Raw genomic sequence first — 57,671 nt, forward strand, 5'->3', positions numbered from 1 at the left:
TCACGAAGAAGCTGTACCGAAAGGAGCAGTGGAGAGATAAGAAGAGAGAATGCCGGAATGAGTAGCGAGAGAAAGGTGAGAATCCTTTCGGCCGAATATCTAAGGTTTCCAGAGTAAAGCTGATCTGCTCTGGGTAAGTCGGGGCCTAAGGCGAGGTCGAAAGACGTAGTCGATGGACAACAGGTTTAGATTCCTGTACTTCATGATATCAGAACTGTGGGGACACAGAGACAAAGGACGAGCCGGGAATGGAAAAACCGGTGCAAGCGAGGTAGCTTCATGAGAGGGAAAACCCTCATGTATAAGGCGAAGGCGTGAAGCGTAGCGAACTTAAAAGTAGCGAAGCGTGTGGAGTCACTGTCAGGAAAAGCCGCTATTGCGTATCATGAACCCGTACCGTAAACCGACACAGGTGGATGAGGAGAGAATCCTAAGGCCGACGGAAGAAGCATTGTTAAGGAATTCGGCAAAATGACCCCGTAACTTCGGGAGAAGGGGTGCCTACGAATGTAGGCCGCAGAGAATTGGCCCAAGCAACTGTTTAGCAAAAACACAGGTTTATGCGAAACCGAAAGGTGAAGTATATGAGCTGACGCCTGCCCGGTGCTGGAAGGTTAAGGGGAGAGCTTAGAGGCAACTCGAAGGTTCGAACTTAAGCCCCAGTAAACGGCGGCCGTAACTATAACGGTCCTAAGGTAGCGAAATTCCTTGTCGGGTAAGTTCCGACCCGCACGAAAGGCGTAATGATTTGGGCACTGTCTCGACAATGCATCCGGTGAAATTGAAATACCAGTGAAGATGCTGGTTACCCGCGCCAGGACGGAAAGACCCCATGGAGCTTTACTCCAGTTTGATGCTGGGATTCGGTACTGCATGTACAGGATAGGCGGGAGACTAGGAAGATATAACGCCAGTTGTATCAGAGTCGCTGTTGGGATACCGCCCTTGTAGTACTGGGTTTCTAACCTGCCACCGTGAACCGGTGGAGGGACAACGTCAGGCGGGGAGTTTGACTGGGGCGGTCGCCTCCGAAAGGGTATCGGAGGCGCTCAAAGGTTCCCTCAGAATGGTTGGAAACCATTCGAAGAGTGCAAAGGCAGAAGGGAGCTTGACTGCGAGGTCGACGGACCGAGCAGGTACGAAAGTAGGACTTAGTGATCCGGTGGTAGAAAGTGGGATTGCCATCGCTCAACGGATAAAAGCTACCCTGGGGATAACAGGCTAATCACTCCCAAGAGTTCACATCGACGGAGTGGTTTGGCACCTCGATGTCGGCTCATCGCATCCTGGGGCTGTAGCAGGTCCCAAGGGTTGGGCTGTTCGCCCATTAAAGCGGTACGCGAGCTGGGTTCAGAACGTCGTGAGACAGTTCGGTCCCTATCCGGCGCGGGCGTAGGATATCTGAAAGGAGCTGGCCTTAGTACGAGAGGACCGGGCTGGACGGACCGCTGGTGTATCTGTTGTCATACCAATGGCATAGCAGGGTAGCCAAGTCTGGAAGGGATAAACGCTGAAGGCATCTAAGCGTGAAGCCCCCCTTAAGATAAGATATCCCTGGAGTTAATCCAGTAAGACCCCTTGAAGACGACGAGGTAGATAGGGCAGAGGTGGAAGTGTGGTAACACATGGAGCTGACTGTCACTAATAGGTCGAGGGCTTGACCAAAGGAGCGAGGATGTATCATGGATCACAAGACGGCGATGAAAGTTTACTTTCAGGAGTCGGATTGGGAACATGATTGCATTTGAGCGGGATAACATGAATATGTGAGCGCAGCGAGCATATGAATGACCGCGAAAAGGCAGTAACATCTGAGCGTAGGAACGAAGGCGATTATAATGCCGGAGTGCCAAGAACAAGTTCAACTTTGTGGATGAAAGATACTATATGCAGTTTTGAGTGTTTAAGAGGATACTAAGAAAGACATGGTTTCGGCTATGTCTTTTTTGTTTTTTTAAATATCAAAATTCACACATCTGAAATTATCATGTCGTCACATATTATTTACTCAAACTTGCCATCCCGGAAGTTATTGCAAAACTACATATCGCTTATTATGTCAGCAATAAATGTGACATTTTGACCTTAACAGCATATTATGGTAGTATACTCATTGAGTTAGCTACAACTAACACATTTGCAAATATGTTGGCAGAAGGGAAAGTAAGATTACTATGAATATCAATACATCAGAACTATTTGTATTAGCAATACCCTTTATGGGAACTACACTTGGTGCAGCAATGGTTTTTCTGCTGAAAGATAATATTGCACCCAAGTTAGAAAAATTATTGTTAGGTTTTGCATCGGGGGTGATGATCGCAGCATCGGTGTGGTCTTTGTTGATCCCATCGATAGATATGCAAAGAGCGAAAAATGGTGTGGCATGGCTGCCGGCTTTGGTAGGATTTTTGGTTGGCATTGTATTTTTATTGCTTTTGGATACGGTAATACCGCATTTACATCTGAAAAGTACAGAGCCGGAGGGAATATCAGTAAAAAAGGGGCATATTTCCAAAACAACGATGATGCTATTTGCGGTTACTCTGCATAATATTCCGGAGGGAATGAGCGTTGGTGTCGCATATGCGGGGGCTGCCTTACAGGGATCGGGCATTTCGACAGCGGCAGCTTTTGCCTTAGCTATCGGTATTGCCATTCAGAACTTTCCAGAGGGAGCCATTATTTCTCTGCCGCTATGCACAGAAGGAATGAGCCGGAAAAGAGCATTTATCTGTGGGATGCTTTCCGGCATTGTGGAACCAATTGGAGGATTTATTACGATTTTAATCGCAGGGCTGATCTCGCCTGTTTTGCCGTATTTATTATCGTTTGCGGCAGGGGCGATGATATATGTCGTGATCGACGAGTTGATACCGGCATCGCAGGCGGGGGAACATAGCAATATTGGAACGATCGGCGCAGCGGTTGGATTTGCGTTGATGATGGTGTTAGATGTCGCCCTTGGCTGACTTTGAGGATAGTGCTAGATGCCGCCTTTGGTTGACTTTGGGGATGGAGAACCTATAAAAAGAACAGATTATTACTAAATAGGACTGGCAATGAAACGATTTAAGGAGAGAACAATAAAGCGATACAAATAGAACCGACAATAAAGCGACGCAAAGAGGAAACAATAAAGCGATACAAATAGAACTGACAATAAAGCGGCGCAAAGGGAGAATAATAGAGAGATACATATAGAACTGACAATAGAGCGCAAAAAAATCTCTGACAAAAAAATGACATAAATTTGAACTAAATTTGACACATTTTATTCCAATTACTGTCAAATTTGGTCGATATTATTTTTTTTGACGAAATCGGACTGATGAATGATAAAGTTTTGCGGGATGTTGTAAGACTTTATTCTTGATACAAAGGTTATTGTCTGAAAATAATGTCAGGAAAGAAGGATAAAAATGAAGGACAGATTGTCTCATTTGGATAATTTGGAAGCGGAAGCGATTTATATTATTCGGGAAGTAGCAGCGGAATGTGAGAATCCGGTGATGTTGTATTCGATCGGAAAGGACAGTTCGGTGATGTTGCATTTGGCGTTGAAAGCGTTTTACCCGGAGCAGCCTCCGTTTCCTTTTTTACATATAGATACTACGTGGAAATTTCACGAGATGATTACGTTTCGAGATAAGATGGCACAAAAATATGGACTCCGTATGTTAGTTTATACGAATGAAGAGGGGGTAAAGCAGGGGATCAACCCATTTGATCATGGATCTGCATATACAGATATCATGAAAACGCAGGCACTTAAGCAGGCGTTGGACAAATATCATTTTGATGCAGCATTTGGAGGCGGTCGTCGCGATGAAGAAAAATCTAGAGCGAAAGAACGTATTTTTTCATTTAGAAATAGTGAACATGGCTGGGATCCAAAGAACCAGCGGCCGGAGATGTGGAAGTTATTTAATACGCAATTGTTTCAGGGGGAAGAAGTTCGTGTTTTCCCGTTGTCCAATTGGACAGAGAAAGATATCTGGCAATATATTCGTCAGGAAAATATTGAAATCCCTTCCTTGTATTTTGCAAAAGAAAGACCTGTGGTGGAACGTGATGGCAATTTAATTATGGTTGATGATGACCGTATGCGTTTGCTGCCGGGAGAGAAACCGCAAATGCGTAAAATACGATTTCGAACGTTGGGATGTTATCCGCTCACCGGAGGTGTGGAATCGGATGCGGATACGTTAGATGAGATTATTGAAGAGACGCTTGGCGCCGTATCCTCAGAGCGGACGAGCCGCGTGATCGACAATGAGGCGGCAGGAAGTATGGAACGCAGAAAACGAGAGGGCTATTTTTAGTATAATACATAAATTACGAAATATGGAAGTGAGAGGATAACGATGCAAAGCTTATTGAAATTTATTACATGTGGCAGCGTAGATGACGGAAAGTCTACATTGATCGGACATATGTTATATGATGCCAAACTGCTTTTTGCCGATCAAAAGAGGGCACTGGAATTAGACAGCCGAGTAGGCAGTACCGAAGGACAGATTGATTATTCGTTGTTATTAGACGGACTAATGGCGGAGCGGGAGCAGGGAATTACGATAGATGTGGCGTATCGCTATTTTACGACAAAGGAACGAGCTTTTATCGTGGCGGATACACCGGGACATGAGGAATATACGAGAAATATGGCGGTTGGGGCATCTTTTGCAGATCTGGCAGTCATCTTGATCGACGCAACAAAAGGTGTGTTATCTCAGACGAAACGGCATACACGTATCTGTGCAATGATGGGAATACGATCCGTTGTGTATGCGATCAATAAAATGGACTTAGTGTCCTATAAACAGGACAGATATGATAAGGTTTGTAAACAGATCAAGAAACTGACAGCAGAGTATGCGTTCCAAAGTTATATCATTCCGGTATCTGCGACAGCAGGAGATAATATTACCAGCCCGTCCAAGCATATGCCGTGGTATAAGGGAGATACGCTGTTGCATTATTTGGAAACAGTAGATGTGCAAACGGAGGAAGCGCAAAATGGCTTTGTAATGCCGGTGCAGAGGGTGTGTCGTCCCAACAAGGATTTTCGTGGGTTCGCAGGGCAGATCGAGGTTGGAGAGTTATCTGTAGGAGACGAAATAAGAACGCTGCCGAGTGGCGAAACAGCGAAAGTGACGCAGATTTTTAACACGGACAGATCCGTGGAACATGCGGTAAAAGGGCAGGCGGTAACAATATGTTTAGACCGAGAGGTGGATGTATCCAGGGGATGCATGTTATATCGCAATGCATCGCTGCAAGTAGGGCATATGTTTATCGGTAAGCTTTTGTGGATGGATGATAAACCATTGATCGCAGGGCGTAATTATCTCTTAAAAGTAGGGACGAAATCAGTGCCCGCAGTGGTTATGAAGATCCGTGCCAAAATAGAAGTCAATGAGGGAAATGAGGTTCCGGCAGATAAAATTTTCAAAAATGAAATGGCAGTGTGTGAGATCAATTGTCAGGAAAAGATCGTTTATGATCTTTTTGCACATCATAAGGAACTGGGCGGTTTCATTTTAATTGATCGTGTTAGTCATATGACTTCGGCTTGTGGAACGATCGAGCAGCGTTTGCAGCGGGAGGATCATGTCGTTTGGCAGAAGATGGACATCACACCACAGTATCGTGCAGAACATATGAATCAAAAGCCAAAGACAATATGGTTGACCGGATTATCCGGTGCCGGTAAGTCAACGATTGCAAATGCTTTGGAAAAACGTCTTGCTGCAGAGGGAAGATTCACAATGACGTTGGATGGAGACAATGTGAGGATGGGACTGAATCAAGATCTTGGTTTTGAGGAGAAGGACCGTATTGAAAATATCCGTCGGGTCAGTGAAGTGGCAAAACTGATGAATGATGCCGGACTGATCGTATTAGTGTCATTTATTTCTCCGTTCCGGGAAGAACGGCGAAAGGCGCGGGAAATTATTGGAGAGCCGTTTGTTGAGGTGTATGTGAGCACATCCTTAGAAGAATGTGAGCGCCGAGATGTGAAGGGGCTGTACAAAAAGGCGAGAAGTGGAGAAATTTCTGAATTTTCGGGCATTTCCAGTCCGTATGAGCCGCCGGAGCATCCGGAAATTATCGTGGATACAACCAATCGAAGTGTAGAAGAAGTGGTAGATGAACTTTGGGAGTTTTGTCAGTAATGAGAGGTACAAGGATCAGGGGATTGATGCAGGCTATGCTGCGAGTCGGTGTGATCGGCTTTGGAGGTGGCAATGCGTTGATCCCGGTTATGGAAAAGGAGTTTGTGACGAAGAAATCGTACGTCACGAAAGAAGAATATGACGAGGCGGTTTTGGCAGCAAGTATTACGCCTGGGGCACTTCCTGTGGAGATTGCCTGCGGTATTGGCCGCAAGTATGGAAGAGCTTGTATGCTGCTTGCTGCCAGTCTGGTCGCACTTCCGGGAGCTGTGGCTACCGTTGCACTGTTAGCGATGATGGAACATATTGATGAGCAGACAATGCGTTGGTTATCTGTGTTTACCAAAGCAGTTAGTTTATTTTTGATCTATCTGTTGTTTCGCTATATTTGCGGTATTGCCCACGAGGCGATGCAGGAGAGCCGAAAACGATTTGGAAAGGTGCTTCTGATATTTGTATCAGTATTTTTGCTCTGTGGTGGCAAAAATCTGTACCGTCTGATGGGAATTCACGGCAGGCCGTTATTTGTACTTTCTACAGTTAGTATTCTGGGTCTGGCGCTGTTTTTTATTTTGTGGACACAGGGGCGGTATTCAGTGAAGCGTGTTTTGGTGCCGGGAATATTGATCGGTGCGTATCTCGCCTGTGTTTGCTTAGAACGGCATTATGAGGTGGCACCGGTAAAGGGCATTTTAGTGATACTCATGATCATGGTTACCATAGGAAAACTATATGTTACGTATATTCAGCGAATGAAAGGAATGCATTCGGTAGGATCGATTGGAATGACTTTGTTTGGAATTGGTAAGGAGACTATCGGAGACATTGTTGTATGGCTGTGTTTTCTTGCTGTATGTACGCTGCCGATGATCATTTTATTTTCACCTGCTGCGGATTATCTGCTTAAGGGAATGTATTCGTCTTTTTTGTCTTACGGAGGAGGCGATGCTTATCTGACTGTTGCAGATGGTGTATTTGTAGACACCGGGATGGTAAAGGAAGGGGTATTTTATCAACAATTGGTTGCCATTGCGAATGTATTGCCGGGGTCGATCCTGTGTAAGATACTTACCGGTGTTGGCTATTTGATCGGCTATGGGATTCATCAGAATATCATAGATGGGATTTTGATTGCTTTCTCAGGATTTGTATGCAGTATTTGTGCGTCGGGGATCGTATATTCGATAGGGGATTACCTTTGCAAAAATTTTGAGCAGTTGCCGTTGTTTGAACTGATCAAGCGATGGCTTCATCCGATCATTGGCGGCTTGCTGCTCAATGTTATAGTTGCGCTTTTGAACCAGATATGGCTGCCGATGGTTTAGAAAAGATAAGTGATCTTTTTGACGATATCGCGGATCGACAGATCTTCGCAGTCTACAGTCACATCTGCATAGCGCTCATAAATAGGAATACGTTCTTCGTACAGGGTTTCCAAAGTCTCTCCGGGACGGATGGAAACGCCACGTTTATTGAGATCACCAAGACGTTCGGTCAATTCTTCATAGGATAGTTTAAGATAGACAACCGTTCCGAGGGCTTTTAGGTGCATCATCGCTTCGGTGCCATATACAACGCTGCCGCCGGTGGCAATGACAGTGTCTTCTGCTTCGATAGATGCATTTACCTCAGACTCGATCTGATTAAAACGCTCCAATCCGTATTTTTCAATGATTTCATGAAGCAGGAGTCCCTCCCGTTCCTGGATCAACAGATCAGAATCAAGAAATGCGTATCCGAGTGTTTTTGCCAATACAACGCCGACAGTGCTTTTGCCGACGCCCGGCATACCAATTAAAATAATGTTATTCATAATCATCCTCCATACTCCCACGACCACCCGGTCAGGGTGATTTGGTACAATACGAATTTGTTTGTTATGTACCTGTTCGTAATATGCAGTATGTATTGTAGTAGATTTCGGCTAAAATGTCAAAAAAATATTACAAATATGACGGAAGTATGACATAGTGAAGAAGGAATATGTGAGGGAAGAGGGTAAAGGATAGAAAAAAATATGGGGAACGAGAGTGAGGGAAAAGGATGGAGAAGAAATATATGGGGAACGAGAGTGAGGGAAAAGGATAGAGAAGAAATATATGGGGAAAAAGGAAGAAAGGAAACAATTGTGATGGAAAAATGCGAAATGAAAGAAATCCATACGAAAGAGGAGTTGACAAAAGTATTTGAAGAGGAAGAAGATCTTGTGATCGTGCAGCACAAAAGGGTAGCCCGTGTATTGCTAAGGTTTGCCGGACATCTGCCGTTTCAACCACAGATCAAGGAAGTGCTTACGTTTATTCCGCTGACGGCACCGAAAGAAATTCTTGGAACACCTTGCGTGGACACGACAATGACCACGGCACGGGCAAAGGCATTGTATGTGATCGTCCGTTTACATGAAGAGGCGCATGAAGAGGCTGTGGAAGCAGCTAAGCAGTTTGGTGCAGTACGTATTTTGCTGGTGGATTATGAAGTGTTTGCAGAGATTTCTCAGCAGGAAAATCCGCATATGGATTTCTTATGTGTGGGCTTCACGAAGTGCGGCACGACATCGCTTAGCAATGCATTACGTGAATGTCCGGAGATCGTACTTCCAAAGGGTAAGGAGACGTTCTATATGCATTGGCGTAACAAATATGATGATGCGCCGGAACGGTTCCGCCACAAATATTTTCCAGAGCAGGATCCAGATAAATTATATGGGGATATCGAGCCGTCCTATCATGGATCGGCACGCAATGTGTATGAGTGCTTTGGACCGGAGGTCAAGCTGCTTTTTTTGGTACGACAGCCGTCGCTTGCGACGTTTTCTTATTATAAAATGTTAATGCGCAGACCGAGACATTATCGATATGTTCGCTATTATCAGGGATTTCACCGTTATTCGGTCAAATTATTTACCAAGTTTGCAAATGAGGAGATTTATACGGAGCGGAAAGATCGTTTTCAGTATGACAAATGGATCAATGAGTATTTGCAATACTTTCGACCGGAACAGATCAAGGTTGTTGTGATGGAAGAACTGATGCGGAACCCCGAAGAGCAGATGAAGGAGATTCAAGAGTTTATCGGTGTGAAACATCCGATCTGTGTGGAACAAATGCCAAACAGCAATGAGGGCAGTGCTGTTTCTGCTAACTGGCTGGGGGCATATATCAATTATCGGTATTATGCGTCGATCCGTGGGCGAAAGGAAAATACGACACGCACTAAAAAGCAAAAATTATTTTTTCGATTTGCGAGATGGGTACAGCGTTATACAACGATCGAAAATCACGACAAGATGACAGATGAACAGAAACGTAAGATGGATGCTTTCTATAAGCCAAGTGTAGAAAGATTGGAGAAGATGACAGGGCTGCCGGTGAGAAAATTGTGGGATATTTGAGTGCCCGCTTGCAAAACAGTGTGTAGTCATGTAAAATATACGTATACATAGAATCATATTTTGCTCGTTATGAAATATGTGAATGGGGAATGGTGGAGTCAGATCGGAGGTTTACATTACTATGGATACAAATATTTTATTAGAGAGTGGAACAAATGAATTGGAGATTTTGGAGTTTGTCGTGGACGGACATAACTATGGGATCAATGTGGCAAAGATCCGCGAGATCATCAGTTATACAGAATTAACGCCAATCCCGAATGCACATCCTTTTGTGGAGGGAGCATTTAGTACGCGCGGAGAGACAATTACTGTTGTCAATCTGGCGAAGTGTCTGGGAATGAATGAGCACGAAGAGAAGAAGACAGATATGTTTTTGGTGACATCCTTTAATGGAACGAATGCTGCTTTTCATGTACATAGCGTAGTGGGGATCCATCGTGTGAATTGGTCACAGATCGTGAAGCCGGATCGTTTGATCAGTAATTCGCGAACAAGCATGATCACAGGTATTATTAACATTGATAAGCAGCTTGTGATACTGTTGGATTTTGAAAATATTGTGGCACAGATCTCACCGGAGGCAGGCATTCAGTTGTCGGATATTGAACGGTTAGGGTCGCGTCCAAAGAATAACAAACCGATTTTGTATGCAGAGGATTCTCAGTTTTTGAGTTTAATGATCTATGATGGACTTACGGCAGCGGGATTTACGAATCTGATGCCGTTAAATAATGGATTGGAGTTGTGGGAGCTGCTGGAGCAGTACCGTCAAGAGGGAACCTTAAAAGAGAAGGTTGCGTGTGTCGTGACGGATATTGAGATGCCGCAGATGGATGGACACCGTCTGCTCAAGCTGATCAAAGAGACGCCGGCGTACAAAGATATTCCGGTCATTATCTTCTCTTCCTTGATCAATGAAGAGATGCGCCGCAAAGGAGAGCAGCTAGGTGCGGATGCACAGCTTTCCAAGCATGAAATGGGTGATTTTGTCAAAGCGCTGGATCGTGTTTTGGCATAAAAGATATCAGATAAGAGCCTTCCGTGTATCGGGAATGTCATTCGAGCATGATGACGTTTCCGATGCACGAAGGCTCTTTTTACATTAATCTTTATAGGAAACCGCTCACAATGTGGTGTTATGCAAAGCGCTGGCTTTGCTTTTTTATAGTCTTGTTGGCGGAGTGGAAAGCATGCGGTCGCATTGAATCAGTCCCCAGCCTTGTCTCGTATGGCTGTATCCAAGATCAAGTGCGGTGTTGCGAAGGTGCAGTTTTATTTCGCGATTTGTCAGATCCGGATATTTTTCTAACAGGAGAGCGATGCATCCGGCTACGATCGGTGTTGACATAGATGTGCCGCTTTTGGCCTGATAGGAGGAGCCTGCAGCGAGACTGACAATGCGCGATCCCGGGGCTACAATATCCGGTTTTTTTATACAGCTATTGGTTGGACCGCGGCTGGAATAGTCGGAGTCAAAACGATACTGTAACGGGTCGGAAGAGCCAACGGTAATGATCTTACGGCTGTTGCCCGGTGCACCAATACTTCCGGGAGCCGGGCCATGATTTCCGGCAGCTGTGAGGACAACAAGACCGTGTTCCCACAGAGAGTTGACACTTTTTACGAGAGGAGAGTTTTCGTCAAACTGTCGACCGCGGGTACTGCCGATGGAAATATTAACGATGCGGATATTATATTCTTTGTAGTGCTGTAACAGCCAGTGAATGGCTTCTAAGACGTGTTCAATATGCCCTTCGCCGTTTTTGCCAAGCACTTTGATGGAATAAAAATGACATTCCGGTGCAACACCACAGTAGAGTCCGTTTGAGACGGAGCCGTTACCGGTCAAAATGCCGGTAGTGTGTGTTCCATGTCCATTGTCATCGTAATAGTGTGTTTTATGATTGACCAGATCCAGAAAACCGGCAAGACGATATCCGCCTGCTTTAGAATAAAAATCCGGATGAAAATCAATGCCTGTATCCAATATAGCAACACCGATCCCCTGCCCGGTCAGACCATGTTGTCTGGCATAATCTAAATGAATGATAGAAGAGACTCGGTTCATAGAGCCCTCCTTTCGGGTGGTAATTTGTTTTCTATTATTGTATGCATACGGAAGGTGGTACGGAAGTGGGGATTTACAAGTAAAGTGATATTCTGTTAAAATATAAAGTTAGTTGCCGGCAATGAAAGTTGGCGAGTTTGGAAAGGAATAAAAAAATCGTATGAAACAGTTAGGTTACTATGTATTTGCGGGAATATATAATTTGCATCGAAAATTTGCGAAGGTGCATAATAAAGTTGTGCTTTTTAATGGACATAACCATGGGCTGAATGGTAATTTGGAGTTGGTGTCCGAGGAGATTACAAAACGTGATCGGGATTGTCAGATTGTGGCATTTAGCAAGCAGGATCTCTTTCATCCGAACGGAGGGATATGTTCTAAGATTAAGGGAATACTGTGTTTTTTTGTAAAAGTACCGTGGAATATGGCAGATGCCGGGAAGATCTTTCTTAATGACAATCTGCTTCCGCTTGCCTATATGCATACGGAGGGGCAGCAGATTATTCAGTTGTGGCATGGTGCCGGTGCGTTTAAGCGATTTGGTCTTTCTACAGAAGAAGATCCGAATGTTCGTAAACAGGTTGCTGAGGCTAATAAGCATGTGACACATCTGTTTGTCACTTCGACGCAGATCATACCGTATTATAGTGAGGCTTTTGCCATTCCGACAGATCGCATTTATGCAACGGGCATTCCGGTTTTGGATGCGTATTTTGATGAAGAGGACAAGAAAAGACGAGCAGAGAATGTATATCGTCAGTATCCGGTCCTTCGTGATAAAAAGGTATTATTGTATGCGCCGACGTTTCGGGCAACGGCAGAGGAAAATGCACAATTATTGGAAAAATTTGACATTGCAAAAATCTGTCAGACACTTGGAGATGATTGGTATGTTCTTGTTAAACTTCATCCGAAATTTCCGTCAGAAAATATTACCTTGCATGAACATTGCCTGAATATGACAGACTATAGTGATATAACAGATCTTTATATGGTCGCAGATTGTTTGGTCACAGATTATTCTTCAACCGTTGTGGAATATGTGCTTTTAGATAAGCCGATTATATTATTTGCCTATGACCTTGACAAATATGACCGCGGTTTTTATCGTGACTATCGTTCGACGGTTCCGGGTGATATTGCGTATTCGACAGAAGAACTTTTGCAGCTTTTGCAAAAAAATGTGGATAATGCTCAAAAACGCCAAGATTTTGCCAAATTACAGTATGATTATATAGAAGGCGGATCTCTTGACAGGGTATTTGCAATATTACAAAAAAGAGTAGAGCATGGAGGATGAAGCATTATGTTACAGTTGTTTGACAGCATCAGAAAATGGAAAGCCAGAATAGCGGTTATGATCGTTGCTGCACTTGTCTGCAGTCTTTTGGGAGGGTTTACGGCTGCCCCAATGGCAAAGGCAGAGGAGACCGGTGAGGAAATCTATACACCGGATAGAGTAGATTTGATCGCACCGGTGGAGGGTGCTGTATTTTTGGAAGAGAAAGATGTGCTGACCGGGTTGGAAGTAACAGAAACGACCACGGACTCGATCACGGTAGCATGGGATGAAATGCCCGGAATGACATCGTATCTTGTGTATTATTATGATTTTGAGAAGTCTGCTTATGTTTTTTTAGATGAGACGAAAGAGCAGAAATATACATGGAAAGACCGAAAAGCCGGTGATGAATTTTATATCACAGTGTGTGCCTATCGTCAGTCAAGCGGAGAACAGAGCCACTTTGCAGAACCGGTTCACACGTTTACCCGGCCGGAAGCACTTACGACATTTTCGATCATAAAAAATGCTTCCACATCGATCACACTTGGCTGGGAGAAGGTGGAGAGTGCGACCGGATATTTGATCTACCGCACAGAAGCAAATGGCGTAGAAAAAAAAGTTGGAAGCACAACGACATTAGAATATAAAGATGCCGGTTTGAAATCGGGTGTCACATACCGTTACCGCATTCGAACGTATTTTGCTGATGAGGAAAACACAGGAGAATATTCGGAGCAGATTTCGACCACAACGAATCCTGGCAAGCCGTCCATGAAACTTCGTGCCGGAAATGGCCGGGTAAAGCTCACGTGGACAGCGGTAAATGGTGCAACAGGATACCGCATTTATCAGTTTAAGGGTTCGCAGGTGGTTCTTATAGCTGATTTGAAAGGCCAGTCTACGGTTAGCTATATTCGCACCGGGCTCAAAAATGGCACGAAATATTATTATACGATGATAGCGTACCGCACCTATAAGGAGAAAGATTATGAGAGCAGCAAGGCGACAAAGATAAGTGCGAAACCGCTTACAGTGGCAAAGACGAGTACCGGTGCCAAGCTGTATAAATCGAAAAAGGCTTTTTTGAGATCGGCAGCAGTTAAGGCGTGCAGTTTTGTAAAGAAACAGTTAAACTATGCAAAGAGCATCGTTTTGCCGGGAATGACCAATACTAATGTTTTGGAATTTGGAAGTAAAACAATGGTTCCACAGGGGATGACGTTTGCCGGCTCGTATTTACTCGTCAGTGCTTATGACAGCAAGAGAATCGATAATTCCGTGGTATATGTTATGAGCAGATCCAGTAAAAAACTGTTGACGACCGTTGTATTGCCAAATAAGACACATGCGGGTGGACTTGCTTATGACGGGCGTAATCTTTGGATATGCCAGTCGACATATCTGCGCAGCATACCGTTTGCTCAGATCAAAAAAGCGGCTATCGCCAAAAAGAAATATTTGGAGATCAAGGCGTACGGGACCAAGAATTCGTTAGGGCAGCAGGCGGCTGCTGTAACGTATTATAAGGGATTTTTGTGGGTGGCTTCGTATAGCGAAATTAATTCAGGCTATTTGGGCTCCTATCGAATCGCAGACAAAAACGGCAAGCCGGTGCTTACCGTTTGTGGGCGTATTAAGCTTCCAAATCGTGTACAGGGATTAACGTTTACTTCGAATGGGCGATTGATCCTGTCGAGATCTTGTCAGACCAATTCGACAAAACGAGGATATCTGCATCAGCTGGATGTGTACAAACCGAATCTGAAAAAAGCCAGAGCCGGCAAGATCACACTTGGCAAACGCAATAAAGTGATCAATATGCCGTCGATGAATGAGGAGATTGCAGTAAGTGGTAAGTATTTATATGTAAATTTTGAATCGGTACAGTTTACTTCAGCTACGAAGCGGGTTGACCGGATCTGTGCTTTTAAGGTGGCTGCTGTGACAAAAAAGCAAAAGGCAAAGAAAAGTACGAAGAAAAGAACGAAGAAGTAATATGGAGGACACCTGTAACAGCGCGTGAAAAAATATTGATGGGCTGACAGGCTGAGAAAGGAATGGAGAGATAGCGTGATAAAAAATCTGCAGGCTGTTGCTGATGTGACAAAAACAGACCGATCGGTTGTCTATGAACTGACGGTATCCGGAAAGTTAAAAGGATACAAAACGACGGCGGCGAGAATGCATATGCTGCTTAGTTTTGTACAGGACATCGACGGACAAAAGAAAAAGCAACGGTATTATCCAATGTTTGTAGAATGCACAATGACTAAGGAGGAAGATTGCAAGTTTATAGGCACCTCCAAAGTGGAGTTGGCGTACGTGTTTGCGGATAAAAAAGGATTACAGCCTGACCGGAATGTGTCGGTTTCACTTTGTTATGTGGATCAGAATATGCAGTGGCAGGAAATAGAAGTTTCAAGGGATCTGCGGGGAGAGCAGTTTTTTGACTTATATCAGCAACCACGTGTTTTGATCAGAATAGCTAAGCTGGCGTTGTTTGGTCTGTGTACAGTGTTGCTTCCGGTATGGTTGTGTTCCGGTTGGCTTGCCTCGAAAGGAATTGGTAAGCTTAGCCCGAGAGCACAGAAAGCATCCGGTAAAAAGGCAATTTTTTATCATGCAAATGATATGGTAAAGGCGTGGACGGGATATGATTATAGTGTTCGCGATCACAAAACCAGATATTTTGCCAGACAGTATGCTCGTGCCGTAAAACAGATCGCTACGCCGGAGGGTGTGTTATTTCTGTCGGAAAGACAGGTGGATGCAGGCGGTAATCTGGACCGGGTTCGGAGTCTTTTGCAGGAAGAGGGAAAGACAGAGTTAAAAGAGTTTTTGACAACGAAGACAGTAGATAAACTGACTTTGGGGGAACTGAAAAAAAGTGCATATCTCGCAGCGGGGGCAAAGGTGATCGTTTTAGAAGATTTTGTGCCGCAGCTGGGGGCACTCAACGTCAGACAGGAGACTGAGGTGCTGCAATTGTGGCATGCTTGTGGCGCATTTAAGCTGTTTGGGTTGTCAGAGCTTGGGCTTACGGATCTGGCGCAGAATACGAGAAATCATAGAACATATACACGGGCGATCGTCAGTGGATCTGCAATGGCACCGTTTTACAGTGAAGCCTTTGGTATGCACATTAATAATATTCGTCAGACAGGCATACCACGTACCGATGTATTTTTTGATGGGGAGTATCGCAAAGAAACGGTTGCGGCTCTTTATGAGCGTTATCCGCAGTGGAAAGACAAAAAAATCATGCTCTTTGCACCGACTTTTCGTGGAAGTGGTAATAAAACGGCGTTTTATCCGATGGAACGATTTCCGATCGATCTTGTGATGAATGCATTACCGCCGGATACCGTGTTGCTTGTAAAGCAGCATCCTTTCGTACATTCCGATCTTTCGATGTACCGGGAATGCGATTTTGCCGATCGTCTCTTTGATCTGACCGGCAAAGAAAATATTAATGATCTGTTATTTATCACTGATCTGTTGGTGACAGACTATAGCTCGTCTATTTTTGAGGCAGCATTGATAGATATTCCAATGATCTTTTATGCGTTTGATCTTGAGGAGTATTTGAGAGAGAGAGATCTTTATTTTGATTTCGCAGAGTTTGTACCGGGTGAGATCGTAGAAGATCTGCAGACGCTGATAAGTAGGATGAAGGAAGTGCTTATCAGTCCGGCGAAAACTTCTGTGGATGATTCTTTTCGTCAATTTTTCTTAGGCCTGTTGGATGGCAGTTCCACACGCCGAACGACAGATCTGATCTATGACATGTTAGATGGTACGGATCAGCCGACATATATTAACTAGCGAAGCAATGATGTGCCTGCGGCAGGATGAAATTGTTATCAGTCTGCGGGAACGGAAAGGAATGTGGGATCCGTGGATCAGATCAAGATGAAAGATCTTCAGACAGAGGCAGAAAAGAAACCATTTGCAGCAGCGGTTAAGGCACTGTGGATCGAGATGTTTGAAGATAAAGAGAGTTATGTAGATCATTACATGAGCAGCACCTGGAAACACAACCGGGTGCTGCTTTTGCTGCGTGGAGAGGAAATTGTATCGATGTTGCATCTTAATCCGTACACTTGCATTGTGCAGGGCGAGCAGCTCGATCTGCACTACATTGTGGGTGTTTGCACGAAGAAAGCAGAACAGGGAAAAGGATACATGGGGCAGTTGGTTACGGAGGCACTTCGTATCTGCAAAGAGGACGGGGAGCCGTTTACGTATCTGATGCCGGCGGCAGAGGCAATCTACCGTCCGTATGACTTTGTGTCAGCGGGATGGTGTGATAAGTTCGTGATAGAAGCAGAAGAAGTAGAAGAAGTAGAAGAAGTAGAAGAAGCAGCCCCATCCCTGCCACAGGCACGATGGGATGTTGCTGTGCCGGAACTTGGACAGGCGGGATCAATACAAAATGTCGGAAATCATACATTACAGATATGCCCGTTTGATCGTTGGACGGCGGGACAGACGAAGCAACTGGAGAGTTTTGTGGCAGAGCTGCCGATGGATATGCACGCAGCATGGACGGCGGCATATTTTGCAGAAACAGATCAGCAGATGAAATGCTACGACGGAGAGCTGGTTGCAGTGTGGGATCAGGAAAAACCGATCGCAATTGCCGCCTATCTGTGTGAGGAAGATCAAAGTGAGGCAGAGATCACTCATGTATTGGCAGCAAAGCAGTATCAGAAGTTGGTGTGCAGGCAGTTGGCAGAATATGTACGGAAACGTTTGAACAAGCAGGATATACGTCTTGTTTGTAATCTGCCGGCGTACTCTTTTGATGCAGAAAGAATGTATTGCACGACAATGATACGACCGCTGCAAGAGGAATGGTTTGCAAAGAGAATTTCTCCTGCGGATGGTGATTGTATGAATATACAAATTTTGGTAAAATTATGGTTACAGGGAGTGATGATATATACTCCGGAATTAGTATGAGCCGTACAATGGGATACAAGAAGTACAGTGTCTGCTATATACAAATAACATCATGGAGGATCAGAATATGACCTATAAAAAATGGGACAAAGAATTGAATAAACTGCAGGAGGGAACCGGTAAATACGAATGGGATGAGCTGGAAGAACTGATTACAGATGCTTACGAAGAGGAAGAGCTGACAGATGAACAGTTTGATATGCTGATGCAAAAGCTAATGGGTATTGAATGCGAGTAAAGATGGGCTTTTCGTTACTTGATTTTGAATGAAAAAAATCGTATACTACAATACAAAGTGTTTCGATGATGACAATACAAAAGTTACATACTCCCACGGCTGGCGGCCCATATATACGGGTTGTTGGACACATGAGTGGTTAGGAGGCTGCATATGGAAGACAACAAAATGGGACAATTGGGGTTTAAGATTGATACGGGGGAGTTGGCAACAAGTACGATTCCGGAGGATTTTACAGCACCGGAGGAGTTATATAAAAAGTTAATTACAATGATCCGTAAATATCATCCGTCAGATGATATTTCGATGATCGAGAAAGCGTATCAGATCGCATCAAAGGCGCATGAGGGGCAGCTTCGTAAATCGGGGGAACCATATATCATCCATCCGATCTGTGTCTGTTTGATACTTGCGGAATTGGAACTTGATAAGGAGACGATCGTTGCCGGGATGCTTCATGATGTTGTTGAGGATACCGTTATGACCGGACCGGAGATCGCAGCAGAGTTTGGAGATGAGGTTGCTCTGTTGGTCGATGGTGTGACGAAATTGACACAGATCGACTATGTGGCCGATAAAGTTGAAATGCAGGCAGAGAATCTGCGTAAGATGTTTCTTGCGATGGCAAAAGATATTCGTGTGATCTTGATCAAGTTAGCCGATCGCCTGCACAATATGCGCACAATGCAGTACCAGACGCCGATCAAGCAAAAAGAGAAATCAACAGAGACATTAGATATTTACGCACCGATTGCGGATAGACTCGGTATTTCCAAAGTTAAGGTCGAGTTGGATGATCTGTCGTTTAAATATTTAGAGCCTGAAATGTACAAACAGCTCGAAGAAAGCCTGGAGCAGGGCAAAGTGAAGCGGCACGAGTTTATCGCCAAGATCGTGGCAGAGGTGCGCAGTCACATTGCAGCGGCCGGGATCAAAGCGACAATCGATGGACGCGCAAAGCATTATTTTAGTATTTATAAGAAAATGGTTACCCAGAATAAAAAATTGGATCAGATCTATGATCTGTTCGCTGTGCGTATCATTGTAGACACAGAGAGAGATTGTTATACGGCGTTAGGTGTTATTCATGAGATTTATAAACCGATACCTGGTCGATTCAAAGATTATATCGCAATGCCAAAGCCGAACAATTATCAGTCGCTTCATACGACATTGATCGGTTCGGAAGGACAACCGTTTGAGATACAGATCCGTACGTACGAGATGCATCGTACCGCAGAATATGGTATCGCAGCACATTGGAAATACAAAGAAAATCAATATGGACAGGATACTTCCAAGAGTGAGGAAGAAAAGCTTTCCTGGCTGCGCCGTATTTTGGAATGGCAGCGTGATATGTCGGATAATAAGGAGTTTTTAAGTCTGCTTAAAAGCGATCTGGATCTGTTCTCCGACTATGTATATTGCTTTACGAAAGATGGTGATGTCAAGAATCTGCCTGCAGGTTCGACACCGATCGATTTTGCGTACGCAGTACACAGTGCGGTTGGTAACCGCATGGTAGGTGCCAGAGTGAATGGCAATCTGGTGACAATTGATTATCATATTCAAAATGGTGACCGTGTGGAGATCATCACGTCACAAAATTCCAGAGGTCCAAGCCGCGACTGGCTGTCTATTGTCAAAAGCACACAGGCCAAAAATAAGATCAATCAGTGGTTTCGAACGCAGTTTAAGGAAGAAAATATACTGCGTGGCAAGGAATTGTTAACGAATTATTGTAAAGCGCAAGGAATTGTACTTACGGATCTGGTCAAACCGGAATATACGCAGGCTTGTATGAAAAAGTATGGTTTCCGTGATTGGGATTCTGTCTTGGCTGCACTTGGTCATGGTGGTCTGAAAGAGGGACAGGTGATCAATAAGCTGCAGGACGCTTATCGTAAGAAAAATCCGCAGTTTGCAACGGATAAAGATATATTAGAAGCAGTAGGAAAAAATAATGCATCATCCAATGGTCAGACGGGAGCAATGGCAGCGATCAAGTCCAAGAGTGGTATTGTAGTTGCAGGGCTGGATGATGTTTCTGTACGTTTTTCACGTTGCTGCAGTCCGGTGCCGGGAGACGAGATCATTGGTTTTGTCACAAGAGGTCGTGGCGTATCCATTCATCGTACAGATTGTGTGAATGTAATGAACATGAATGAGGCGGATCGTCAGCGAATTATCGAGGCAGAATGGCAGGTGACTCCGGATAAAGAGGAAAATGAGCTGTATGATACCGAACTGGTTATTTATGCATATGACCGAATTGGTGTATTGTTAGACCTGACCAAAGTATTTACGGAAAGCGGTATTACGATCAATAATGTCAATTCCCGTACGAGTAAACAGGGCATTGCAACGATCACGATCGGATTTGCGATTCGTAGTGTAGAAGCGCTGCATGTGCTAACCGCAAAACTGCGTCAGGTAGAGAGTGTTAAGGATATACAAAGAACACATTCATAAAAAGGAGTAATTATGAGTCGATTGATTTGTAAATTTCAAGTGGTGGGACCGGTACAGACAAACTGTTATTTTTTGTATCGTGAGGATACAAAAGACTGTGTGATCGTGGATCCGGGAGATGAAGCAAAACGTATTAAAAAGTTTATAGAAGATCAGGAATTACATCCGGTTGCCATCTTGCTGACACACGGACATTTTGACCATGTTATGGCAGTGGATAGCGTGCGTGCGGCATATCATATTCCGGTGTATGCGGCAGAAGCAGAAAAGGAGACAATGCAGGATGCGTCCCTCAATCTTTCCATCAATATGGGCGGTGCCATGTTGTCCATAGAAGCAGATCACTGGTTGAAAGATGGGGAGACGATCACTTTATTAGATCAGGAAGTGCGCTGCATTTTGACTCCGGGACATACGGTGGGCGGTATGTGTTTTTATTTTCCGAAGGCGGGAATGCTTTTTTCCGGAGATACACTTTTCCAGGAATCGGTCGGCAGGACTGATTTTCCGGGAGGAAGTATGTCAGAGATCGTGCGGTCGATCCGTGAAAAATTATTTGTTCTTCCGGATGCCGTGCAGGTGTATCCGGGGCATGGACTTATGACATCGATCAAAAATGAAAAGATGTTTAATCCATTTGCAGTAGAATGATTTTCGGACATGGAGGATTAAGATGATAGGATTTACATTGTCTGAAAAAGAGTTTGACTATGAACTACAGGCGTTGGCAACCGGATTTTTCCCGGGAAAACGCACACAAATAAATGGGGAATCAGGAGACCTCCATATTGCCATTGATTATGGTGATGCGGAGATTTCTGTTTGTGTGGAGACAAAAGCCGGACGTAAATCGTCGAGTGCAGCAGTAACCGGAGATGACGACTGGCACAAAAAAGAGGGGAAGCTTGCGCACCCATATCGGACGTATTACAAAAATATCGTTAAAAAATTAGTATTTACAGTGCTCCGTGATTTCCCGGAAGAATGGCTGCCGGAGGGCTTTGAACGACGACTTCCGGTTTGGGGCACGATGACAGGGGTACGTCCGACAAAGATTCCGATGAATATGTTGCTAGAGGGACGTGAGCGAACGGAAGTCATGGAAATATTGCAGAACGTTTATTGTTGCAGTGAGCAAAAGGCTGCGCTTGGAACTGAGATTGCTGCAAGAGAGGCAGCTCTGCTGCAGCAAAATGAATATCAGGACGGATATAGTTTGTATGTTGGTATTCCGTTTTGCCCGACCACCTGTTTGTATTGTTCCTTTCCGTCGTATCCGTGCGATCGTTTTGGTCATTTGCGGGACGATTATGTGGCAGCACTGCAGCGGGAGATCAAGGGAACGGCAAAGTTGATGCAGGGAAAGCGGCTGACAAGTGTATATATGGGTGGTGGGACACCCACAACATTATCACCGGAGCAGCTTCGTACTGTGATAAAGACGATGCAGGAGTATTTTCCGATGGACACGTCTGTAGAGTTTACAGTGGAAGCGGGAAGACCGGATAGCATTACGGAGGACAAATTGTTGGCTCTGCGTGAGTGTGGTGTAGACCGGATCTCGGTCAATCCGCAGACAATGCAGCAAAAGACGTTGGATCTGATCGGAAGAAGGCATACGGTCGATCAGACGATACAGGCATTTGAGCTGGCAAGAAAGCTTGGATTTACCAATATTAATATGGACCTGATCATTGGTCTGCCGGGAGAAGAGCTGTCCGATTTTGAGGATACATTGCGTCAGGTGAAGCAGTTGGCACCGGATAGTTTGACGATCCATTCCTTAGTGATCAAGCGAGCTTCGAGACTGCGGAGTGTCTTGGAAGAACAGGGCGCATTGGGGGAGACGGAGCAGATACGCGGCAGACGGATGGAGCAGATGTTGGCTCGCGGGGAGCAGTTTGCCGGAGAACAGGGATATCTGCCGTATTATATGTACCGCCAAAAGAATTCTGCCGGTCATGCCGGAAGTGGTGGCCAGGAAAATATTGGATATGCAAAACCGGGGAGCGAATGTTTGTATAACATTTTGATCATGGAGGAGATGCAGTCGATCGTTGCGTTAGGAGCAGGTGCATCAACGAAGAAATATCATAGTGACCGGGGACAGGTAAGCCGGATTGAAAATGTGAAGAGTGTTACGGATTATATTTCCCGTGTGGATGAAATGATCGAGCGCAAAAAGCGTGCGCTTGAAAGATAGAGGGATTTGTTGTAAGATAGGAAACGAAAATTAGAATTACCGTGCAGGAAAGGGATTCCTGCAGCAGAGATTGGAGGAACTATGGCTGAGTCGATGAAGGGCTTAAAACGCACATGCCGTTGTGCAGAGCTGAGTGAACAGAATATTGGAGATACCGTTACCGTGATGGGATGGGTACAAAAACAGAGAAATAAAGGTGGCATTATATTTGTCGATCTGAGAGATCGTTCCGGTATTTTGCAGTTGATCTTCGAGGAGAGCGAGATCGGCAGTGAGGGATTTGCAAAAGCAGAGAAGCTGCGCAGCGAGTTTGTTGTGGCTGTGACCGGTGAAGTGACAGCACGTTCCGGTGCCGTGAATGATAAACTGGCAACCGGTAAGATCGAGGTTCGTGCTAAAGCAATTCGTGTGTTATCAGAGTCTGAGACACCGCCATTCCCGATTGAGGCAGACAGCAAGACCAAAGAAGACATTCGATTAAAATATCGTTATTTGGATCTGCGCAGACCGGATCTGCAGCGCAATTTGATCATGCGCAGTCGTGTGGCAACATTGATCCGTCAATTTTTGGCAGACGAAGGATTTTTAGAGATCGAGACACCGATGCTTACCAAGAGTACACCGGAGGGTGCCAGAGATTATCTTGTGCCAAGTCGTGTGCATCCGGGTAATTTCTATGCACTGCCACAGTCTCCACAGTTGTTTAAGCAGCTTTTGATGTGCTCCGGTTATGATCGTTATTTCCAGATTGCCCGCTGTTTCCGAGATGAGGATCTGCGTGCAGACCGTCAGCCGGAATTTACACAGGTCGATATGGAGTTATCTTTTGTGGATGAGGATGATGTGATGGACGTCAATGAGAGACTTCTTCAGAAGATTTTCAAAGAAGTGCTGGATGTTGATGTAGAACTCCCAATTCAGAGAATGACTTGGCAGGAAGCGATGGATCGTTTTGGTTCAGACAAGCCGGATCTTCGTTTTGGCATGGAGTTACATGATGTTTCTGATGTCGTGAAGGGATGCGGTTTCGGCGTATTTACCGGCGCATTGGAAAATGGCGGTTCCGTTCGCGGTATCAATGCAAAAGGTCAGGGGGCAATGCCTCGTAAGAAGATCGATGCATTAGTGAAGTTTGCCAAAGATTTTGGCGCAAAGGGACTGGCGTATCTGTGCATTAATGAAGATGGCACATATAAATCTTCGTTTGCAAAGTTTATGACAGAGGAAGAGTTAGATGCACTGGTTAAGGCAATGGATGGAGAAGCCGGTGATCTGTTGTTATTTGCAGCAGACAAGAACAAGATCGTTTGGGATGTTCTTGGTAATCTGCGTTTAGAGATCGCACGCAATCTTGATCTGTTGGATAAAAATGTATATAAATTCCTTTGGGTTACTGAGTTCCCAGAGTTTGAATATTCGGAAGAGCAGGGTCGTTATGTAGCAATGCATCATCCGTTCACGATGCCAATGGAAGAAGATATTCCATTGTTAAAGACAAATCCGGAGAAAGTACGCGCCAGAGCATACGATATCGTGCTGAACGGTACCGAGCTTGGTGGTGGTTCTATCCGTATTCATCAGGACGATGTACAGGAAACGATGTTTGAGGCACTAGGCTTTACCAAAGAAAAAGCGAACGAACAGTTTGGCTTCCTCATCAATGCATTCAAGTATGGTGTTCCGCCACATGCAGGTCTTGCATATGGTCTGGATCGTTTGATCATGCTTATGGCGAAGCAGGACAGCATCCGTGACGTCATCGCCTTTCCAAAGGTAAAAGATGCTTCTTGTCTTATGACCGATGCGCCAAATGCTGTAGATGATAAGCAGTTGCAGGAGTTATGCTTAGACGTTGTAAAAAATGAGGAAGAAGAGTGAGAAAAGAAGCTTATGAACGAATCTTTGCGTGTATTCAAAAAACACGTTATGGAGTGAAGATCATAAATGGAATAAGTACGGCTATCACATATGTGACAGCCGTGCTGTATTTTAGCGTTTTATTTTGGCTGGTCTGGAAGGAAAGCTATCGTGACGCTTGTGTTACGATAGCCGTGCCGGCAGTATCTTTTATACTTATAAGCGTTTTTCGTGCCAAATTAAATGCACGCAGACCTTATGAGGTATATCAGTTTCAACCATTGATCCCGAAGGATAAGTGCGGAAATTCCTTTCCGAGCAGACATGTATTTTCTATTTTTGTGATCGGTACGACAATTGCTTGGCAGTGTATGTGGGCAGCGGTGATCGTCTGGGCTTTGGGTATCGTCCTTGCGGTGACTCGTGTGGCCGGTGGCGTACATTTTCCAAAAGATGTGATCGCCGGAATGTGTATCGGCATAATTTTGGGAGCAGCCTGCCGGTTCTTTTTGTATTGATAAGCGGAAACAGCAAAAGAGAGTGATATTTGTTATCTTTACAGATGACAGATATCACTCTTTGCTTTGTAGGAGACAGATCACTGCTAATGCAGTCTATCTCCGGAAACTGCCGGCATTATTTGCCTGCCATTTCCTGCTCCTGACGCTTGATCATCTGGCGAACCATCTCGCCACCAACGGAACCGTTCTGCTTAGAAGTAAGGTCACCGTTGTAACCGTTCTTCAAAGGTACGCCTAATTCGTTAGCTACCTCCATTTTGAATTTGTCCATTGCTTCCTTAGCCTGTGGCACTTCCATTCTGGAACTGTTATTGTTTGTCATGGTTTTTAACCTCCTTTATATTTGTCCGACATCTTTGATTTCGAACAGATAAATCCTGCCCAAATTGATAGCTGCCGGGATTTGATAAGTGTTTTTTCACGCTTATCATGGTACTAGTATGCGATAATGCAAAAAAAATATGTTGGCAGATATAGGAAAAAGATTGTTTTTTTTGAGAATTATGGTACAATAAACTTATATGGGTTCATTTTGAGAGATGGACTTTAGAATATGTTAATGGAGGATACTTATTATGAAGCATATCAAGACATTGAATCGTGCAAATCTGAGTGCTACTGCGAAAAAGGGTGGATGCGGCAAATGTCAGGCATCTTGCCAGTCTGCATGCAAGACTTCTTGTACAGTAGGAAATCAGAAGTGTGCAAATGAGGAAAATAAATAATTTTCTTCAGATCAAGAATGATAAATGGCTGTTACAAATACTGTAACAGCCATTTTGTTGACACAAACGAAAAGAAGTATAGAAATGAGGATAAATATATGATACACAAATTTAAAGCGAAAGGCTTGAATATTTTGCTCGATGTCAACAGTGGTGGAGTACATTTGATCGATGATGTGACATATGATCTGTTAGACCATGCACAGCCGCCTTTTGAGGAAGAATGTCCGACAAAATATATTGATGCGTTGAAGACAGATTATTCCGAGGAAGAGATTAAAGAGTCTTATGCAGATATTGTTGCTCTGTATCACGACAAGCTGTTGTTTAGTGAGGATATTTACGGAGATTTTGCAAATACAGCAGTAGAGTCTCCGATCAAGGCAATGTGCCTGCATATTGCACACGACTGTAATCTGCGCTGTAAGTATTGCTTTGCTTCTACGGGAGATTTCGGTACAGGACGTAAGTTGATGCCGTTAGAAGTAGGCATTGCGGCAATTGACTTTTTGTTAGAGCACTCGATCGGACGTGAGAATTTGGAGGTTGATTTCTTTGGTGGAGAGCCTTTGATGAATTTTGAGGTAGTCAAAGAGATCGTGAAGTATGCTCGCAGCAAAGAAGAAGAATATCATAAAAATTTCCGTTTTACGATCACAACGAATGGCATGTTGTTGACCGATGACAAGATTGATTATATCAATGAAGAAATGTCTAATGTCGTATTGTCTATCGACGGCCGTAAAGAAGTCAATGACCGTATGCGTGTAAAAGTGGATGGCAGCGGGTGTTATGACCGCATTGTAGATAACTATAAGAAGTTAGTTGAGAAGCGCGGTGATAAGGAATATTATGTGCGTGGAACGTATACGAAATACAATTTGGACTTTTCAGAAGACGTAATGCATTTGTACAATGCAGGATTTGATCAGGTTTCTGTGGAACCGGTTATGGAAGATGAAAGTGTAGAATACGCAATCACAGAGAAAGATTTAGATCAGATCTATGCGGAGTATGACAAATTGGTGGATCAGATTGCGGAGATCAAGGATAACGGTGGAAGTATCAATTTCTTTCATTTCATGATCGATCTGGATCAGGGACCATGTGTGATCAAGAGACTGCGTGGCTGTGGTAGTGGCAACGAGTATGTTGCGATCACGCCGGATGGCGATATTTATCCATGTCATCAGTTTGTAGGTCATGAAGAGTATTGTATGGGTAATTTGGAGCAGGGAACGTTTAACACCGACATTAAAAAAGAATTTGCCGGTGCACATGTATATTCCAAACCGACTTGCCGAGACTGCTGGGCAAAATTCTATTGCAGCGGTGGATGCAATGCGAACAATTATATTTATAATGGGGATATTCATGATGCTTATGAATTATCCTGTAAGATCATGCGCAAGCGTTTAGAGTGTGCGATCCTAAGTCAGGTTCGCGATATGCTGAAATAGGTGAGAGCGCAGAATGTGGTCTGAACAATAACTTTTGATATGGAAAGTTATCATTATGTGGAAAAAATCCCGGTAACTGAATTGAAGTTTACCGGGATTTCTTTCTTTGTAAATAGTTAGGTAATAATACCTAATCTATCAGCATTTCTAATAAATTTACATTCGTTGGCATATAAAATGCAGGAATCGGATAATTCTCATCATTGTAATTTCCTTTGGCAAAAATAGAACAGATCTGCTCGTGTGTCTCTGTAGTATAAACCAGAGACAGTACTCTTGCTAAATGATTAAACATCAATGGAGAGATGCATACGCCCCATTCTTCCGAATCATTTTCGTCAAATAGCTTTGGTGTGATGGCTAATGTCTTGCCATTTTTAGTATTTGTGGCTGTCAATTTCAAAAATCCGGTCTGAGGATCCGTCGTGCAGCTTAAAGTACAGATTTCTTCGATATTCTCTCGGAAATGCACTGTCTCCAATAAAGAAGAATTCACATCATTTAGTGGATTGCATAAATCCTTAATGATCTGTTGCTTATCGCTTGTAATAAGATATATTAATTTGTCGATGCTCTTCTGGCTCATGACATCACTGTTAACAGAGCCTTTCTTAGCATTCAAAAAATCAACCAATACATCAATTTCCTCTTGACTGAGTAAGGAATAACTTTGGCTTTGTATGGTATTCATAATCAGTACCTCCCGTTAAATCTATCACACATTTTGCATAATCATAATTATATGCTCATTATACATGGTCTGAGCGTTTGTTTCAACTACGGATTAAAAAAAATAAAAGTGGGGATTCTGAATAAAAAGCAAAGCCAGTGCTTTGCATAACACCACATTGTGAGCAGTTTTCTATAAAGTGAAAAGAAGAGTTTGCACAGAGAAAGGAGCGTGGTCTGGGATGTTAGTAGGACCCAAAAAGAATCCGGTGGAAATTTTAACGCCGGAGGACATTGCTAAGCTGCCGCAGCAGGAACAGCATAAGTGGGAGATCGCTGCAGAACTTGGATTGTTTGATAAAATCATAGAACAGGGCTGGGAGGCTTTGACGGCACGGGAGAGTGGCAGGATCGGAGGAATGTTGGCTGCAGCTCAGAGAAAGAAAAAGTAGTTGACATTCCGACAGGAGTATACTATTTTCTACATGGACACAATTATTTTTGAGGTGACAGATAATGGGACATAAAAAGGAATATGAAGAGAAGCAGCGTCATGGTACGGTAGAACTGCCGCTGGGATTACACAAGATGGAATATCCGGAGGGAACAGACGCTATTTTTTATTTACATTGGCATCAGGAGTTTGAGTTTTTTGTCGTGACAAAGGGCAGTATGCTGTTTAGGGTCGATGAGAGAGAATATATGCTCCGCAAGGGAGATGGTATCTTTATCAATTCGAATCAGCTGCATTCTGCCAAAACAATAGATGGTCATGCATGTGCTTTTTTTGCGGTGGATTTTTCCTATCAGATATTAGCAGAGGATATTCATAGTCGTTTTGCTCAAAAATATATCCGACCGGTACTGAATGGTGAGACGGAGTTTGCAGTTTATCTGGCAGGAGATGGAGAACAGTGGCAGCAGGAAGTGATCAGCTTGCTGCAGGATATCGGAGTGTGTCCGGAGCATGATCTAACCGATTATGAACTCTTGGTTCGCAGTCGGATCTATGCAGTATGGGATCAGATGACACATCATGCAGCATATACAATGCGGGAAAAATCCGGGAAACACTCTTCGGAGCGTCTTGCACCGGTCGTAGAGTATATGCATCAGAATTACGCTTATGAGATCACGTTAGCAGAGCTGGCGGCACTTTTGCCTATGAGCGAAGGTCAATTCTGTCGTGTTTTTAAGCAGGTGATGAAGCTTTCGCCAATGCAGTATTTAATGCGATATCGTATTTTACAAAGCTGCAGGATGCTGCAAGACACGGATAAAAAAGTTGGGGAGATTGCCAATTTGTCAGGTTTTAATAATATCAGTTATTTTAACAAAGTATTTTTGAATACGATCGGGTGTACTCCAAAAGAGTATCGTGCGAATAGTATGTATTGATGGAGGAATGAGGATGGTTTATTATAAAACGATTTTAGAGGCAGCAAAGCATTTTGAAGAGAAGAAAGCGTTCTTGTTCGACATGGATGGACTGATATTTGACACAGAACAATTATTCATGGAGCAGCTTGCAATCGTCATGAAAGAACATGGATATACTTTGACAAAAGAGTTTTATATACAAAGTCTTGGGTTGACGGGAGAAACCCTGAAAAGCCTGATGTGTGGTGCGTATGGGGAAGAGTATCCTTTTGCAGAACTTAGCACAGAGAGCCGCAGAAGGGTCAGTATCGTTGCTGAGACAGTGGGACTGAGGGTAAAGCCTGGAATCCGGCAATTGCTCGGGTGGCTGTGTGAGCATCATAAGAACTGTGCGGTCGTTTCTTCCACGCACGCAAAATATGTACGAAAATACTTAGAATATGCGGGGATAGATTCTTATTTTAAGGAAGTGATCGGTGGAGATATGGTGGAAAGATCCAAGCCGGAGCCGGATATTTTTCTTTTGGGCTGTGAAAAGACCGGGGTAACGCCAGAGGAGGCGGTGGTTCTGGAAGATTCTGAAAATGGTATTCGCAGTGCGTCAAGAGCCGGGATCGCGACGATCTGTGTGCCGGATCTAAAATATCCGGGAGAACAGGTGCTGCCGCTGATCGATGTTATTGTCACAGCCGGAGAAATAACGGAATGACCGGATCATTTTTTGGAACAGTGTCGAAATAATACTATGCAGCTTATCAGAGAGATCACACCGATCAAAGTGCACAATGTCGAAACCGTGCCGAGCGTGAGAACTGCATAGTCAAAATGCATCAGACATTGTCGGATGCACAGAAAATCCAAAATACATATAATAAACATTGCGATCAGCAGATAAATGCGGATCGTTACTAAATGGGGGCGAAGCGGTGTATTGCCCCTGCTTTCCGTATAATGTCGAATTGCAGATGCAGTTCGGCTTTTTTGATGGGCAACGGTATACCAGCCGACCGCAAAAAATGAGATGCAGTGGCTTTCGTACAATACATTGTGTACACCGGATAAAAACATCATACTGACAAACCACAGAAAGATATTTTGTAATGATGCAAATTTTGTGATCTGTTGGAAATACGATTGATATACAAAGAACAGGAGGAAGGAGAGTATTGCAGCGGTTACGGTGGAGATGAGCTGCAGACGTCCTGCTTTTTGACGCAGTGTGGTCGTATCTGAAACGGAACCGCTAAGCAATGTGCGAAGTCTGCGGCGGCAAATAGACGGAATGCCGTAAAAACAGACACAGACAATAGCGCAGACACAGTAAGCCACTGCCAGAGGAAAGGCGATCAGTCTGCGTACCACCCACAAAAGACAACAGATAGGAAGCAGTACACTGACAGCTCCTGTCAGATCGCTTAAAAGGAGATACAGACAGGAGAGCGGCTGGTGGCTGCGTACGATGTCTTTGCAGTAACGCTGCAGATTGAACCCTCGGAATCGGTTTGGCGCAATCCCTGCTCTTGCTGCCTGTGCACTGCGCGTTTGTTCGCGTTCTATTTCGTCGTTTATTTGCTGCTCCGTCAAAATAGAACCTGCTTCTTTGCGAAACAGCGCAGCAAAATCACGATCTGTGACGGGTGTATCTTGTACCATAGATTATCCTCATTTCCAGTAGGAATGCGTTTGCATTGTACTATATTTGTGATTCGTAAACGGGGACATTAACGGCTCAGACCGGATTGGAGAAAGGGTTTGATAAATTCATATTGCTTTTGACCGGAAGCAGATAAATTCTCTGTGAACAGCTCCGTAAGTAACTCATTCTCCTCTGCGGTGAAACGGATGTTTTCACGATCTATCTGCGTTTTCCATTCCATCAGTGCCGGAAGTGCTTCTGTGATCGTGTGTCCCTGCAGATGACCAGTCAACTGTAAGATCATTTCCTGCTTTTTAGGATCCAGAGAACGGAATTTTTCATTGTTCTGCCATGGGTGAAGTTGTTGTGTCATAGGCGTTCCTTTCTGGTGACTGGCACCGTCCATTATACATGATTTGTTGAAATTGTTCAAAGGTGGATTTTTGCTCCGGCGCAAGCTGAGATAACAAAAATTCCATCAATTGACTGTTGGGTGAATTGCTGCCGGTGGCTGTAAGATCAGCTGCGGGATGTGATTTTTGAAATTCCCGATAGCTTCGAAACAGGCGGTTAGCTTGTAAAACATTTAAGACAGTCTGGACAAAATCAGCTTCTTTTGGAGTACAGTACTCACGAATACATTGCAGCATTGTCTCAGGATTTGGTGTGAAATCCGGTGCAGACGGCTGGTCCTCTAATGAGAGTCCGGCAGCCTCCAGACTATACCGTTCATCGCTTTGCCCTCTGGCGGTATGGATCAGTGCATCTGCCTGCAGCATGATCTCAATAGCACGCCTGCTTTCCGGCATTGCATAAGGAAGTGCTGCTTTAAGCATTGCCATGTGTCGGTTGTGATCGGGTGGTACTTGCATAGTATTTCCTCCTTTTTTAGGCGATAACTGCAGTATGGATGTTTTGTGTATTTTGCATAGAAATCCGGTGCAGTGTTCTATATACGATATGCATCCGGGTGACAAGTCAGAACAAATTATAGTTGAGATTTTTGAGAATATCGTGTATTCTAATACCGTCTCCTGATGCAGGCATACCCGCAGGAGACGCAGAGGCTGGTGTATGCAGAAAAGAGGAGAAGCAATGCAAATGATATCATTGGAGCAGGAGTTAAAGCAGAATGCGTATCCGGGACGAGGCATCGTCATTGGGCAGTCTGCAAATGGAAAGTATGCGGTGACCGCTTATTTTATTATGGGAAGAAGCGAAAACAGCCGTAATCGCGTTTTTGTTGAAGATGGTGATGGGATCCGTACTCAGGCATTTGATCCATCGAAATTAAGCGATCCGAGCCTGATCATATATGCACCGGTACGTGTACTCGGTAATAAAACTATCGTAACAAATGGTGATCAGACAGATACCATTTATGAGTTGATGGATAAACAGATGACATTCGAACAGGCATTGCGCACAAGAGAATTTGAGCCGGATGCACCAAATTATACGCCGCGTATTTCCGGCATTATGCATGTGGATCAGGGAAATTACAGTTACGCTATGTCTATCTTGAAAAGCAACAATGGCAATGGTGCTTCCTGCAATCGTTATACGTTTGCTTATCAGCAGCCGGTAGCAGGGGAAGGCCATTTTATACATACGTATCAGTGCGATGGCGATCCGCTTCCAAGCTTTGAGGGAGAGCCAAAGTTAGTAGCGATTCCGGACGATATGAAAGCATTTACGGATATGCTTTGGAACAGCTTAAATGAGGATAACAAAGTATCGTTGTTTGTTCGTTATATCGACATTGCTACAGGCGAGGCAGAGTCTGTGATCGTTAATAAAAATAAATAAAACTATAATCTTATATTGAAAATGGAGGAATTAGTTCATGAAAGAATTAGAATTAAAATATGGATGTAATCCAAATCAGAAACCATCTAAGATTTATATGCAGGAAGGCGAGTTGCCGATCACGGTATTAAACGGTAAGCCGGGGTATATTAATTTTTTGGATGCGTTCAACGGCTGGCAGCTTGTGCGCGAATTAAAGAAAGCCACGGGACTTCCGGCAGCCACCTCGTTTAAGCATGTTTCACCTGCAGGTGCGGCTGTTGGTCTTCCGCTTAGTGAAGTGGAAGCAAAGATTTACTGGGTGGACGATCTTGGCGAATTGACACCATTAGCGGCAGCTTATGCAAGAGCGCGTGGCGCAGACAGAATGTCTTCTTACGGCGATTTTATTGCGTTATCTGATGTGTGTGATGTGTGTACCGCTAAAATGATAAAGAGAGAGTTCTCAGATGGTATTATTGCACCGGGTTACGAGCCGGAAGCATTGGAATATCTTAAGGGGAAGAAAAAAGGAAATTATGCGATCATTCAGATCGATCCGGAATATGAGCCGGCACCGATCGAGCATAAAGAAGTGTTTGGTGTGACTTTCGAGCAGGGAAGAAATGAGTTGAATATTGATGAGCATTTCTTTGATGATGTTGTAACAGAGAATAAAGACATTCCACAGCAGGCCAAGATCGATATGGCGATCGCAATGATCACGTTGAAATACACACAGTCTAACTCCGTATGTTTTGTGAAGAATGGACAGGCGATCGGTATTGGTGCCGGACAGCAGTCACGTATTCATTGTACCCGTTTGGCAGGCAACAAGGCAGATAACTGGCTTTTGCGTCAGTCTCCACAGGTGCTTTCGCTTCCGTTCAAAGAGGGAATGAAACGTGCGGACCGCGACAATGCGATCGATCTTTACATCGGTGAGGATTATATGGATGTATTGGCAGATGGCGAGTGGGAACGTGTATTTACGGAGAAACCGCCGGTATTTACCAAAGAGGAAAAACAGGCATGGATCTCTCAGGCAACAGATGTTGTTTGTGGTTCAGATGCGTTTTTCCCATTTAGTGACAATGTAGAGAGAGCATTCCGCAGTGGTGTAAAATATATTGCACAGCCGGGTGGATCCATTCGTGACAATGATGTGATCGAAGCATGTAATAAGCATGGCATCGCAATGAGCTTTACAGGTATCCGTCTGTTCCATCATTAATGCGAGTTCGTAAGAAAGGTCGAATGCGGTTGTACGCATCGAAATGGAAAGAAATATGGCAGGATCAACATTTGGAAATTTATTTCGCGTGACGACTTGGGGAGAATCACATGGACGCGGTATTGGTGTGGTTGTAGATGGCTGCCCTGCAGGGCTTCCATTGGATGAGCAGACAGTGCAGCAGTACCTGAACCGACGCAAGCCGGGACAGACAAAGTATTCTACACCTCGTAAAGAAGATGATCTGGTAGAGATTCAGTCAGGTGTCTTTGAGGGGAAAACAACGGGAACGCCGATATCCATGGTGGTATACAATAAAACACAGCGGTCTTCTGATTATTCGGAGATTGCATCCTACTATCGCCCTGGGCACGCAGACTATACGTTTGATCAAAAATATGGATTTCGAGATTATCGCGGTGGTGGCCGTTCCTCCGGTCGGGAGACGATCGGACGTGTTGCCGGAGGTGCTGTGGCATTGGAAGTGCTTCGGGCACTGGGAGTTGAGGTTTATGCGTACAGTAAGGAGATTGCCGGTATTGTGATCGATCCAAAGCGTGCAGACCGCAGCAATATCAGCAAGAGTCCATTGTATATGCCGGATCTGGAAGCGTCTGCACAGGCAGAAGATGCTCTTATGGCATGTATGCATGAGCAGGATTCTGCAGGTGGTGTGATCGAGTGTGTGGTTCATGGAATGCCGGTTGGCGTTGGTGAACCGGTATTTGACAAGCTGGATGCAAAACTTGCGCAGGCAGTTATGTCGATCGGGGCTGTCAAAGGAGTAGAGATCGGTGATGGATTTTTGGCAGCACAAAGCCGCGGCTCACAGTTTAACGACAGTTTTGTTGTGCACAACGGCGCTGTTTGTACTAAGACAAATCATGCCGGCGGAATTTTAGGTGGTATTAGTGATGGCTGTGACATTATTCTCCGTGCGGCAGTAAAGCCGACACCATCCATTGCGTCTGCGCAGGAGACGATCGGTCGTGACGGCGCAGAGAGGGAGATTCATATCAAAGGCCGGCATGATCCGATCATTGTACCTCGTGCCGTAGTAGTGGTAGAATCTATGACGGCGATCACCTTGTTAGACTTGCTGATGATGTCGCTGACTTCTCGTCTTGACCGGATGCAGCATTATTTTGGGATTGACCCGGAATAGGATACGACAAGATCGTGGCAGATTGTGTCTTTGTTCCGTAATTTGCATAGAATATGTTAGGGATACCTTAACAATCCTAAAAATACGATATTTTGTATGTTTGTATGTGCGATGAAGCTGCAGACGTACTTTGGAGGATATTTATGCGATACTATCATTACGGAACTAAGCGGCATGAGAACCTACTGAAAGGAAGCGGAATGCCGCTGTCGGAACAGACAGATGCTTTTTGCAGAGGCGACCGGGATCTGATCATTGAAGACGATACAATTTATGAGATTGACAGAGAATGTCTTGGTTGTCGTCAGGAAAGGGTCAGAGCAGGTAAACGGGTCTGAGTTATATAATGAAACAGGACAGTTTTCTATAATGGGAACAGAGTGTGCTTTGCGCACTTTGTACGTCACCGCAAAAAAGGCTGACATTGGATGAATGTCAGCCTTCTTTCAAGCTGGTTGGTAAAGTCTGAGAGACAGCCCTAAGCTGCAATTGTCAGACTTAAATGTTCAGCCCTCACCTGCATTACAAAGCATAGACTTTGTAATGGTTATCGGAGAGTGGAAGGGTTTTGTGATGCAGTGCTTTAGAAACCGCATCCGCAGCAGCAAAGAATAAGTATGATCCAGATGATGGAGCTGCAGCCGCTGTCTCCACAACCGCCGCCGAAACCACCAAATCCGTTGCCGTTACCACAGCAGCAGCACAGGAGCAAAAGGATAATGATCCAACTGCATCCGTTGTCATTTGAAGCGCATCCACAGTTTGTAGCTGCTAAATCACTCATAAGTCCTCCAATCTGTCGGAAGTGTTCCGACAGTAAAATATATTTACAGTGTTATCCTATGCGGAGGTGCTTGGACAGTTTCCAAAAATATAAAAAAGATTTTGTAGCTGTGCGTGAGACGTGCAGATACATAGAAAGGCATGGGTGTTTATGATGTCAGATCGAAACGTAACAAAATATTGCAAGCGGTTTCTTGCACTGTGTATTGTGACAGGATTATTGTTCACAACGACAGGATGTAGTGTGTTTGGACCAAAGCAAAAGCCGTACAAAACCTATAAGCCGTCGGTGTCAGAAACGCCGGTGGCATCCGAACAGCCCGTTGTTAATTTATCGGAAGAACAAGCAGGAGAGTTTGCCAGACGTTATCTTGCGAAGATGACGACCGAACAAAAGGTGGCACAGCTTTTCGTAGTTAAGTTAGAGGAACTGGATGGCTCACAGGGAGGATACTATGAATTTCGTAAATGCACAAAAGGGATGAAGACAACTTTAAGTCAGATCCCGGTAGGTGGTGTTGTGTTATTTTCGAGAAATATTTCTACTCGGAAGAAGACATCAAAACTCATCCAGAGATTACAAGTCAACAGCCAGACACCGTTGTTTGTCACTGTAGATGAGGAAGGAGGCAGTGTTGCGCGTATTGCTTCTAACAAGAAAATGAAAACGACAAAATTCCCGACGGCAGAAAGCATTGGCAAGACGAAAGACGGGGAATACGTTTATAATATGGGAAGGACGATTGCCAGAGAGATACGGGCACTTGGATTCAATGTGAATTTTGCGCCGGTTGCAGATGTTAAAACGAGTGATCTAAATACGGAAATCGGAGAACGTTCCTTTGGATCTGATCCCGGTAAAGTATCTGATATGGTAGCCGCTTTCGTACAAGGCAGTCAGGAGCGCGGGGTATGTGCAACGTTAAAACATTTTCCGGGACAGGGATCTTCCGATGGAGATACGCATCAGGGAAGTGTTGACATAGACAGCAGCATTTCCAAACTGCGTGATCTGGACTTCGTGCCGTTTAAGGCAGGAATTGATGCGGGGGCAGAGTTTGTTATGGTGTCCCATATATCGGTCAGTCGTGTTACGGAGACGAAAGAGCCGGCTAGTATGTCGGAATTGATCATGAAGACGATCTTACGTGAAGAGCTTGGCTTTTCGGGGATCGTGATCACAGATGCTTTTGATATGGCTTCGATCACGGATAATTATACACCGGGTGAAGCTGCACTCCAATCTTTTATGGCTGGAGCAGATATTATTTTGATGCCGAGCGATCTGACACAGGCCTATCAGGCAATATTGAATGCGGTAAACAGCAAAAAAATTACGCAGAGCCGCTTAGATGAGTCGGTGATCCGTATTTTGACAACAAAATTTAAGCACGGTATTTTGACGCAAGAGGATCTGACGGTCTGGGAACAGCCGACCGCAACACCGAGTGTTACACCGGCAGTTACTGTATCGCCAAAGGCAAAAAAAGGAAAAAAGAATAGGGAATCCGCAAAAACAATAAAAAAATCGACAAAAAATAAGTCGAAAAAGTAGTTGTCCCCTTGCTAGATTTTCAGAAACAGTTATAATGTTATTGGTGAAAGTATTCCATCCAAAAGAGGATAGACAGCATGAAGGAGAACAAAATGATGTGTGACAGACAGAAAGAATGCCTCGCATGCACCAACAGATCGTGTATGATGGCTGGCATTGAAGATCCGAAATTAGGAGAAGAATGTGGCGTATTTGGAATGTATGACATGGATGGCGGCGATGTTGCTTCGTCCATTTATTATGGTCTGTTTTCGCTGCAGCACCGAGGACAGGAAAGCTGTGGTATCGCAGTGAGCCGTACAGACGGTGAGAAACGAAATTCCCAGATGATCAAGGGAATGGGACTTGTCAACGAAGTATTTGATGCAGAGAAGTTAGAACAGCTTCATGGTGATATTGGCGTAGGGCATGTGCGTTATTCAACGGCTGGAGCCAGTATCCCGGAGAATACGCAGCCGTTGGTATTGAATTATATCAAAGGCACTCTGATGGTTGCACACAATGGTAATCTCGTTAATGCAGTTGATCTGCGCAGAGAGTTGGAATTGATGGGAGCGATTTTTCATACCAGCATTGATTCTGAGGTGATCGCCTATTTGATCGCCCGTGAGAGATTACATGTTGGAACTGTGGAAGATGCGGTGAAGTTAGCGATGCAGAAGATCCGGGGTGCGTACTCGCTGGTGGTTGCCAGTCCGCGCAAAATGATCGGTGCGAGAGATCCGTTTGGATTCCACCCACTTTGCATTGGTAAGCGGGATAATGCATACTTTTTCTCATCTGAAAGCTGTGCTTTGGACACAGTTGGTGCAGAATTTGTACGAGATGTTGCACCGGGAGAGATCGTTACGATCACGCCGCAGGGAATACAGTCAGATCGCAGTATGGCTTCTGACAAATGCGCAAGATGTATTTTTGAATATATTTACTTTGCCAGACCGGATAGTTATATCGATGGGATATGTGTGCATTCCTCTCGATTGACAGCAGGAAAGATCCTGGCGCAGGAGCATCCGGTGGATGCGGATATTGTCGTAGGCGTTCCGGAGTCCGGTAATGCAGCAGCGATGGGATATTCCATGGAGTCGGGGATCCCATATGGAACCGCATTTGTTAAGAACAGTTATGTGGGACGAACCTTTATTAAGCCGAAACAGTCAGCCAGAGAGAGCAGTGTTATGGTGAAGCTAAATGCACTGCGCGAGGTAGTAAATGGCAAACGCGTAATTATGATCGATGATTCGATCGTGCGAGGTACAACGAGTGCACGTATTGTAAAGATGATCCGCGATGCAGGTGCGAAAGAAGTGCATGTCCGCATCAGTTCACCGCCATTTATGTATCCATGCTATTTTGGCACGGATGTTCCATCCAGTGACCAGCTGATCGCATATAATCATTCTGTAGAGGAAATCTGCGAGATGATCGGTGCAGATTCTTTGGGGTATTTGGATAAAGAACGTTTGGCAGAATTGATCGACGGCGATGAGGGATACTGCCATGCATGTTTTACCGGTCAGTATCCAATGGAACCACCAAAAGAGGATATTCGTGGTGAATATGACCACTAAAATAAATTATCAACGAAAAGAGGAGAATTATGAGCACAGATAAGTACACAAGCCCATTGTCAGAGCGTTATGCAAGTAAGGAGATGCAGTATATCTTTTCTCCGGACAAAAAGTTTAAAACTTGGAGAAAATTATGGATTGCATTAGCAGAAGCAGAAAACGAGCTTGGACTCAAAAACGAGCAGGGCGGTCCGGCGGTGACGACGGAACAGATCGAGGAATTAAAGGCACATGCAGAGGATATTAACTATGATGTTGCCAAAGAAAGAGAAAAGCTGGTTCGTCATGATGTTATGAGTCATGTCTATGCCTATGGACAGCAGTGTCCGAAAGCAGCAGGAATTATTCATTTGGGAGCAACTTCCTGCTATGTAGGAGACAATACGGACGTTATTATTATGACAGAGGCGTTACAGCTTGTGAAAAATAAATTAGTCAATGTTATTGATGAGCTGGCAAAGTTCGCTATGAAGTATAAAGATCTTCCGACGCTTGCTTTTACCCATTTTCAGCCGGCACAGCCGACAACAGTTGGTAAACGTGCAACCTTGTGGCTTCAGGAATTTATGATGGATCTGGAAGATGTGGATTATGTACTGTCTACGATGAAATTGCTTGGTTCCAAGGGAACGACAGGTACACAGGCAAGTTTTATGGAGTTGTTTGACGGCGATGAGGAGAAAGTAAAGAAATTGGATCATTTGATCGCAGAGAAGATGGGATTTAAGTCCTGCTTCCCGGTATCCGGCCAAACATATTCCCGTAAGTTAGATACACGTGTGGCAAATGTTTTGGCAGGAATCGCTGCAAGTGCACACAAGTTCTCCAATGACATTCGTTTGTTACAGCATTTAAAGGAGATTGAGGAGCCGTTTGAGAAGAATCAGATCGGATCTTCTGCTATGGCCTACAAGAGAAATCCAATGAGAAGTGAGCGCATTGCTTCTTTGTCACGTTATGTGATGGCAGATGTTACGAATACCATGTTTACATCAGCCTGCCAGTGGTTTGAGCGTACTTTGGATGATTCTGCAAATAAGAGAATTAGTATTCCGGAGGGATTTTTGGCAACAGATGGTATTTTGGATCTGCTTTTGAATGTCGTAGATGGATTGGTCGTATACGATAAGGTTATTGAGAGAAGACTGATGTCAGAACTTCCATTTATGGCTACTGAGAATATTATGATGGATGCAGTGAAGGCGGGTGGCAATCGCCAGGAGCTTCATGAGAAGATCCGTACGCTTTCCATGGAAGCAGGGCGTAATGTGAAGGAACTTGGTAAGGAGAATAATCTGTTAGAGCTGATCGCAGCAGATGAAGAGTTCCCAATGGGTATCGATGAGCTCAAAGAGGCTATGAAACCGGAGAAATATGTAGGTCGTTCGGTTTCCCAGGTGAAGGAGTTTATCGAAGAGGTTGTACAGCCTGTTCTTGATGCCAATAAGGACATTCTTGGCATGAAGGCAGAAATTAATGTATAAAGCAGCAAAGGCAAGGAGGAAAACAAATGGTAACAGCGATTGTAGGTGCAAACTGGGGTGACGAAGGAAAAGGAAAGATTACCGATATGTTGGGAGAGGAGTCCGATATTATCGTGCGCTTCCAAGGCGGTAGTAATGCAGGCCATACGATTATCAATGATTATGGTAAATTTGCATTGCACTTATTACCATCGGGTGTTTTTTATGATCACACGACAAGTATTATTGGTAATGGTGTTGCACTTAATATTCCCTATCTTTTCAATGAGATCAATGAGATTGTGAAGCGTGGTGTACCAAAGCCAAAGATTTTAGTATCAGATCGTGCACAGATCTTAATGCCATATCACATTGCCTTTGATCAGTATGAAGAGGAACGTCTTGGAAAGGCTTCCTTTGGCTCTACCAAATCAGGTATTGCTCCGTTCTATTCTGATAAATATGCAAAGATCGGCATTCAGGTATCTGAGCTGTTTGCCGATGATGAGGTTTTGAGAGATAAAGTAAATCGAATCTGCGAGCAGAAGAACGTCATTTTGAAGTATTTGTATAATAAGCCGGAACTCAAGCCGGACGAGCTTATAGCTACACTGCATGAGTATCGTGATATGATAGCTCCGTATGTATGCAATGTATCAGCATATTTAAGGGAAGCGATCAAAGAGGGCAAGAATATCCTGTTAGAGGGGCAGCTTGGTTCTTTGAAAGATCCGGATCACGGTATTTATCCAATGGTTACTTCTTCTTCTACATTGGCAGCTTATGGTGCGATCGGCGCAGGTATTCCGCCATATGAGATCAAGCGTATTGTCACGGTTGTAAAAGCATACTCCAGCGCAGTTGGCGCCGGCGAGTTTGTCAGCGAGATTTTAGACGAAGAGGAAGCTTCCAAGCTTCGTAATCACGGTGGTGATGGCGGAGAATATGGTGCTACGACAGGAAGACCACGCCGTATGGGCTGGTTTGATGCAGTAGCAAGCCGTTATGGCTGCCAGATTCAGGGTGCTACCGATGTGGTATTAACGGTGTTAGACTGCTTAGGATACCTTAAAGAGATTCCGGTATGTGTTGGCTATGAGATCGATGGGGAAGTAGTCAAAGAGTTCCCTGTTACGACTAAGCTTGCGAAAGCAAAACCAGTGTATGAAGTGCTTCCGGGATGGGCATGTGATATCTCCGGCATCAAAGAGTATGATAAGCTTCCGGAAAATTGCAGAAAATATATTGAGTTTATTGAAAAAGAACTTGGTGTACCGATCACAATGGTATCTAACGGACCAAAGCGTACCGATATTATTTACCGCAACAAGTAAAATATTTACCGTAAAGGGCATAGGGAGGGGCAAAACGAATGTTTTGCCCTTCCGACTATAAGCAGGTGAAGAGGAAACAGGATTCATGAATTATAGTGAGCAGGAGTTGACAAAAAAACAGAATATGCTGTTAGATACCCGGATCAAATGGAAAAATCGGCTCCGGGTTAGTTCACGTATAGCGGTAATTGTATTGTTGATCGCATTTCTTTTACTACAGTTTTTTTGTGTGGCGGGTGTGATTAAGGGCGTATCGGACAGTGCACCGAGTCTGAGTAAACTCGATCTGTTGGCAAAAGGAACGGGAGCGGTGATCTATGATGAGAGTGGCAATGAGCTGCAGACGTTAAGCACGTCTAGTGAGCGGAAAGAGTATGTAAAACTTGATAAAATACCGGCTTGCGTGCAATATGCATTTGTTGCAGCGGTAGACAGCCGTTTTTATGAGCATAAGGGTGTGGATCTGTCAGCAATCTTTCAGGAATTTGTCGATGATCTTTCTGAAAAAGATCAGGTAAAAAGCACAAGTACGATCACGCAGCAGCTTCTTCGAAATCAAGTGATCTGGAAAGGAAATGGCAGCTCTGTATACGAAAAGTTTACGAGAAAAATTCAGGAGCAGTATTTGGCAGTGCAGCTTGAGCAAAAGCTGGATAAAGAACAGATATTAGAATACTATTTAAATACAATTAATTTGGGACAAAACGCAATTGGAGTGCAAAATGCTTCCATGCGATATTTTAATAAAGATATTTCGCAGCTTTCAATATCGGAGGCGGCAGTTTTGGCAGGAACACAGCAGAATCCAACAGATGATAATCCGATCACCAATCCGGAAAATAATAGCGAACAGCGCAAAAAAGTGTTAAAGGCGATGTTGGATCAAAATTATATTTCAGAAGAGGATTATGAAGATGCATTAGGAGATGATGTATATACCCGTGTGCAGACAACAAACCAAAAGAAAAGCAATGACAGCGAGAGTGGTAATTCCTATTATGTAGATGCGGTCATTGACAATGTTTTTGAGGATCTGAAAGAAAAATTAGGATATACGGAAACGCAGGCATACAATGCGTTATATCGCGATGGTTTGCGTATATATTCTTGCCAGGAAGAAGAGTTGCAGTCAATCTGTGATAAAGTGATTGGCAATGATGCTAATTACCCAACCGGAACGCCGTCATATCTGACATATCATTTGGCGGTCGAGGGACCGGACGGAACCGTGACAGAGTATACCGAGCTGGATCTGCAACAGTTTTATGAACAGTCCGGTAAAGAAATTACATTATATTTTGATAATGAACAAAAAGCAAAGCATATGATTGCAAAATTCCGTAAGGCAATGACGCTTGGCGGGGCCAAAACAAAAGAAGAGACAATCCGTCTGGTAAAACAGCCGCAAGCATCCTTTGTGCTTATGGAACAGGGAACCGGCAAAGTTCGTGCTATTGTGGGTGGGCGTGGAGGAAAGACTTCCTCACGCACGTTGAATAGAGCTACTTCTTCCGTGCGCCAGCCGGGAACCGTACTTAGTACTTTGGCATCCTATCTTCCGGCACTTGACACGTGTGGAATGACACTTGGTACTGTGGTGGAGGATGCACCGTATCGTTATACGGATACAGATCATATGGTGCAAAATACGGCAAAGGAATATGGGGGATTGACGACGATACGGGATGGACTGGCAAATTCTGTGAACACTGTGACAGCGCGTATTTTTGAGAAAGTCACGGCTGAAACGGGATTTGATTATCTGAAGCAAATGCACTTTTCTACGTTAGTTGATGCCCGCAAAGATGATAGCGGAGTAACAAGCACAGATATTAAGTTGTCTGCCGGATTGGGAGAACTGACGGATGGAGTTACCAATCTGGAATTGACAGCGGCGTATGCAAGCATTGCAGACGGCGGAGTGTATCATGAACCGATCTTTTATACCAAAGTGGTGGATGAGGATGGTAATGTATTATTGAGCAATGATTCTTCACAGACAAGAGTGATGAAGGCTTCGACTTCGTGGTTGTTAACGGATGTGCTGCAGGAAACCCTAGAGAGTGGGGATGGCAAACAGGCGGCTTTAGATGATCAAAAGATGGCGGTGGCAGGCAAGAATGGTGCTTCGAAAGGAAATTATGATTTTTGGTTCGAGGGATTTACGCCATATTATACAGCTGGAATCTGGACCGGTTATGATGGAACTGCCAAACAGGATAATACGTACTATTACCAGAAGATATGGAAAAAGATCATGACCCGGGTACACAAAGCTAAAGTGTGTGAGGCAAAGAAGTTTGCTAAACCGGATGATATTATTTCCGTAAAGATATGTACAAAATGTGGCAATCTGGCAGTTCCCGGATTATGTGAGAATGCTCTAGGCGGTTCGACCGTACGCAAAGAGTATTTTGCCAAGGGAACACAGCCTTTACAGAATTGTTCTTGTCATGTGAAGTACAAGATATGTAAGAAGTCCGGAAAGGCAGCTGCAGCCGGCTGCCCGGATAAAGATTGCGAATATAAGGTATACCTCAAGAAAGAAGATGATCTGGGAACGAAAGATGCGCCGTATCTTGTTCCAAAGACGATAGGGGATACTTGTAAGCTGCATGCAGAGAAAGAAAAGCAATGATAGTAGCATGGAGGAATGGAATGCATCGTTTTTTAAGAGCAATCGGTTTTAGCAAACAATATAGCAAACAAGAGATCGATCAGTTGCTTGGGTATGTGATGAATGAGCCGGATTATCGTACAATAATAAAGAGTGGAAAAGCTAAATATGTGGAAATTAGAAGACAAACGGGTAAAAAGACAGGCATCGTAATCTGTGGCGAATATGATCAGGTAGGTTTTTTTCATGTAAAGCACTATTTTCCATACGTTTTTAGTGATGTTTTTACAGCCTTGGAGGATGTTGTCGTAAACAAACGTGTAGATACGGATGCATATACCGGCATGTGTGATGATGTTCGTATTGGTATATCATTGATCTTTTACTTGCAAAATGCTGCAGATTATCTGCGATTAGGTTGTGAAGACAACACTCCGCACCGAGCTAAGATTTCCTTTTCGGGTTTGTCATTAGGCGGCAAGATTATATTAGGTGTGTATCGATCGAATACTTCTCAAATACAGAAAATGTGTGAAGGACATGAGAAACAGGAACTGATCAAGCAGGCAAAAGAAGGAGATCAAGATGCCATTGACAGTTTAACCTTAGATGAGATGGATCTGAGTTCGCAGATACGTCGACGCATAAAAACTGAAGATTTGTACAGCATTGTAGAGACAACATTTGTGCCTTACGGCTCAGAATCGGACAATTATATGGTGATCGGTACGATCATCAATTGGACCAGCGTATCCAATCAATACACCGGGGAGCAAATTGTGCTTTTACAGATCAATTGTAATGATCTGCTGATCACGATCAGTATTCACAGGGACGATCTGTTGGGAGAACCGATTCTTGGTGCCAGATTCAAAGGGATTGTCTGGATGCAGGGAAATGCAGATTATGACAGTCTGGATGAGTTATAGATAATTGTAAAGGAAATATTGTATTTCCAACGGAAATTCGATATGCTATAATGGACAAATAGGATTGTGAAACAAGTAAATGAGAAAGGCATGGAAATAACATGGGAAAGATTGCAGTAATAACGGATAGCAATAGCGGAATCACGCAAAAGCAGGCAGAACAGTATGGGGTTGTTGTTGTGCCAATGCCGTTTTTGATAGCCGGAGAAACGTATTTTGAAGATGTTACGTTGACACATGATGCATTTTTTGCAAGATTGCAGGAAGATGTTGAAATTTCAACATCACAGCCCTCTCCCGAAACCGTGATGGAAATTTGGGATAAAGCACTTGAAACATCAGAGGAGGTAGTATATATTCCGATGTCCAGTGGATTGTCCGGCTCCTGTCAGACAGCGATCATGCTTGCAGATGATTATGATGGAAAGGTACAGGTTGTTAATAATCAGCGCATTTCGGTAACGCAGAAGCAGTCTGTATTAGATGCACTCGCTTTGGTGGGCCAGGGGTGGAGTGCAAAGCAGATCAAAGAAAAGTTAGAAGAAGAAAAGTTCGAATCCAGCATTTATATTATGTTAGATACCTTAAAATATCTAAAAAAAGGTGGACGTATCACCCCGGCAGTGGCAGCATTAGGAACAGCACTGCGCTTAAAGCCGGTTCTTCAGATACAGGGAGAGAGGTTAGATGCCTTTACGGTCGCAAAGACCAGTAAGCGCGGCATTTCCAAAATGTTAGATGCAATGCAGGATGATATCGAGAAACGTTTTGGTGGTATCGAAAATGTCCATATGGAGGTTGCACATACATGCAATGAAGAGGCAGCGGCACAGTTTTGTGATCTGATCATGGAACGTTTTGGTGACGTAGGCGAGATCATGACAGATCCATTGTCACTTAGTGTATCGTGTCACATTGGCCCAAAGGCATTAGCGATCGCGTGCACGAAAAAGTTATCAGTATAAACAAACATATAAGGGCTGTTATGCGTTACACGTGTGACAGCTTTTGCACTTTTACATTGGAATAGGAGGACAGGAATGAACTACATACAGCAATTAGGACAAAATGCAGCGAGAGCCAAAAAGCAGATTGCCGGCTGCCCGACAGGGGAAAAGAATCGTATTTTAACAGAGATTGCAGCAATTTTACGTGCCAATGCATCAGAAATTCTGAAGGCAAATGAACAGGACATTGCACAGGCAAAGAGCAATGGAATATCGGATACGATGATTGACAGATTGCGTTTGACGATGGAGCGTATCGATGGTATTGCCGATGCATGCCTTAAATTGACTGATTTAGAAGATCCGGTAGGTGAGGTTATCGAAGGATCAACCAGACCAAACGGCATGAAGATCACTAAAATCAGAGTACCGATGGGTGTTATTGGTATTATATTTGAGTCCAGACCAAATGTTACGGTAGATGCTGCTGCCTTATGTATTAAAAGTGGTAATGCAGCTATTCTGCGAGGAGGCAAGGAAGCATTTCATTCCAATTGCAAGTTAATGGAACTGATGCGCGAGGCTGTAGCTAAATGCGGCTACGACAAAGACATGATCCAATTAGTGGAAGATACATCTAGAGAAGTATCTACGCAAATGATGCGTGCTAATGACAGCATTGATGTGCTGATTCCACGTGGAGGTGCCGGGCTGATCCAGGCAGTTGTACAGAACGCAACGGTTCCCGTGATCGAGACGGGAACAGGCAACTGTCATATATATGTTGACGAGACGGCAGATCTTGCAATGGCAGTGCAGATCACTGACAATGGCAAGACACAGCGGCCAAGCGTATGTAACGCATTAGAAACCTGTTTGGTGCATGAGGCAGTAGCAGAGCAGTTTTTGCCGATGCTGCAGCAAAAGCTGGAAGAGCATCAGGTGGAGATCCGCGGCTGTGAGAGAACAAGACAGATTTTGGGAGACAGTGTTATCCCGGCAACCGAAGAGGATTATGCAACGGAATTTTTGGATTATATTATTTCCATCCGCGTTGTAAGTTCTGTGGATGAGGCAATACAACATATTTCCAAATATTCTACAGGTCATTCGGAGTGTATTATCACGGAAAGCTATCGTAATGCGGAAAAATTCCAAAAGGAAGTGGATTCTGCATGTGTATATGTCAATTGCTCGACAAGATTTACCGATGGTGGAGAATTTGGTTTGGGTGCAGAAATTGGAATCTCGACGCAGAAACTGCATGCGAGAGGACCAATGGGACTGCGGGAAATGACAACAATGAAGTATCTGATCTGTGGAGATGGACAGATTCGATAATGGAGACGTCATACAAAAAGGAGAGACAGCGATGGGATTACAGACAACAATGTATGGTGATCGTCTGCAGATCGTACTGCTTGGCAAGACGAATGCAGGAAAATCAAGTTTGATCAATGAGATTACAGGACAGCCGCTTGCAATCGTTTCTGATACGAAGGGAACGACAACGGATCCGGTGTCGAAGGCGATGGAAATTTTGCCGGTGGGGCCGTGTCTTCTGACCGACACACCGGGACTTGATGATGAAGGTGAGCTCGGAAGAAAACGTGTGGAGAAGACCAAGGAAGTGTTGCGGCGTGCAGACGTTGCAGTGCTTGTAGTAAATATTGCACAACTGGCAGAGGAGAAAGAATTTTCCGGGCAGCTGCCACGGTTAGAGCAGGATATGCTCACTTGGTTGGAAGAACGTAAGGTGCCGGCAATTATTGTGCTGCATCAGGCAGATCAATTACCTGTACAGGAAGCAGAGCAGATCAGACATCAGACACAGGGAAAATATCCCGGTCATGCTGTTGTATTGACAAGTGTGGTAAAGAAGCAGGGAATCGAAGAGTTGAAAGATCAATTGGTCGCTGCAGCTCCACAGAAAGACGATGAACTGCATATCGTCAGCGACTTGGTACAGACCGGTGATATGGTGGTATTAGTCGTGCCGATTGATTCTGCGGCACCGAAGGGACGTCTGATCATGCCGCAGCAGCAGACAATACGTGATCTTTTGGATCACCATGCCATTCCGATCGTTACGCAGGTGGAAGAACTTGCCGGTGTGTTGTCTGCGTTAGCAGATAAAGTAAAGCTGGTGATCACAGATTCACAGGCTTTTAAGGAAGTGAATCAGATCGTACCGGCTGATATACCGTTGACATCTTTCTCAATTTTGTTTGCCAGACACAAGGGGAATCTGCAGCAGCTGATGGAGGGCGTCCGGATGGTAGAACAGTTACGGGATGGCGATAAAGTGTTAATTGCGGAAGGGTGCACGCATAGACGTCAGTGCGATGATATTGGTACGGTCAAAATACCGAGTTGGTTGAGAACACATACAGGGTGTAAGCTTGATATTGAGACTTGCAGTGGCAGCAGCTTTCCGGCGGACTTATCTTCATATGCCATGGTGATCCATTGCGGAGGCTGTACGCTTCATGAAAAAGAGATGAAACATCGTATTTTTATGGCAAAGGAACAAAAGGTGCCGATTGTAAACTATGGAATATTTATTGCTTATATTAACGGCATTGTGCAGCGTTCCACAGAGCTTTTTCGTGATAAGTAAGGTGAGGATCCTTCCTAAAAAGTGGGTTATAAGGTTATCAATGATAAAGTGAGGGATATATGCAAAAAAAGACAAAATTAATCGGAAACATTATATTTATGCTGTTGTTGCTGGGAGCAACCATGTATTTGCTGTTAAAAGATCAGGATCTTCCGGAGATCCGACGACTGCTGCAGGGGGCATCGGGAAGCATGATATTATTTGCTGTGTTGTGTGCGGTCATGTATTTGATCTTGGAATCCACGTCCTTGATTGTTATATTGCGCTCGCTTGGAGAGCGTATGCATTTTTTTCCGTCGCTGCGGTATTCTTTTATCGGCTTTTTGTTTAATGCATTGACACCGTCAGCCAGCGGTGGGCAGCCCATGATGGTATTGTATATGAAAGCTGACGGCATCAATATGGGTGCATCTTCGGTGGCAATGTTATTTTGGACGATTATTTATAAGATCGCATTGGTGATCGTGGAAGCGATCGTGGTGCTGTTTTACCATCCGTTTATGGTAAAGACACTGGGACATTATCAATGGTTGTTCTGGGTTGGGATGGCAGTCAATGTTGTTTCGATCGTATTGTATGGAATTATTGTATTTTCCAAAAATGGGGCACGCTATATTGTTCGGTTTGCAACGTGGCTGCTTCATAAAGTGCGTTTGGTAAAACGCAGAGAACGCTTGGAAAAGAAATTGGATCATATGCTGGAAGCCTATGAAGAGGGCGCCCTATATATGCGTACTCATTGGGGAACTGCCGGGATCGTGTTAGTGATCACATTAGCACAGCGTCTGGTTTACTTTTTGGTCACATGGTTTATTTATCTGGCACTTGGACTATCCGGAAGCACGGTGATCGAAGTGATCATTCTGCAGAGTTTTATCTCTGTGTGTATTGATATTCTGCCGGTTCCGGGTGGCGTTGGAGCGAATGAGGGATTTAGCGTGGTGATGTTTCGAACGATCATGCAGAATCAATACGTTTATCCGGCAATGCTATTAAGCCGTGGCGTCAGTTTTTATGCATTGGTGATCATTAGTGCCCTGATCACGATCGGTACACAGATTTCCTTGGTATACCGGAGTCACAAGCAAAAGTAGGCACGTGGGATCATTGTTGTTACGATGGAGGAACGAATGGATATTTCAGCAAATCGGATTGGATGTGTTGTGCTCGAAGGTGGCACGGATGAGATCATTGAAAAAAAATCGAGATTTATTGCACAGGTATTTCCCGTTCAGACAGAACAGGAGGCGATGCAGATCATTGAGCAGACCAAAAAGAAATATTGGGATGCCAGACATAATTGCTATGCTTTCATACTTGGCGAACATGGGGAAGTCAGCCGTTGTACAGATGATGGCGAACCGTCAGGAACTGCGGGCAGACCTATTATGGAAGTGTTACATGGAGCGGGCGTGCATGATATTTTAGTGATCGTGACACGCTATTTTGGCGGTACGCTGCTCGGTACCGGTGGACTGGTGCGTGCCTATTCACAGGCGGCGCAGGCGGGGCTTGCGGCGAGTACGATCATAGATAAACTGATGGGATATCGGTTGGAGATCCGCACAGATTATAATGGGATTGGGAAATTACAGTATATTTTTGGGCAGATGGGATTACCGCTGATGGATACGGTTTATGCGGAAGATGTAGTTGTAACAGTTGCTGTGCCGGATAGTGACAAAGACAGTTTGATCAATAAAGTGACAGAAGCGACTGCCGGGCAGGCACAGATCAGCGGACAAGAAGAACATATTTATTTTGGCGTGCGTGACGGCGAGGTGCTGCTATTTGATTAGAATGTGATAGATAGCCTTTGATAGGAATTATATTTCTGTCCGATCAGGGCAGGAATGGTTTCGGGATAGCAATATCGTTATGTAGGCGCTTGGAGGAAGAACATGGATTTATTTGAATATATGAGAGAACAGACAAAGGAACAGGAATCCCCACTTGCCTCTCGTCTTCGTCCAACGACTTTGGAGGAAGTTGTCGGACAGGAGCATATTATCGGTAAGGGAAAGCTGTTATATCGTGCGATCAAGGCAGACAAACTGAGTTCTATTATATTTTATGGACCCCCGGGTACCGGGAAGACAACACTTGCCAAGGTGATCGCCAATACGACGAGTGCAGAATTTTTGCAGATCAATGCAACATCCGCAGGCAAAAAAGATATGGAACAAGTTGTAAAACAGGCACAGGATAATGCAGGAATGTATCAAAAGCGCACGATTTTGTTTGTAGACGAGATTCATCGTTTTAATAAGAGTCAGCAGGACTATCTGCTCCCTTTTGTGGAGGATGGAACGATCATCTTGATCGGAGCTACGACAGAAAATCCGTATTTCGAAGTAAACGGCGCTTTGCTGTCGCGGTCGATCATTTTTGAGCTGCATTCGCTGCAGACGGATGACATAAAGCGGCTTTTACGGCGTGCAGTAGAGGATACAGAGCGTGGTATGGGCAGTTATAAGGTGCGATTGACAGAAGATGCACTGGACTTTTTGGCAGATATGGCAGATGGAGATGCCAGAGCTGCATTGAATGCGATAGAGCTGGCTGTGTTGACAACAGAGCGTGGAGAAGACGGCCTTATTACGATCACACTTGACGTGGCGCAGGAATGTATTCAGAAGCGTGCGGTGCGATATGATAAATCCGGTGATAACCATTATGATACGATCTCAGCGTTTATTAAAAGTATGCGTGGTTCTGATCCGGATGCGGCGGTTTATTATCTCGCAAGAATGTTAAATGCAGGGGAAGATATCAAATTTATTGCCCGACGCATTATGATCTGTGCAGCAGAAGATGTTTCTAATGCCGATCCCATGGCTTTGGTAGTTGCTGTAAGTGCTTCGCAGGCGGTAGAACGGATCGGAATGCCGGAGGCGCAGATCATTTTAGCGCAGGCAGCGACATATGTAGCAAGTGCGCCAAAGAGCAATTCTGCAGTAACGGCGATCAGTGAGGCAATGGATTGTGTTCAGCATACGAAAATTTCCGGAATCCCACCCTATTTGCAGGATGCACATTATGGCGGTGCCGGTAAATTAGGACACGGAATCGGATATCAGTATGCACATGATTATCCAAAACATTATGCAAAACAGCAGTATTTGCCGGATGAGATAGCGGATCGAACCTTTTACCATCCGGTCGATCACGGGTATGAGCTCAAGATCCGGCAGTATTTTGCATGGATTCATGGAGAGGAGACCAAAGAATGAAACGTGAAAAGGTATTTCGAACAATAAAAAGAGTAATGGCGATCCTTGGAATTATATTGATCGTGCTTATGTATGCGGCGACATTTATTGCGGCTGTCTTTGTGAAAAAATATACAGTTCGTTTGTTTTTGGCAAGCATGATCATGACGATGGTCGTGCCGCTGCTTCTGTATGCATATCAGATGACAATGAAAATTTTTCTGCATTTGAACGATCCGGATCCGGAACTGCCGGCGGACAATCAAAAGGGATTTGCAGAGGCAGCAGATATAAATCATTCTCATTCTTCACAGTCAAAATAATAACGATTTCTGACGATATTATGACAATGACCCTGAATGCGTTCTTTTTGGCGGCAAATTGTGTTATTATAATAGCTGCGCATAATTTTAGCGCACAATGAAGTTTCGAAGAATCACCGAAGCTGATAGAGGAAGGAATAAGACAATGAGCAATCGACCTGTAAGGACTGCTTCCGACCGTAAAAAGATTAGAAGAGAACGTTATGACAAAAGTATCGGGAAATGGATCCCGAGATATGCGATATTTAGCGTTATTTTTTGCTTTGTGTTTAATTCACTGATCTATTCCGGAACGCAGTTTTTGATGCGCAATGCAAAACATTATGATCTGACATTATGGATTGATAGGCAGATTCCATATGAACCGGATTGGATCTGGATCTATTTGGGGTGCTTTGCATTTTGGGCGATCAATTACGTATTGATCACCGGTCTTGGCAAAGAGGAGTGGTATCGCTTTGCAGTGGGAGATTATCTGTCGCGTATTATTTGCGGTGTTTTTTTCGTTATTTTACCGACAACGAATATCAGGCCTTCTGAGGTTGGAACCGGACTAAGCGGTGTCCTTATGTCGTTTATGCAGGGAATTGATGCGCCGACGAACCTTTTTCCATCAATTCATTGTCTTGTAAGTTGGTTTTGCTTTGCGGCAATTCGCGGTAATGATAAGATTCCAAAATGGTATCGCATGCTTTCCGGTGTATTTGCAGTGCTTGTCTGTGCATCCACACAGTTTACCAAACAACATTATCTGATCGATGTGTTGGGGGCAGTGGTGATCAGTGAAGGTTGTTTGTATTTTGGAAGACACACGGAATGTTATCAATTGGTTCAGCATATTTTTGAACGCCTGGATCATAAAATATTTGGAGAAAGCGAGGTGATCACCGAAGATGACAGCTCTAAAAATTAATAAAAAGGTGGTCTTAGAAGCTGTGTTTCTGATCGGGATCATTGCACTTACGTTATATTCTATCTTTCATGAGCAAGACCCGGCTGCGATATGGGCTTGCCTTAGAGGGGCAGACATACGTTACCTGATCGGCAGTATCTTTTTAGTGCTGGCGTTTGTATTAGGAGAATCCGTTATTTTATGGTGGCTGTTTCGAACGTCCGGACAAAAGGCGAAGGCATCACATTGTTGTCTGTATTCTTTTGTCGGATTTTTCTTCAGTGCGATCACACCGTCGGCTTCCGGTGGGCAGCCGATGCAGTTATATTTTATGAAAAAAGATAAGCTGCCATTATCTGTTTCTACGCTTATCCTGTTGATCGTAACGATCACCTACAAGATGGTGTTGGTAGTTTTAGGATTGGCGGTGCTGGTGATCCGACCACCGGTAGTGATGCACTATCTGAATCCCATTTTGTTTTGGTGCTATTTAGGGATCATCTTAAATGTGATCTGTGTCTGGGTAATGTTAGCGTTAGTTTTTCATCCTGACTGGATGTATCGAATGGTGGCAGCGATGATCGACCTTGTCACCCGGATTTTTCATTGGAAACGGGGGATTAAACTACGAGAAAGACTGGATGGTGCGATGGAAAAATACAGCCAGGCAGCAGCATTTTTTAAGTCTCATAAGATTATTGTGCTACAGGTACTTGTTATCACATTCCTTCAACGTGGATGTTTGTTTTTGGTGACTGTAGCAGCGTGTCGAAGCTTAGGGGTAACGGCGGGAAGTATAGGACTCATCGTATTATTACAGGGAATGATATCGGTTGCGGTAGATATGCTTCCGTTTCCTGGAGGAGTAGGAATATCAGAGGCATTGTTCTTAAGAATATTTACACCATTATGTGGAGGAACTTTGGCACTTCCGGTATTGATCGTTAGTCGAGGAATAAGTTATTATACGCAGCTTGCAATTTGTGGTATAATGTCAATATTCGCTTACATTAAAATTGGCCGATAGCTCTTTAGAGAGAAGACGGCAATGGCGGCTCAAACCATGTGGGCTGTCGATAACTTGGAGGATTAGAGTGTTATGAAAAAGATACGTTTGATAGGAGTATATGATTATACGGTTGTTTTGACCTATATTAGTTTGGTCATTACATTGGTTGGTATTTCACTTGCGATAGAAGGCAGTTTTCGCTCCGCTGTTTTTTGCCTGGCGTTGTCCGGCTTATGTGATATGTTCGATGGCAAGATTGCGCGAAGCAAAAAGAATCGTACAGACCGGGAAAAGATGTTTGGTGTGCAGATCGATTCTCTGTGCGACTGCGTCTGTTTTGGCGTGTTTCCGGCAATGATCTGTTATCTGATGGGAGTGCGTGGAGCACTTGGTTGGTTTTGTATCGGATATTATACAATTTGTGGAGTGATCCGACTGGCATTTTTTAATGTATTGGAAATTGAACGCCAGCAAAACGAGGACGGTGCCAACCATTATTATCACGGGCTGCCGATCACAACGGTTGCCATTGTACTTCCATTGATCTTTGTTGTACAGATGGTGTTAAACAATACGACATTTTTGGTACTGTTACATATAATGCTGTTGACAGTAGGTACGTTGTTTGTCGTAGATTTTAAGCTGCGCAAGCCGGGCAATCTGGTCTTGACAGGAATTGTTGTTGTCGTTGCAATTGCAGTGTTGTTGGTGATCTTTAATTCCAAGATGATGGTACCGAAAATGCATTTTCCACGTACTTCTTTTTGGAAATGGATAACAGAATATTTTATTATGGGCTGATCATAGTATGGATTGATTAGAGTATAGACTTATTGTAAGGGAGGATTCGTGTGATGCGTTATAAAGACCGGACAGGCAAGGAAGTCTGTGCGAACGGGCAGCAGGATGCTTTATTGCAAAAAATGTATGGAACAGCACTGGGGCGCAAGTTGCTGTCAGTGTTAGTTCAGCCTGCTGTTTCTAAGATTGTAGGATACTTTATGGACTCAAGATTGTCTACTGTGTTGATTCCTCCATTTGTTCAAAAAAATCATATCGATCTGTCACAATATGAAAAACAGGAATTTACCAGTTATAATGATTTCTTTACCCGGAAGATTTGTCCGGGCAGCAGACCGTTTGCAGAGGCGGCAGAGGCGTTTACAGCACCGTGTGACAGTAAACTTTCGGTGTATCCGATTACAGCAGAAGCGCGGTTTTGCATCAAAGATACACAGTATACGATGGAAACTCTGACAAGAAGTAAGAGAGTTGCCAAAGAATATGAAGGGGGCATACTGTGCGTATTTCGTTTGACGGTGGATGATTATCATCGATATGCCTTTGTGGATGATGGAGAAGTTTCCAGAGAGTTTCATATTCCGGGAGTATATCATACCGTGAATCCTGTGGCAGGAGAACATTATCCGATCTATAAAGAAAATACCCGAGAGTTTTGTATTCAAAAGAGCAGACATTTTGGCCATTTATTGTTGATGGAAGTGGGGGCATTGCTTGTTGGCAGAATTGTGAACCATGACGTCGAGCAAACGGTATCTCGCGGGGAAGAAAAAGGATATTTTGAATTTGGCGGCTCCACGGTCATTGTAGCGGTACAAGCAGGTCAGGTACGCATAGATGAGGATATTTGGCAAAATAGTGCAGACGGGATTGAGACGGTTGTTAAACAGGGGGAAAAGATTGGAACCGGTCTAAAAGCCTGAATTGGCAGGGGTTGTGTAGTTTACCGGATGCGTAGAATTGCAACAGGGGTTGTGCAGTATACCGGATGTGAAGGATGGCAATAGGATTAAGAGGAGAATATTGTTGAGAACACCGATTTGTGATTTTGTAGAAGATTATCAAAATAGGAAGTGCAGCAGATTACACATGCCCGGTCATAAAGGGCATGTGTTTTTGGGTTGCGAACCGAAAGATATTACAGAGGTACAGGGAGCAGATGTGTTACATGCAGCAGAAGGAATCATTCGAGAAAGTCAGCAGAATGCCGCAATGTTGTTTAACACAGGACACACTTTTTATTCGACGGAGGGATCTTCGCTGTGCATTAAAGTTATGATCGATGCGTTGCTGCAGAGGGCAAAACGCACCGGGCGCTGGCAGCGGACAATGCGGCCGACAATATTGGCGGCTCGTAATGTTCACCGGGCAATGATCGATGCGTGTGCATTGCTGGATGTGGATATTATATTTTTGCAGGGAGAAGACTCCCATCTATGTACGGCTGTCGTATCACCTCAAAGACTGCGGCAGACATTACAGGAGCTATGTGGTAATGTGATAGGTGTGTATATAACCTCGCCGGATTATTTGGGAAATATTCAGGATATTAGCGGTCTGTCCGGAGTGTGCAGGGAATATGATCTGCCTTTGGCAGTCGATAATGCGCATGGTGCATATTTGAATTTTTTGCAGGAACCATTGCATCCTATGCAGCTTGGAGCTGATATATGCTGTGATTCAGCACATAAAACGCTTCCGGTGTTGACCGGGGGAGCATATTTACACATTGCGAAACAGGCGTCCGATTTTTCAATTGAACGGATACCGCGGGCGATGGCACTGTTTGGCTCGACCAGCCCATCGTATCTGATATTACAGTCTTTGGATTATTGTAATCATTACTTGGCAGACGATTATCCGGAGCGGCTACAGTCGTTTGTTAAACGTTTTCAGCAATGTAGAGAAACGCTGAGACAGTGTGGATTTGCGTTAACCGGGCAGGAGCCGCTTAAGCTGACCATTTGTGCAGCAGCTATGTGTTTGGATGGAGAAAGGCTTGCTGAGCAGATGAGAAAAGCGCAGATAGAGTGTGAATATGCAGATCATCAGTATGTGGTATTGATGGGGACACCGGAAAATACAGAACAAGATCTGGCGCGTATCGAACACTTTGCACAGACGTTTGATAGAATGCAGAAAGTCGAGTTGAGGCAGCAGATGCCAGAACATTTAGGACGGTATTTGCATCCGCCATGTGAAGAAAACGCTAAGGAGACAGTGCCTGAGGCAGCGACAAGGATCAGCACTCCTGCATTACGAGCCTGTACAATACGAGAGGCGGTAATGGCAGAATGTGAAGAAATCGCAGTATCGCAGGCAGAAGGACGTATTTGCGGAGCAGAGACGGTGTCGTGTCCGCCGGCAGTACCGATT

General features: G+C 44.3%; 51 protein-coding genes and 1 rRNA gene (2 of these 52 only partly in view). 44 read left to right on the plus strand and 8 right to left on the minus strand.

Going from position 1 to position 57,671, the window contains the following annotated elements; all coding sequences use genetic code 11:
- The 5 genes from DXB73_RS14680 to DXB73_RS08360 form a co-directional block, all read left to right on the plus strand.
- Positions 1 to 1,665: ribosomal RNA gene (locus tag DXB73_RS14680) — 23S ribosomal RNA — on the plus strand (it extends 1,398 nt beyond the left edge of the window).
- A gap of 509 nt (positions 1,666 to 2,174) precedes the next feature.
- On the plus strand, positions 2,175 to 2,972 hold the full coding sequence (locus DXB73_RS08345; RefSeq protein WP_118690787.1) for a ZIP family metal transporter: 798 nt from the start codon (positions 2,175 to 2,177) through the stop codon (positions 2,970 to 2,972).
- 450 nt (positions 2,973 to 3,422) lie between these two features.
- On the plus strand, positions 3,423 to 4,325 hold the full coding sequence (gene cysD, locus DXB73_RS08350; RefSeq protein ID WP_118690788.1) for a sulfate adenylyltransferase subunit CysD: 903 nt from the start codon (positions 3,423 to 3,425) through the stop codon (positions 4,323 to 4,325).
- 42 nt (positions 4,326 to 4,367) lie between these two features.
- Positions 4,368 to 6,179 carry an adenylyl-sulfate kinase gene (cysC, locus tag DXB73_RS08355; protein WP_118690789.1) on the plus strand — a complete coding sequence of 604 codons (1,812 nt, stop codon included), beginning with the start codon at positions 4,368 to 4,370 and terminating at the stop codon, positions 6,177 to 6,179.
- Positions 6,179 to 7,504, plus strand: a complete 1,326-nt coding sequence (locus DXB73_RS08360; RefSeq protein WP_118690790.1) for a chromate transporter — start codon at positions 6,179 to 6,181, stop codon at positions 7,502 to 7,504. The genes cysC and DXB73_RS08360 overlap by 1 nt, the downstream gene beginning before the upstream one ends.
- Here the strand turns inward: DXB73_RS08360 and DXB73_RS08365 are convergent.
- Complete coding sequence (locus DXB73_RS08365; protein WP_118507096.1) at positions 7,501 to 7,992, minus strand: shikimate kinase; 492 nt, start codon at positions 7,990 to 7,992, stop codon at positions 7,501 to 7,503. The two genes, DXB73_RS08360 and DXB73_RS08365, sit on opposite strands and share 4 nt — an antisense overlap.
- A 204-nt stretch (positions 7,993 to 8,196) precedes the next feature.
- On the opposite strand from DXB73_RS08365, the gene DXB73_RS08370 reads away from it, so the two are divergent.
- Both DXB73_RS08370 and DXB73_RS08375 read left to right on the plus strand, forming a co-directional pair.
- The gene (locus DXB73_RS08370) at positions 8,197 to 9,570 is read left to right on the plus strand and encodes a sulfotransferase domain-containing protein (RefSeq protein WP_118690791.1); all 1,374 of its coding nucleotides are present in this window, start codon (positions 8,197 to 8,199) and stop codon (positions 9,568 to 9,570) included.
- A 121-nt stretch (positions 9,571 to 9,691) separates the two neighbouring features.
- Positions 9,692 to 10,591 (plus strand): chemotaxis protein, encoded by a 900-nt coding sequence (locus DXB73_RS08375; RefSeq protein WP_118690792.1) that lies wholly within the window; start codon positions 9,692 to 9,694, stop codon positions 10,589 to 10,591.
- A gap of 144 nt (positions 10,592 to 10,735) precedes the next feature.
- Here DXB73_RS08375 and DXB73_RS08380 read toward each other — a convergent pair whose 3' ends face one another.
- The gene (locus DXB73_RS08380; RefSeq protein WP_118690793.1) at positions 10,736 to 11,641 is read right to left on the minus strand and encodes a S8 family peptidase; all 906 of its coding nucleotides are present in this window, start codon (positions 11,639 to 11,641) and stop codon (positions 10,736 to 10,738) included.
- 160 nt (positions 11,642 to 11,801) lie between these two features.
- Here DXB73_RS08380 and DXB73_RS08385 point away from each other — a divergent pair, with 160 nt between their 5' ends.
- The 10 genes from DXB73_RS08385 (at position 11,802) to DXB73_RS08425 (ending at position 25,179) form a co-directional block, all read left to right on the plus strand.
- Positions 11,802 to 12,941 carry a CDP-glycerol glycerophosphotransferase family protein gene (locus tag DXB73_RS08385; protein ID WP_118690794.1) on the plus strand — a complete coding sequence of 380 codons (1,140 nt, stop codon included), beginning with the start codon at positions 11,802 to 11,804 and terminating at the stop codon, positions 12,939 to 12,941.
- Between the two features lie 6 nt (positions 12,942 to 12,947).
- Complete coding sequence (locus DXB73_RS08390) at positions 12,948 to 14,921, plus strand: hypothetical protein (protein ID WP_118690795.1); 1,974 nt, start codon at positions 12,948 to 12,950, stop codon at positions 14,919 to 14,921.
- A 75-nt stretch (positions 14,922 to 14,996) separates the two neighbouring features.
- Positions 14,997 to 16,751, plus strand: a complete 1,755-nt coding sequence (locus DXB73_RS08395; protein WP_118690796.1) for a CDP-glycerol glycerophosphotransferase family protein — start codon at positions 14,997 to 14,999, stop codon at positions 16,749 to 16,751.
- Positions 16,752 to 16,823: 72 nt separating this feature from the next.
- A complete protein-coding gene (locus tag DXB73_RS08400) occupies positions 16,824 to 17,891 on the plus strand; it encodes a GNAT family N-acetyltransferase (protein ID WP_118690797.1) in 1,068 nt (355 codons plus the stop codon).
- 67 nt (positions 17,892 to 17,958) lie between these two features.
- Positions 17,959 to 18,129, plus strand: a complete 171-nt coding sequence (locus tag DXB73_RS14540; protein ID WP_022024190.1) for a hypothetical protein — start codon at positions 17,959 to 17,961, stop codon at positions 18,127 to 18,129.
- Positions 18,130 to 18,297: 168 nt separating this feature from the next.
- Positions 18,298 to 20,601: a bifunctional (p)ppGpp synthetase/guanosine-3',5'-bis(diphosphate) 3'-pyrophosphohydrolase gene (locus DXB73_RS08405; protein ID WP_243104008.1), complete on the plus strand. Its 2,304-nt coding sequence runs from the start codon at positions 18,298 to 18,300 to the stop codon at positions 20,599 to 20,601.
- A 12-nt stretch (positions 20,602 to 20,613) separates the two neighbouring features.
- On the plus strand, positions 20,614 to 21,252 hold the full coding sequence (locus tag DXB73_RS08410; RefSeq protein ID WP_118690799.1) for an MBL fold metallo-hydrolase: 639 nt from the start codon (positions 20,614 to 20,616) through the stop codon (positions 21,250 to 21,252).
- A 22-nt stretch (positions 21,253 to 21,274) separates the two neighbouring features.
- Complete coding sequence (gene hemZ, locus DXB73_RS08415; RefSeq protein WP_118690800.1) at positions 21,275 to 22,804, plus strand: coproporphyrinogen dehydrogenase HemZ; 1,530 nt, start codon at positions 21,275 to 21,277, stop codon at positions 22,802 to 22,804.
- An 81-nt stretch (positions 22,805 to 22,885) separates the two neighbouring features.
- Positions 22,886 to 24,682 carry an aspartate--tRNA ligase gene (aspS, locus tag DXB73_RS08420; RefSeq protein WP_118690801.1) on the plus strand — a complete coding sequence of 599 codons (1,797 nt, stop codon included), beginning with the start codon at positions 22,886 to 22,888 and terminating at the stop codon, positions 24,680 to 24,682.
- Positions 24,679 to 25,179, plus strand: coding sequence for a phosphatase PAP2 family protein (locus DXB73_RS08425; RefSeq protein WP_118690802.1), 501 nt, complete (start codon positions 24,679 to 24,681; stop codon positions 25,177 to 25,179). The genes aspS and DXB73_RS08425 overlap by 4 nt, the downstream gene beginning before the upstream one ends.
- A 118-nt stretch (positions 25,180 to 25,297) precedes the next feature.
- On the opposite strand, the gene DXB73_RS08430 is transcribed toward DXB73_RS08425, so the two are convergent.
- The gene (locus tag DXB73_RS08430; protein ID WP_022025398.1) at positions 25,298 to 25,504 is read right to left on the minus strand and encodes an alpha/beta-type small acid-soluble spore protein; all 207 of its coding nucleotides are present in this window, start codon (positions 25,502 to 25,504) and stop codon (positions 25,298 to 25,300) included.
- A 253-nt stretch (positions 25,505 to 25,757) separates the two neighbouring features.
- Here DXB73_RS08430 and scfA point away from each other — a divergent pair, with 253 nt between their 5' ends.
- Both scfA and scfB read left to right on the plus strand, forming a co-directional pair.
- A complete protein-coding gene (gene scfA, locus DXB73_RS08435; protein WP_022025397.1) occupies positions 25,758 to 25,907 on the plus strand; it encodes a six-cysteine ranthipeptide SCIFF in 150 nt (49 codons plus the stop codon).
- A gap of 98 nt (positions 25,908 to 26,005) precedes the next feature.
- The gene (gene scfB / locus DXB73_RS08440) at positions 26,006 to 27,367 is read left to right on the plus strand and encodes a thioether cross-link-forming SCIFF peptide maturase (RefSeq protein WP_022025396.1); all 1,362 of its coding nucleotides are present in this window, start codon (positions 26,006 to 26,008) and stop codon (positions 27,365 to 27,367) included.
- A 130-nt stretch (positions 27,368 to 27,497) separates the two neighbouring features.
- On the opposite strand, the gene DXB73_RS08445 is transcribed toward scfB, so the two are convergent.
- The gene (locus DXB73_RS08445) at positions 27,498 to 28,058 is read right to left on the minus strand and encodes a hypothetical protein (protein WP_118690803.1); all 561 of its coding nucleotides are present in this window, start codon (positions 28,056 to 28,058) and stop codon (positions 27,498 to 27,500) included.
- Between the two features lie 220 nt (positions 28,059 to 28,278).
- Here DXB73_RS08445 and DXB73_RS08450 point away from each other — a divergent pair, with 220 nt between their 5' ends.
- The 3 genes from DXB73_RS08450 to DXB73_RS08460 all read left to right on the plus strand — a co-directional run bounded on the left by DXB73_RS08450 (position 28,279) and on the right by DXB73_RS08460 (position 30,125).
- Positions 28,279 to 28,488 (plus strand): small, acid-soluble spore protein, alpha/beta type, encoded by a 210-nt coding sequence (locus tag DXB73_RS08450; RefSeq protein WP_022025394.1) that lies wholly within the window; start codon positions 28,279 to 28,281, stop codon positions 28,486 to 28,488.
- Positions 28,489 to 28,552: 64 nt separating this feature from the next.
- Positions 28,553 to 29,434 (plus strand): AraC family transcriptional regulator, encoded by an 882-nt coding sequence (locus tag DXB73_RS08455; protein ID WP_118690804.1) that lies wholly within the window; start codon positions 28,553 to 28,555, stop codon positions 29,432 to 29,434.
- 13 nt (positions 29,435 to 29,447) lie between these two features.
- Positions 29,448 to 30,125, plus strand: coding sequence for an HAD family phosphatase (locus tag DXB73_RS08460; RefSeq protein WP_182448274.1), 678 nt, complete (start codon positions 29,448 to 29,450; stop codon positions 30,123 to 30,125).
- A gap of 5 nt (positions 30,126 to 30,130) precedes the next feature.
- Here the strand turns inward: DXB73_RS08460 and DXB73_RS08465 are convergent, their stop codons facing one another.
- The 3 genes from DXB73_RS08465 to DXB73_RS08475 form a co-directional block, all read right to left on the minus strand.
- Entirely contained in the window at positions 30,131 to 31,069 is a 939-nt protein-coding gene (locus DXB73_RS08465) for a hypothetical protein (RefSeq protein WP_118690806.1), read from the minus strand.
- Positions 31,070 to 31,137: 68 nt separating this feature from the next.
- A complete protein-coding gene (locus tag DXB73_RS08470; protein WP_022025389.1) occupies positions 31,138 to 31,425 on the minus strand; it encodes a hypothetical protein in 288 nt (95 codons plus the stop codon).
- The gene (locus DXB73_RS08475) at positions 31,391 to 31,924 is read right to left on the minus strand and encodes a hypothetical protein (protein ID WP_118690807.1); all 534 of its coding nucleotides are present in this window, start codon (positions 31,922 to 31,924) and stop codon (positions 31,391 to 31,393) included. The genes DXB73_RS08470 and DXB73_RS08475 overlap by 35 nt, the downstream gene beginning before the upstream one ends.
- A 223-nt stretch (positions 31,925 to 32,147) precedes the next feature.
- Here DXB73_RS08475 and DXB73_RS08480 point away from each other — a divergent pair, with 223 nt between their 5' ends.
- The 4 genes from DXB73_RS08480 to DXB73_RS08495 all read left to right on the plus strand — a co-directional run bounded on the left by DXB73_RS08480 (position 32,148) and on the right by DXB73_RS08495 (position 35,577).
- The gene (locus DXB73_RS08480) at positions 32,148 to 32,861 is read left to right on the plus strand and encodes an IMP cyclohydrolase (protein ID WP_118690854.1); all 714 of its coding nucleotides are present in this window, start codon (positions 32,148 to 32,150) and stop codon (positions 32,859 to 32,861) included.
- Positions 32,862 to 32,898: 37 nt separating this feature from the next.
- A complete protein-coding gene (locus DXB73_RS08485; RefSeq protein WP_118690808.1) occupies positions 32,899 to 34,074 on the plus strand; it encodes a phosphoribosylaminoimidazolecarboxamide formyltransferase in 1,176 nt (391 codons plus the stop codon).
- A 55-nt stretch (positions 34,075 to 34,129) separates the two neighbouring features.
- Positions 34,130 to 35,239, plus strand: a complete 1,110-nt coding sequence (gene aroC, locus DXB73_RS08490; RefSeq protein ID WP_118690855.1) for a chorismate synthase — start codon at positions 34,130 to 34,132, stop codon at positions 35,237 to 35,239.
- A gap of 143 nt (positions 35,240 to 35,382) precedes the next feature.
- The gene (locus DXB73_RS08495) at positions 35,383 to 35,577 is read left to right on the plus strand and encodes a hypothetical protein (protein ID WP_118690809.1); all 195 of its coding nucleotides are present in this window, start codon (positions 35,383 to 35,385) and stop codon (positions 35,575 to 35,577) included.
- A gap of 184 nt (positions 35,578 to 35,761) precedes the next feature.
- On the opposite strand, the gene DXB73_RS08500 is transcribed toward DXB73_RS08495, so the two are convergent.
- On the minus strand, positions 35,762 to 35,983 hold the full coding sequence (locus tag DXB73_RS08500; protein ID WP_182448275.1) for a hypothetical protein: 222 nt from the start codon (positions 35,981 to 35,983) through the stop codon (positions 35,762 to 35,764).
- A 193-nt stretch (positions 35,984 to 36,176) separates the two neighbouring features.
- On the opposite strand from DXB73_RS08500, the gene DXB73_RS08505 reads away from it, so the two are divergent.
- The 18 genes from DXB73_RS08505 to DXB73_RS08590 form a co-directional block, all read left to right on the plus strand.
- Entirely contained in the window at positions 36,177 to 37,577 is a 1,401-nt protein-coding gene (locus DXB73_RS08505) for a glycoside hydrolase family 3 protein (protein WP_182448276.1), read from the plus strand.
- 143 nt (positions 37,578 to 37,720) lie between these two features.
- The gene (gene purF, locus DXB73_RS08510) at positions 37,721 to 39,148 is read left to right on the plus strand and encodes an amidophosphoribosyltransferase (protein WP_347474519.1); all 1,428 of its coding nucleotides are present in this window, start codon (positions 37,721 to 37,723) and stop codon (positions 39,146 to 39,148) included.
- A 29-nt stretch (positions 39,149 to 39,177) separates the two neighbouring features.
- On the plus strand, positions 39,178 to 40,632 hold the full coding sequence (purB, locus tag DXB73_RS08515) for an adenylosuccinate lyase (protein ID WP_022024304.1): 1,455 nt from the start codon (positions 39,178 to 39,180) through the stop codon (positions 40,630 to 40,632).
- 26 nt (positions 40,633 to 40,658) lie between these two features.
- Positions 40,659 to 41,945 (plus strand): adenylosuccinate synthase, encoded by a 1,287-nt coding sequence (locus DXB73_RS08520; protein ID WP_118690811.1) that lies wholly within the window; start codon positions 40,659 to 40,661, stop codon positions 41,943 to 41,945.
- An 85-nt stretch (positions 41,946 to 42,030) separates the two neighbouring features.
- Entirely contained in the window at positions 42,031 to 44,583 is a 2,553-nt protein-coding gene (locus DXB73_RS08525; RefSeq protein WP_118690812.1) for a transglycosylase domain-containing protein, read from the plus strand.
- A gap of 20 nt (positions 44,584 to 44,603) precedes the next feature.
- Positions 44,604 to 45,491: a DUF3881 family protein gene (locus tag DXB73_RS08530; RefSeq protein WP_022024301.1), complete on the plus strand. Its 888-nt coding sequence runs from the start codon at positions 44,604 to 44,606 to the stop codon at positions 45,489 to 45,491.
- A 101-nt stretch (positions 45,492 to 45,592) separates the two neighbouring features.
- Complete coding sequence (locus DXB73_RS08535) at positions 45,593 to 46,456, plus strand: DegV family protein (protein WP_118690814.1); 864 nt, start codon at positions 45,593 to 45,595, stop codon at positions 46,454 to 46,456.
- 75 nt (positions 46,457 to 46,531) lie between these two features.
- Positions 46,532 to 47,779: a glutamate-5-semialdehyde dehydrogenase gene (locus DXB73_RS08540; protein WP_118690815.1), complete on the plus strand. Its 1,248-nt coding sequence runs from the start codon at positions 46,532 to 46,534 to the stop codon at positions 47,777 to 47,779.
- Positions 47,780 to 47,810: 31 nt separating this feature from the next.
- Entirely contained in the window at positions 47,811 to 49,058 is a 1,248-nt protein-coding gene (gene hydF / locus DXB73_RS08545) for a [FeFe] hydrogenase H-cluster maturation GTPase HydF (protein ID WP_118690816.1), read from the plus strand.
- Positions 49,059 to 49,117: 59 nt separating this feature from the next.
- On the plus strand, positions 49,118 to 50,152 hold the full coding sequence (locus DXB73_RS08550; protein ID WP_022024908.1) for a lysylphosphatidylglycerol synthase transmembrane domain-containing protein: 1,035 nt from the start codon (positions 49,118 to 49,120) through the stop codon (positions 50,150 to 50,152).
- A 36-nt stretch (positions 50,153 to 50,188) separates the two neighbouring features.
- The gene (locus DXB73_RS08555) at positions 50,189 to 50,857 is read left to right on the plus strand and encodes a YigZ family protein (protein ID WP_118690817.1); all 669 of its coding nucleotides are present in this window, start codon (positions 50,189 to 50,191) and stop codon (positions 50,855 to 50,857) included.
- A 102-nt stretch (positions 50,858 to 50,959) separates the two neighbouring features.
- Positions 50,960 to 52,291, plus strand: coding sequence for a replication-associated recombination protein A (locus DXB73_RS08560; RefSeq protein ID WP_118690818.1), 1,332 nt, complete (start codon positions 50,960 to 50,962; stop codon positions 52,289 to 52,291).
- On the plus strand, positions 52,288 to 52,593 hold the full coding sequence (locus tag DXB73_RS08565; RefSeq protein WP_118690819.1) for a hypothetical protein: 306 nt from the start codon (positions 52,288 to 52,290) through the stop codon (positions 52,591 to 52,593). Before DXB73_RS08560 ends, DXB73_RS08565 begins: the two co-directional genes overlap by 4 nt.
- 145 nt (positions 52,594 to 52,738) lie before the next feature.
- Positions 52,739 to 53,506, plus strand: a complete 768-nt coding sequence (locus DXB73_RS08570) for a phosphatase PAP2 family protein (protein ID WP_118690820.1) — start codon at positions 52,739 to 52,741, stop codon at positions 53,504 to 53,506.
- On the plus strand, positions 53,487 to 54,512 hold the full coding sequence (locus tag DXB73_RS08575) for a lysylphosphatidylglycerol synthase transmembrane domain-containing protein (RefSeq protein WP_118690821.1): 1,026 nt from the start codon (positions 53,487 to 53,489) through the stop codon (positions 54,510 to 54,512). Before DXB73_RS08570 ends, DXB73_RS08575 begins: the two co-directional genes overlap by 20 nt.
- 72 nt (positions 54,513 to 54,584) lie before the next feature.
- The gene (locus DXB73_RS08580; RefSeq protein WP_182448277.1) at positions 54,585 to 55,295 is read left to right on the plus strand and encodes a CDP-alcohol phosphatidyltransferase family protein; all 711 of its coding nucleotides are present in this window, start codon (positions 54,585 to 54,587) and stop codon (positions 55,293 to 55,295) included.
- Between the two features lie 53 nt (positions 55,296 to 55,348).
- Complete coding sequence (locus DXB73_RS08585; RefSeq protein ID WP_118690822.1) at positions 55,349 to 56,218, plus strand: phosphatidylserine decarboxylase; 870 nt, start codon at positions 55,349 to 55,351, stop codon at positions 56,216 to 56,218.
- A gap of 103 nt (positions 56,219 to 56,321) precedes the next feature.
- Positions 56,322 to 57,671: the 5' portion of an amino acid decarboxylase gene (locus DXB73_RS08590; protein WP_118690857.1), read on the plus strand. Its footprint extends 90 nt past the window's final position; only the first 1,350 of its 1,440 coding nucleotides appear in the window; it begins with the start codon at positions 56,322 to 56,324; its stop codon lies off the right edge, out of view.

This window comes from Clostridium sp. OM05-6BH, from assembly GCF_003481635.1.
In the GTDB taxonomy this organism is placed as follows: Bacteria; Bacillota; Clostridia; order Lachnospirales; family Lachnospiraceae; genus Butyribacter.

Excerpts from the sequence above, each read along its gene's own strand:
- DXB73_RS08345 (WP_118690787.1), top strand. The coding sequence starts at position 2,175 with ATGAATATCAATACATCAGAACTATTTGTATTAGCAATACCCTTTATG.
- cysD (WP_118690788.1), top strand. The coding sequence starts at position 3,423 with ATGAAGGACAGATTGTCTCATTTGGATAATTTGGAAGCGGAAGCGATT.
- cysC (WP_118690789.1), top strand. The coding sequence starts at position 4,368 with ATGCAAAGCTTATTGAAATTTATTACATGTGGCAGCGTAGATGACGGA.
- DXB73_RS08360 (WP_118690790.1), top strand. The coding sequence starts at position 6,179 with ATGAGAGGTACAAGGATCAGGGGATTGATGCAGGCTATGCTGCGAGTC.
- DXB73_RS08365 (WP_118507096.1), bottom strand. The coding sequence starts at position 7,992 with ATGAATAACATTATTTTAATTGGTATGCCGGGCGTCGGCAAAAGCACT.
- DXB73_RS08370 (WP_118690791.1), top strand. The coding sequence starts at position 8,197 with ATGGGGAACGAGAGTGAGGGAAAAGGATGGAGAAGAAATATATGGGGA.
- DXB73_RS08375 (WP_118690792.1), top strand. The coding sequence starts at position 9,692 with ATGGATACAAATATTTTATTAGAGAGTGGAACAAATGAATTGGAGATT.
- DXB73_RS08380 (WP_118690793.1), bottom strand. The coding sequence starts at position 11,641 with ATGAACCGAGTCTCTTCTATCATTCATTTAGATTATGCCAGACAACAT.
- DXB73_RS08385 (WP_118690794.1), top strand. The coding sequence starts at position 11,802 with ATGAAACAGTTAGGTTACTATGTATTTGCGGGAATATATAATTTGCAT.
- DXB73_RS08390 (WP_118690795.1), top strand. The coding sequence starts at position 12,948 with ATGTTACAGTTGTTTGACAGCATCAGAAAATGGAAAGCCAGAATAGCG.
- DXB73_RS14540 (WP_022024190.1), top strand. The coding sequence starts at position 17,959 with ATGACCTATAAAAAATGGGACAAAGAATTGAATAAACTGCAGGAGGGA.
- DXB73_RS08405 (WP_243104008.1), top strand. The coding sequence starts at position 18,298 with ATGGGACAATTGGGGTTTAAGATTGATACGGGGGAGTTGGCAACAAGT.
- DXB73_RS08410 (WP_118690799.1), top strand. The coding sequence starts at position 20,614 with ATGAGTCGATTGATTTGTAAATTTCAAGTGGTGGGACCGGTACAGACA.
- hemZ (WP_118690800.1), top strand. The coding sequence starts at position 21,275 with ATGATAGGATTTACATTGTCTGAAAAAGAGTTTGACTATGAACTACAG.
- aspS (WP_118690801.1), top strand. The coding sequence starts at position 22,886 with ATGGCTGAGTCGATGAAGGGCTTAAAACGCACATGCCGTTGTGCAGAG.
- DXB73_RS08430 (WP_022025398.1), bottom strand. The coding sequence starts at position 25,504 with ATGACAAACAATAACAGTTCCAGAATGGAAGTGCCACAGGCTAAGGAA.
- scfA (WP_022025397.1), top strand. The coding sequence starts at position 25,758 with ATGAAGCATATCAAGACATTGAATCGTGCAAATCTGAGTGCTACTGCG.
- scfB (WP_022025396.1), top strand. The coding sequence starts at position 26,006 with ATGATACACAAATTTAAAGCGAAAGGCTTGAATATTTTGCTCGATGTC.
- DXB73_RS08445 (WP_118690803.1), bottom strand. The coding sequence starts at position 28,058 with ATGAATACCATACAAAGCCAAAGTTATTCCTTACTCAGTCAAGAGGAA.
- DXB73_RS08450 (WP_022025394.1), top strand. The coding sequence starts at position 28,279 with ATGTTAGTAGGACCCAAAAAGAATCCGGTGGAAATTTTAACGCCGGAG.
- DXB73_RS08455 (WP_118690804.1), top strand. The coding sequence starts at position 28,553 with ATGGGACATAAAAAGGAATATGAAGAGAAGCAGCGTCATGGTACGGTA.
- DXB73_RS08460 (WP_182448274.1), top strand. The coding sequence starts at position 29,448 with ATGGTTTATTATAAAACGATTTTAGAGGCAGCAAAGCATTTTGAAGAG.
- DXB73_RS08465 (WP_118690806.1), bottom strand. The coding sequence starts at position 31,069 with ATGGTACAAGATACACCCGTCACAGATCGTGATTTTGCTGCGCTGTTT.
- DXB73_RS08470 (WP_022025389.1), bottom strand. The coding sequence starts at position 31,425 with ATGACACAACAACTTCACCCATGGCAGAACAATGAAAAATTCCGTTCT.
- DXB73_RS08475 (WP_118690807.1), bottom strand. The coding sequence starts at position 31,924 with ATGCAAGTACCACCCGATCACAACCGACACATGGCAATGCTTAAAGCA.
- DXB73_RS08480 (WP_118690854.1), top strand. The coding sequence starts at position 32,148 with ATGCAAATGATATCATTGGAGCAGGAGTTAAAGCAGAATGCGTATCCG.
- DXB73_RS08485 (WP_118690808.1), top strand. The coding sequence starts at position 32,899 with ATGAAAGAATTAGAATTAAAATATGGATGTAATCCAAATCAGAAACCA.
- aroC (WP_118690855.1), top strand. The coding sequence starts at position 34,130 with ATGGCAGGATCAACATTTGGAAATTTATTTCGCGTGACGACTTGGGGA.
- DXB73_RS08495 (WP_118690809.1), top strand. The coding sequence starts at position 35,383 with ATGCGATACTATCATTACGGAACTAAGCGGCATGAGAACCTACTGAAA.
- DXB73_RS08500 (WP_182448275.1), bottom strand. The coding sequence starts at position 35,983 with ATGACAACGGATGCAGTTGGATCATTATCCTTTTGCTCCTGTGCTGCT.
- DXB73_RS08505 (WP_182448276.1), top strand. The coding sequence starts at position 36,177 with ATGTCAGATCGAAACGTAACAAAATATTGCAAGCGGTTTCTTGCACTG.
- purF (WP_347474519.1), top strand. The coding sequence starts at position 37,721 with ATGATGGCTGGCATTGAAGATCCGAAATTAGGAGAAGAATGTGGCGTA.
- purB (WP_022024304.1), top strand. The coding sequence starts at position 39,178 with ATGAGCACAGATAAGTACACAAGCCCATTGTCAGAGCGTTATGCAAGT.
- DXB73_RS08520 (WP_118690811.1), top strand. The coding sequence starts at position 40,659 with ATGGTAACAGCGATTGTAGGTGCAAACTGGGGTGACGAAGGAAAAGGA.
- DXB73_RS08525 (WP_118690812.1), top strand. The coding sequence starts at position 42,031 with ATGAATTATAGTGAGCAGGAGTTGACAAAAAAACAGAATATGCTGTTA.
- DXB73_RS08530 (WP_022024301.1), top strand. The coding sequence starts at position 44,604 with ATGCATCGTTTTTTAAGAGCAATCGGTTTTAGCAAACAATATAGCAAA.
- DXB73_RS08535 (WP_118690814.1), top strand. The coding sequence starts at position 45,593 with ATGGGAAAGATTGCAGTAATAACGGATAGCAATAGCGGAATCACGCAA.
- DXB73_RS08540 (WP_118690815.1), top strand. The coding sequence starts at position 46,532 with ATGAACTACATACAGCAATTAGGACAAAATGCAGCGAGAGCCAAAAAG.
- hydF (WP_118690816.1), top strand. The coding sequence starts at position 47,811 with ATGGGATTACAGACAACAATGTATGGTGATCGTCTGCAGATCGTACTG.
- DXB73_RS08550 (WP_022024908.1), top strand. The coding sequence starts at position 49,118 with ATGCAAAAAAAGACAAAATTAATCGGAAACATTATATTTATGCTGTTG.
- DXB73_RS08555 (WP_118690817.1), top strand. The coding sequence starts at position 50,189 with ATGGATATTTCAGCAAATCGGATTGGATGTGTTGTGCTCGAAGGTGGC.
- DXB73_RS08560 (WP_118690818.1), top strand. The coding sequence starts at position 50,960 with ATGGATTTATTTGAATATATGAGAGAACAGACAAAGGAACAGGAATCC.
- DXB73_RS08565 (WP_118690819.1), top strand. The coding sequence starts at position 52,288 with ATGAAACGTGAAAAGGTATTTCGAACAATAAAAAGAGTAATGGCGATC.
- DXB73_RS08570 (WP_118690820.1), top strand. The coding sequence starts at position 52,739 with ATGAGCAATCGACCTGTAAGGACTGCTTCCGACCGTAAAAAGATTAGA.
- DXB73_RS08575 (WP_118690821.1), top strand. The coding sequence starts at position 53,487 with ATGACAGCTCTAAAAATTAATAAAAAGGTGGTCTTAGAAGCTGTGTTT.
- DXB73_RS08580 (WP_182448277.1), top strand. The coding sequence starts at position 54,585 with ATGAAAAAGATACGTTTGATAGGAGTATATGATTATACGGTTGTTTTG.
- DXB73_RS08585 (WP_118690822.1), top strand. The coding sequence starts at position 55,349 with ATGCGTTATAAAGACCGGACAGGCAAGGAAGTCTGTGCGAACGGGCAG.